The sequence below is a fragment of the Faecalicatena contorta genome, assembly GCF_021531895.1.
GTDB lineage: Bacteria > Bacillota > Clostridia > Lachnospirales > Lachnospiraceae > JAFBIX01.
This window is the reverse complement of sequence record NZ_JAFBIX010000019.1, coordinates 1-57,671: the sequence shown is the minus strand read 5'-3', so window position 1 is coordinate 57,671 and position 57,671 is coordinate 1. Positions and strand designations below refer to the sequence as shown.

Annotated in this window: 62 protein-coding genes (1 of these 62 running past the window's edge); 59 read left to right on the top strand and 3 right to left on the bottom strand. The window is 39.5% G+C overall.

Going from position 1 to position 57,671, the window contains the following annotated elements:
* The 16 genes from JQM81_RS09020 to JQM81_RS08945 form a co-directional block, all read left to right on the top strand.
* On the top strand, positions 1-45 hold the end of the coding sequence (locus JQM81_RS09020; RefSeq protein ID WP_235233179.1) for a sodium ion-translocating decarboxylase subunit beta. It extends 1,110 nt beyond the left edge of the window; 45 of the gene's 1,155 nt are visible here — the last part of the coding sequence; the start codon falls outside the window, past its left edge; it ends in the stop codon at positions 43-45.
* Between the two features lie 39 nt (positions 46-84).
* Positions 85-1,500, top strand: coding sequence for an oxaloacetate decarboxylase subunit alpha (locus JQM81_RS09015; RefSeq protein WP_235233178.1), 1,416 nt, complete (start codon positions 85-87; stop codon positions 1,498-1,500).
* A gap of 163 nt (positions 1,501-1,663) precedes the next feature.
* Positions 1,664-2,605, top strand: a complete 942-nt coding sequence (locus JQM81_RS09010) for a MurR/RpiR family transcriptional regulator (protein ID WP_235233177.1) — start codon at positions 1,664-1,666, stop codon at positions 2,603-2,605.
* The gene (locus JQM81_RS09005) at positions 2,598-3,827 is read left to right on the top strand and encodes an NAD(P)/FAD-dependent oxidoreductase (RefSeq protein WP_235233176.1); all 1,230 of its coding nucleotides are present in this window, start codon (positions 2,598-2,600) and stop codon (positions 3,825-3,827) included. The genes JQM81_RS09010 and JQM81_RS09005 overlap by 8 nt, the downstream gene beginning before the upstream one ends.
* A gap of 16 nt (positions 3,828-3,843) precedes the next feature.
* Complete coding sequence (locus JQM81_RS09000) at positions 3,844-4,449, top strand: YcxB family protein (RefSeq protein ID WP_235233175.1); 606 nt, start codon at positions 3,844-3,846, stop codon at positions 4,447-4,449.
* Positions 4,450-4,461: 12 nt separating this feature from the next.
* Positions 4,462-5,118 (top strand): (d)CMP kinase, encoded by a 657-nt coding sequence (gene cmk, locus JQM81_RS08995; RefSeq protein WP_235233174.1) that lies wholly within the window; start codon positions 4,462-4,464, stop codon positions 5,116-5,118.
* 22 nt (positions 5,119-5,140) lie between these two features.
* Positions 5,141-5,998: a 4-hydroxy-3-methylbut-2-enyl diphosphate reductase gene (ispH, locus tag JQM81_RS08990; protein WP_235233173.1), complete on the top strand. Its 858-nt coding sequence runs from the start codon at positions 5,141-5,143 to the stop codon at positions 5,996-5,998.
* Positions 5,979-7,097: a 30S ribosomal protein S1 gene (rpsA, locus tag JQM81_RS08985; protein WP_235233172.1), complete on the top strand. Its 1,119-nt coding sequence runs from the start codon at positions 5,979-5,981 to the stop codon at positions 7,095-7,097. Before ispH ends, rpsA begins: the two co-directional genes overlap by 20 nt.
* Before the next feature lie 180 nt (positions 7,098-7,277).
* Positions 7,278-8,600: an electron transport complex subunit RsxC gene (gene rsxC / locus JQM81_RS08980; protein ID WP_235233171.1), complete on the top strand. Its 1,323-nt coding sequence runs from the start codon at positions 7,278-7,280 to the stop codon at positions 8,598-8,600.
* A 50-nt stretch (positions 8,601-8,650) separates the two neighbouring features.
* The gene (locus JQM81_RS08975) at positions 8,651-9,580 is read left to right on the top strand and encodes an RnfABCDGE type electron transport complex subunit D (RefSeq protein ID WP_268826547.1); all 930 of its coding nucleotides are present in this window, start codon (positions 8,651-8,653) and stop codon (positions 9,578-9,580) included.
* A complete protein-coding gene (locus tag JQM81_RS08970; RefSeq protein ID WP_235233170.1) occupies positions 9,580-10,161 on the top strand; it encodes an RnfABCDGE type electron transport complex subunit G in 582 nt (193 codons plus the stop codon). The genes JQM81_RS08975 and JQM81_RS08970 overlap by 1 nt, the downstream gene beginning before the upstream one ends.
* Before the next feature lie 14 nt (positions 10,162-10,175).
* Positions 10,176-10,895: an electron transport complex subunit RsxE gene (rsxE, locus tag JQM81_RS08965; protein ID WP_235233169.1), complete on the top strand. Its 720-nt coding sequence runs from the start codon at positions 10,176-10,178 to the stop codon at positions 10,893-10,895.
* A gap of 13 nt (positions 10,896-10,908) precedes the next feature.
* Positions 10,909-11,484 carry an electron transport complex protein RnfA gene (locus JQM81_RS08960; RefSeq protein WP_235233168.1) on the top strand — a complete coding sequence of 192 codons (576 nt, stop codon included), beginning with the start codon at positions 10,909-10,911 and terminating at the stop codon, positions 11,482-11,484.
* 14 nt (positions 11,485-11,498) lie between these two features.
* Entirely contained in the window at positions 11,499-12,290 is a 792-nt protein-coding gene (locus JQM81_RS08955; protein WP_235233167.1) for an RnfABCDGE type electron transport complex subunit B, read from the top strand.
* Between the two features lie 88 nt (positions 12,291-12,378).
* Entirely contained in the window at positions 12,379-12,777 is a 399-nt protein-coding gene (locus JQM81_RS08950) for a DUF2752 domain-containing protein (RefSeq protein ID WP_235233166.1), read from the top strand.
* 64 nt (positions 12,778-12,841) lie between these two features.
* Entirely contained in the window at positions 12,842-13,378 is a 537-nt protein-coding gene (locus JQM81_RS08945) for a hypothetical protein (RefSeq protein ID WP_235233165.1), read from the top strand.
* Positions 13,379-13,433: 55 nt separating this feature from the next.
* Here the strand turns inward: JQM81_RS08945 and JQM81_RS08940 are convergent, their stop codons facing one another.
* Positions 13,434-14,414, bottom strand: coding sequence for an FAD:protein FMN transferase (locus JQM81_RS08940; protein WP_235233164.1), 981 nt, complete (start codon positions 14,412-14,414; stop codon positions 13,434-13,436).
* 128 nt (positions 14,415-14,542) lie between these two features.
* On the opposite strand from JQM81_RS08940, the gene JQM81_RS08935 reads away from it, so the two are divergent.
* The 17 genes from JQM81_RS08935 to JQM81_RS08855 all read left to right on the top strand — a co-directional run bounded on the left by JQM81_RS08935 (position 14,543) and on the right by JQM81_RS08855 (position 29,667).
* Positions 14,543-14,914 carry a NusG domain II-containing protein gene (locus JQM81_RS08935; RefSeq protein WP_235233163.1) on the top strand — a complete coding sequence of 124 codons (372 nt, stop codon included), beginning with the start codon at positions 14,543-14,545 and terminating at the stop codon, positions 14,912-14,914.
* A 13-nt stretch (positions 14,915-14,927) separates the two neighbouring features.
* Positions 14,928-15,419, top strand: coding sequence for a Gx transporter family protein (locus JQM81_RS08930; RefSeq protein ID WP_235233162.1), 492 nt, complete (start codon positions 14,928-14,930; stop codon positions 15,417-15,419).
* Positions 15,420-15,428: 9 nt separating this feature from the next.
* A complete protein-coding gene (ruvA, locus tag JQM81_RS08925; RefSeq protein WP_235233161.1) occupies positions 15,429-16,040 on the top strand; it encodes a Holliday junction branch migration protein RuvA in 612 nt (203 codons plus the stop codon).
* A gap of 15 nt (positions 16,041-16,055) precedes the next feature.
* The gene (ruvB, locus tag JQM81_RS08920) at positions 16,056-17,063 is read left to right on the top strand and encodes a Holliday junction branch migration DNA helicase RuvB (protein ID WP_235233160.1); all 1,008 of its coding nucleotides are present in this window, start codon (positions 16,056-16,058) and stop codon (positions 17,061-17,063) included.
* 65 nt (positions 17,064-17,128) lie between these two features.
* Positions 17,129-17,542: a cell division protein ZapA gene (zapA, locus tag JQM81_RS08915; protein ID WP_235233159.1), complete on the top strand. Its 414-nt coding sequence runs from the start codon at positions 17,129-17,131 to the stop codon at positions 17,540-17,542.
* A gap of 83 nt (positions 17,543-17,625) precedes the next feature.
* The gene (locus JQM81_RS08910) at positions 17,626-19,752 is read left to right on the top strand and encodes a peptidase U32 family protein (RefSeq protein WP_235233158.1); all 2,127 of its coding nucleotides are present in this window, start codon (positions 17,626-17,628) and stop codon (positions 19,750-19,752) included.
* Positions 19,753-19,760: 8 nt separating this feature from the next.
* The gene (locus JQM81_RS08905; RefSeq protein WP_235233157.1) at positions 19,761-21,233 is read left to right on the top strand and encodes an FtsW/RodA/SpoVE family cell cycle protein; all 1,473 of its coding nucleotides are present in this window, start codon (positions 19,761-19,763) and stop codon (positions 21,231-21,233) included.
* Between the two features lie 37 nt (positions 21,234-21,270).
* Positions 21,271-22,602 carry a peptidoglycan D,D-transpeptidase FtsI family protein gene (locus JQM81_RS08900; RefSeq protein WP_235233190.1) on the top strand — a complete coding sequence of 444 codons (1,332 nt, stop codon included), beginning with the start codon at positions 21,271-21,273 and terminating at the stop codon, positions 22,600-22,602.
* A 24-nt stretch (positions 22,603-22,626) separates the two neighbouring features.
* Positions 22,627-22,950, top strand: a complete 324-nt coding sequence (locus JQM81_RS08895; protein ID WP_235233156.1) for a hypothetical protein — start codon at positions 22,627-22,629, stop codon at positions 22,948-22,950.
* Between the two features lies 1 nt (position 22,951).
* Positions 22,952-23,995 carry a DUF2953 domain-containing protein gene (locus JQM81_RS08890; RefSeq protein ID WP_235233155.1) on the top strand — a complete coding sequence of 348 codons (1,044 nt, stop codon included), beginning with the start codon at positions 22,952-22,954 and terminating at the stop codon, positions 23,993-23,995.
* Between the two features lie 21 nt (positions 23,996-24,016).
* Positions 24,017-24,421, top strand: a complete 405-nt coding sequence (locus JQM81_RS08885) for a GerW family sporulation protein (RefSeq protein WP_235233154.1) — start codon at positions 24,017-24,019, stop codon at positions 24,419-24,421.
* A 63-nt stretch (positions 24,422-24,484) separates the two neighbouring features.
* Entirely contained in the window at positions 24,485-24,622 is a 138-nt protein-coding gene (locus JQM81_RS08880) for a hypothetical protein (RefSeq protein ID WP_235233153.1), read from the top strand.
* 171 nt (positions 24,623-24,793) lie between these two features.
* Positions 24,794-24,982: a 50S ribosomal protein L28 gene (rpmB, locus tag JQM81_RS08875; protein ID WP_235233152.1), complete on the top strand. Its 189-nt coding sequence runs from the start codon at positions 24,794-24,796 to the stop codon at positions 24,980-24,982.
* Positions 24,983-25,166: 184 nt separating this feature from the next.
* Positions 25,167-25,526, top strand: a complete 360-nt coding sequence (locus JQM81_RS08870) for an Asp23/Gls24 family envelope stress response protein (protein WP_235233151.1) — start codon at positions 25,167-25,169, stop codon at positions 25,524-25,526.
* Positions 25,527-25,545: 19 nt separating this feature from the next.
* Positions 25,546-27,219 carry a DAK2 domain-containing protein gene (locus tag JQM81_RS08865; RefSeq protein ID WP_235233150.1) on the top strand — a complete coding sequence of 558 codons (1,674 nt, stop codon included), beginning with the start codon at positions 25,546-25,548 and terminating at the stop codon, positions 27,217-27,219.
* Positions 27,220-27,365: 146 nt separating this feature from the next.
* Positions 27,366-29,396, top strand: a complete 2,031-nt coding sequence (gene recG / locus JQM81_RS08860) for an ATP-dependent DNA helicase RecG (RefSeq protein WP_235233149.1) — start codon at positions 27,366-27,368, stop codon at positions 29,394-29,396.
* Positions 29,397-29,463: 67 nt separating this feature from the next.
* Positions 29,464-29,667 (top strand): alpha/beta-type small acid-soluble spore protein, encoded by a 204-nt coding sequence (locus JQM81_RS08855; RefSeq protein ID WP_159751513.1) that lies wholly within the window; start codon positions 29,464-29,466, stop codon positions 29,665-29,667.
* 392 nt (positions 29,668-30,059) lie between these two features.
* On the opposite strand, the gene JQM81_RS08850 is transcribed toward JQM81_RS08855, so the two are convergent.
* On the bottom strand, positions 30,060-30,338 hold the full coding sequence (locus tag JQM81_RS08850) for a type II toxin-antitoxin system HicB family antitoxin (protein WP_235233148.1): 279 nt from the start codon (positions 30,336-30,338) through the stop codon (positions 30,060-30,062).
* 151 nt (positions 30,339-30,489) lie between these two features.
* Here JQM81_RS08850 and JQM81_RS08845 point away from each other — a divergent pair, with 151 nt between their 5' ends.
* The 12 genes from JQM81_RS08845 to JQM81_RS08790 all read left to right on the top strand — a co-directional run bounded on the left by JQM81_RS08845 (position 30,490) and on the right by JQM81_RS08790 (position 43,173).
* Positions 30,490-31,713 (top strand): D-alanyl-D-alanine carboxypeptidase family protein, encoded by a 1,224-nt coding sequence (locus JQM81_RS08845; RefSeq protein ID WP_235233147.1) that lies wholly within the window; start codon positions 30,490-30,492, stop codon positions 31,711-31,713.
* A gap of 868 nt (positions 31,714-32,581) precedes the next feature.
* Entirely contained in the window at positions 32,582-33,442 is an 861-nt protein-coding gene (locus tag JQM81_RS08840; protein ID WP_235233189.1) for a metallophosphoesterase, read from the top strand.
* Positions 33,443-33,522: 80 nt separating this feature from the next.
* Positions 33,523-34,272, top strand: coding sequence for a segregation and condensation protein A (locus JQM81_RS08835; protein ID WP_235233146.1), 750 nt, complete (start codon positions 33,523-33,525; stop codon positions 34,270-34,272).
* Positions 34,273-34,287: 15 nt separating this feature from the next.
* On the top strand, positions 34,288-34,866 hold the full coding sequence (gene scpB, locus JQM81_RS08830; RefSeq protein ID WP_235233145.1) for an SMC-Scp complex subunit ScpB: 579 nt from the start codon (positions 34,288-34,290) through the stop codon (positions 34,864-34,866).
* 68 nt (positions 34,867-34,934) lie between these two features.
* Positions 34,935-36,140, top strand: coding sequence for a D-alanyl-D-alanine carboxypeptidase family protein (locus JQM81_RS08825; RefSeq protein WP_235233144.1), 1,206 nt, complete (start codon positions 34,935-34,937; stop codon positions 36,138-36,140).
* 85 nt (positions 36,141-36,225) lie between these two features.
* Positions 36,226-36,693 carry a YbaK/EbsC family protein gene (locus tag JQM81_RS08820; RefSeq protein ID WP_235233143.1) on the top strand — a complete coding sequence of 156 codons (468 nt, stop codon included), beginning with the start codon at positions 36,226-36,228 and terminating at the stop codon, positions 36,691-36,693.
* A 20-nt stretch (positions 36,694-36,713) separates the two neighbouring features.
* Positions 36,714-38,384: an alpha-glucosidase gene (locus JQM81_RS08815; RefSeq protein WP_235233188.1), complete on the top strand. Its 1,671-nt coding sequence runs from the start codon at positions 36,714-36,716 to the stop codon at positions 38,382-38,384.
* A gap of 253 nt (positions 38,385-38,637) precedes the next feature.
* Positions 38,638-39,708, top strand: coding sequence for a recombinase RecA (recA, locus tag JQM81_RS08810; protein ID WP_235233142.1), 1,071 nt, complete (start codon positions 38,638-38,640; stop codon positions 39,706-39,708).
* A 2-nt stretch (positions 39,709-39,710) separates the two neighbouring features.
* Complete coding sequence (locus JQM81_RS08805) at positions 39,711-40,325, top strand: regulatory protein RecX (protein WP_235233141.1); 615 nt, start codon at positions 39,711-39,713, stop codon at positions 40,323-40,325.
* A 72-nt stretch (positions 40,326-40,397) separates the two neighbouring features.
* Positions 40,398-41,951: a ribonuclease Y gene (gene rny / locus JQM81_RS08800; RefSeq protein ID WP_235233140.1), complete on the top strand. Its 1,554-nt coding sequence runs from the start codon at positions 40,398-40,400 to the stop codon at positions 41,949-41,951.
* 90 nt (positions 41,952-42,041) lie between these two features.
* Complete coding sequence (locus JQM81_RS08795) at positions 42,042-42,584, top strand: NUDIX domain-containing protein (protein ID WP_235233139.1); 543 nt, start codon at positions 42,042-42,044, stop codon at positions 42,582-42,584.
* A gap of 55 nt (positions 42,585-42,639) precedes the next feature.
* On the top strand, positions 42,640-43,173 hold the full coding sequence (locus tag JQM81_RS08790) for a stage II sporulation protein M (protein ID WP_235233138.1): 534 nt from the start codon (positions 42,640-42,642) through the stop codon (positions 43,171-43,173).
* Between the two features lie 31 nt (positions 43,174-43,204).
* Here the strand turns inward: JQM81_RS08790 and JQM81_RS08785 are convergent, their stop codons facing one another.
* The gene (locus JQM81_RS08785) at positions 43,205-44,533 is read right to left on the bottom strand and encodes a polysaccharide biosynthesis protein (RefSeq protein WP_235233137.1); all 1,329 of its coding nucleotides are present in this window, start codon (positions 44,531-44,533) and stop codon (positions 43,205-43,207) included.
* A gap of 128 nt (positions 44,534-44,661) precedes the next feature.
* Here JQM81_RS08785 and JQM81_RS08780 point away from each other — a divergent pair, with 128 nt between their 5' ends.
* The 14 genes from JQM81_RS08780 to ilvC all read left to right on the top strand — a co-directional run bounded on the left by JQM81_RS08780 (position 44,662) and on the right by ilvC (position 57,229).
* A complete protein-coding gene (locus tag JQM81_RS08780; RefSeq protein WP_235233136.1) occupies positions 44,662-45,126 on the top strand; it encodes an RrF2 family transcriptional regulator in 465 nt (154 codons plus the stop codon).
* 23 nt (positions 45,127-45,149) lie between these two features.
* Positions 45,150-46,334: a cysteine desulfurase NifS gene (gene nifS, locus JQM81_RS08775; RefSeq protein ID WP_235233135.1), complete on the top strand. Its 1,185-nt coding sequence runs from the start codon at positions 45,150-45,152 to the stop codon at positions 46,332-46,334.
* A gap of 14 nt (positions 46,335-46,348) precedes the next feature.
* On the top strand, positions 46,349-46,792 hold the full coding sequence (nifU, locus tag JQM81_RS08770) for a Fe-S cluster assembly scaffold protein NifU (RefSeq protein WP_235233134.1): 444 nt from the start codon (positions 46,349-46,351) through the stop codon (positions 46,790-46,792).
* 14 nt (positions 46,793-46,806) lie between these two features.
* Entirely contained in the window at positions 46,807-47,892 is a 1,086-nt protein-coding gene (mnmA, locus tag JQM81_RS08765) for a tRNA 2-thiouridine(34) synthase MnmA (RefSeq protein WP_235233133.1), read from the top strand.
* 5 nt (positions 47,893-47,897) lie between these two features.
* Positions 47,898-48,701: a histidinol-phosphatase HisJ family protein gene (locus JQM81_RS08760; RefSeq protein WP_235233187.1), complete on the top strand. Its 804-nt coding sequence runs from the start codon at positions 47,898-47,900 to the stop codon at positions 48,699-48,701.
* Positions 48,702-48,865: 164 nt separating this feature from the next.
* Entirely contained in the window at positions 48,866-49,879 is a 1,014-nt protein-coding gene (gene gap / locus JQM81_RS08755) for a type I glyceraldehyde-3-phosphate dehydrogenase (protein WP_235233132.1), read from the top strand.
* Positions 49,880-50,001: 122 nt separating this feature from the next.
* Complete coding sequence (locus JQM81_RS08750; protein WP_235233131.1) at positions 50,002-51,195, top strand: phosphoglycerate kinase; 1,194 nt, start codon at positions 50,002-50,004, stop codon at positions 51,193-51,195.
* A gap of 56 nt (positions 51,196-51,251) precedes the next feature.
* Positions 51,252-52,001 carry a triose-phosphate isomerase gene (gene tpiA, locus JQM81_RS08745; RefSeq protein ID WP_235233130.1) on the top strand — a complete coding sequence of 250 codons (750 nt, stop codon included), beginning with the start codon at positions 51,252-51,254 and terminating at the stop codon, positions 51,999-52,001.
* Positions 52,002-52,067: 66 nt separating this feature from the next.
* Positions 52,068-52,889, top strand: coding sequence for an alpha/beta hydrolase (locus JQM81_RS08740; RefSeq protein WP_235233129.1), 822 nt, complete (start codon positions 52,068-52,070; stop codon positions 52,887-52,889).
* 57 nt (positions 52,890-52,946) lie between these two features.
* Positions 52,947-54,485, top strand: a complete 1,539-nt coding sequence (gpmI, locus tag JQM81_RS08735; protein ID WP_235233128.1) for a 2,3-bisphosphoglycerate-independent phosphoglycerate mutase — start codon at positions 52,947-52,949, stop codon at positions 54,483-54,485.
* 83 nt (positions 54,486-54,568) lie between these two features.
* The gene (locus JQM81_RS13680; RefSeq protein WP_328282609.1) at positions 54,569-54,757 is read left to right on the top strand and encodes a hypothetical protein; all 189 of its coding nucleotides are present in this window, start codon (positions 54,569-54,571) and stop codon (positions 54,755-54,757) included.
* Between the two features lie 95 nt (positions 54,758-54,852).
* The gene (locus tag JQM81_RS08725) at positions 54,853-55,503 is read left to right on the top strand and encodes an HAD family hydrolase (RefSeq protein WP_235233127.1); all 651 of its coding nucleotides are present in this window, start codon (positions 54,853-54,855) and stop codon (positions 55,501-55,503) included.
* 90 nt (positions 55,504-55,593) lie between these two features.
* Positions 55,594-56,091: an acetolactate synthase small subunit gene (gene ilvN, locus JQM81_RS08720; protein WP_235233126.1), complete on the top strand. Its 498-nt coding sequence runs from the start codon at positions 55,594-55,596 to the stop codon at positions 56,089-56,091.
* Between the two features lie 118 nt (positions 56,092-56,209).
* Positions 56,210-57,229 (top strand): ketol-acid reductoisomerase, encoded by a 1,020-nt coding sequence (gene ilvC / locus JQM81_RS08715; RefSeq protein WP_235233125.1) that lies wholly within the window; start codon positions 56,210-56,212, stop codon positions 57,227-57,229.
* The last annotated feature ends 442 nt before the right edge of the window (positions 57,230-57,671 follow it).

Sequence of the window (57,671 nt, the reverse complement as noted above, 5' to 3'; positions counted from 1 at the left end):
GTTGCAGCCGGAACATTTATGGCAATTTTCGGCGTAGGTGTATAATGATCTAAAAATTGTTGATAGATTATAGGAGGATATAAAATGGCAGAAATTGAGAAAAAACCAATTAAAATAACAGAAACCATTCTGCGTGATGCACATCAGTCTCTGATTGCTACCCGTATGACAACAGAACAGATGCTTCCGATTATTGAGAAGATGGATAAAGTAGGATATCATTCAGTGGAATGTTGGGGAGGTGCTACATTCGACGCATCCCTTCGTTTCCTGAAAGAAGATCCGTGGGACAGACTTCGCAAATTCCGCGATGGATTTAAGAATACAAAATTACAGATGTTATTCCGTGGACAGAACATCTTAGGATATCGTCCGTATGCAGATGATGTGGTAGAATATTTTGTTCAGAAATCTGTAGCTAATGGTATTGATATCATTCGTATTTTTGATTGCTTAAATGATCTGCGCAATCTGCAGACTGCAGTAACTGCAGCTAATAAGGAAAAGGCAGAGGCTCAGGTGGCTCTTTCTTATACTTTGGGTGATGCTTATACATTAGAGTATTGGGTTGATATTGCAAAGAGAATTCAGGACATGGGCGCGGATTCTATCTGTATTAAGGATATGGCAGGTCTCTTGAAACCATACCAGGCAACAGAACTGATTGGCGCGTTAAAAGAAGCTGTAGATCTTCCGATCCAGCTTCATACGCACTATACATCAGGTGTTGCATCTATGACTTATTTGAAAGCTGTAGAGGCTGGAGTGGATGTCATTGATACAGCAATGTCACCATTTGCACTTGGAACTTCTCAGCCGGCAACAGAAGTTATGGTTGAGACTTTCAAAGGTACACCATATGATACTGGATTTGACCAGAACTTATTGGCTGAGATTGCTGATTACTTCCGTCCGATTCGTGACGAAGCATTGGAAAGTGGTCTGTTGAATCCAAAGAACATGGGTGTTAATATTAAGACTCTGTTATATCAGGTACCAGGTGGCATGTTGTCAAATCTTACTTCTCAATTGAAGGAGCAGGGTGCAGAAGATAAATTCTATGATGTACTGGAGGAAGTTCCGAAGGTACGTAAAGATTTGGGAGAACCACCTCTTGTAACTCCTTCTTCCCAGATCGTAGGTACACAGGCTGTGTTTAACGTGCTGATGGGTGAGAGATATAAGATGGCAACTAAAGAGACAAAAGATATCTTAAGTGGTAAGTATGGTGCAACTGTAAAACCATTTAACGAAGATGTGAAGAAAAAAGTATTGGGTGAAAATGCTGAGACGATTACCTGCCGTCCGGCAGATTTGATTCCTGATGAATTGGATACATTGCGCAAAGAGTGTGAGCAGTGGATTCAACAGGATGAGGATGTTCTGTCTTATGCGTTGTTCCCGCAAGTAGCTGTTGACTTCTTTAAATACAGAGAAGCACAGCAGACAAAAGTGGATCCAACAGTAGCTGATACGGAAAATGGAAGTTATCCGGTTTAATTCAGAGATATAGAATGACAGAAAGCATGATAAGAACAAGGTGTGCAGATTTTTGCACACCTTGTTTTGGTGAAGAAGAGTAGAATCTTCAGATGTCCTCTTGAATCTTAAGAGGTTTGGCTATATAATGGAAACAATGTTGAAATGGAAAGAGAAATGTCACATGCAAAGTAAAAATGAGTTGTTAAAGAAAATAGAAGACGGTTATCCGAAATTCAGTAAAGGTCAAAAAAAGCTGGCAGATTTTATTCGTGAAGATTATGACAAAGCCGCTTTTTTGACGGCTGCGAAGATGGGAGAAGAAGTCGGAGTCAGTGAATCTACAGTCGTTCGTTTTGCAACAGCGCTTGGATATGACGGTTATCCGGGATTTCAAAAAGCACTTGGGGAGTTGGTACGGACGAAATTGAATTCCATCCAACGTATGGAAGTGACTTATGGACGTATCAGCCAGGGAGAGATTCTGACCTCTGTATTACAATCCGATATTGAGAAGATAAAACTGACAATGGAAGCAATTGACCATGAGGCATTTGAATTGGCTGTGGATACGATATTGAATGCCAGAAAGATCTATGTGGTTGGCATTAGAAGCTGCGCTCCTTTAGCCAGTTTTTTGTGCTTTTATCTGAATCTTGTCTGTGATGATGTAGTGGCTGTGAATACAAATAGTTCCAGTGAGATTTTTGAACAGTTACTCCGCATTAATGAGGAAGATGTCATTATTGGAATTAGTTTTCCGCGATATTCTATGCGTACACTGAAAGCATTGGAGTATGCAAGTAATCGAAAGGCGAAAGTAATTACTTTGACAGATAGCGTACATTCTCCTATGAATTTATATTCTTCATGTAATTTAATTGCAAGAAGTGATATGGCTTCAATAGTAGATTCATTGGTTGCACCTTTAAGTGTAGTTAATGCGTTGGTGGTTGCTTTGTGTATGAAGAAGCAGAAAGAGGTTATTTCCACTCTGGAGACATTAGAACGGATTTGGGATGAATATCAGGTGTATAGTAAAGATGAATTGAATATGGTAGGCGATAAGGTGGAATTATCGGGAAGTGTCGAAAATGAAAACGCAAAGGATATGAAAGATGAGTAAAGTGTTGATAATTGGCGGGGGCGCGGCAGGAATGTTCGCATCCATTATTGCAGCGAGAAATGGGCATGAAGTCCTGGTGTTTGAAAGTAATGAAAAACTAGGGAAAAAGCTATTCATCACAGGAAAAGGAAGGTGTAACTTGACCAACGCATGTGATATGGATGTGTTATTTGATTCTGTGGTTTCAAATCCAAAGTTTTTATATAGTAGTTTTTATGGGTTTACGAATCAGGATGCCATTGCGTTTTTTGAAGAACTTGGACTTCGGACGAAGATAGAGCGTGGGGGCAGGGTGTTCCCGATATCTGACCATTCTTCTGATGTGATTCGTGTTCTTTCCGATGAGATGCATCGCCTTGGAGTTGAAATATCTCTTCGGACAAGAGTGAAAAAGGTCGTATCAGAGGAAGGAGTATTTCATCATATTATATTAGAGGATGGCACGATAGTTGCTGGAGATGCTTGTATGATTGCAACGGGTGGTTTGTCCTATCAAAGTACAGGGGCTACTGGAGATGGATTTCGATTTGCGGAGGATCTGGGACACCATGTTACAGAGTGTATGCCATCACTTGTTCCAATAGAGACAAAAGAATCGTGGGTAAAAGAGCTGCAGGGATTATCCCTGAAAAATGTAAACATAACTATTTGTGATGGTAAAAAGATCTTGTATGATGAATTTGGCGAAATGTTGTTTACCCATTATGGTGTCAGTGGTCCCCTAATTTTAACTGCCAGCAGTTATGTGGGAAAGAGGTTAAAAACAAAAGAATTACGTCTTTCAATCGATTTGAAGCCCGCACTTTCGGCTGAACAGTTGGATCATCGGATATTGAAAGAATTTGAAGAAAATCAGAATCGTCAATTTAAAAATGCGGTTGGAGGATTATTTCCTTCCAAATTAATCCCGGTTATGATAAAATTGAGCAATATTCCGCCAGAGAAGAAAGTGAATATCATTTCTAGAGAAGAAAGAAGGTTCTTTGCAGAGTTGATTAAGAATCTTTCAATTACGCTGACTGGACTTCGTGATTATAATGAAGCGATTATCACAAAGGGTGGTGTCAGAATAAAAGAAATTGATCCGAGCACCATGGAATCCAGAATGATAAAAAACCTTTATTTTATTGGCGAAGTCTTAGATCTGGATGCTGTAACGGGGGGATTTAATCTTCAGATTGCGTGGTCTACTGCGTATGCGGCAGGAAATAGTATTATATAGAGTGAAGGAGAAGAATATGAAAGGAAAATATCAATTTAGATATATAGAAACAGAAGAAGTATTGACAGATTTTTTGAAAGTCCATGGAATGACTAAGATTTCAAAAAATTATAAAATCGTGGTTTTTACGGGAGGAGTATTCGTATTATTGTTCATGCTTGTATACAGTAATGTATTACATGGTACGGCGGGCAGCATTGCCTTTTTCGCGTTAAAATATCTTGTGTGTTGGGCGCTGGCTTTTGTTATAGCAGAAGTTCTGGCAAGGACTTTCGGGAAAAAGATGGAGATGCTTGCGTCAACCGGAGACGGGCAGACAATGTATGAAGAAAGAATGAAAAAATGGAAAGAACCTTTTAATGTAAAACTGGAATTCGGTAAAGATTCTTGGACGAGTTTTGTACATGGTAATAAACAGACGCTTTATTATAAAAATGTAGAGCGAATTATCGAAAGTGAAAAGATTATAGCAATGATTGTTTATGTAGAAACTGGCGGAAAGAAATTCTTTGGTTTTCCAAAGGATGGGATTCAGGATGCTGATATTGAAGAATTTAAACAATTTTTAATACAGAAATGTACTGGAGTTAAAAAAGGAATCGAAAAAGTAAATATTGAATAAAGGAGAAATATCATGGGATATAATGTGGCAATTGATGGTCCAGCAGGTGCAGGAAAGAGTACGATTGCAAAATTAGTGGCAAAAGAAAAGGGATTTATCTATGTTGATACCGGTGCCATGTATAGAGGTCTGGCGATTCATTTCCTGAATCAGGGAATTCAGGCGGATGAGACGGAAAAAGTGATTAAGGCATGCCAGGATGCTGAAGTAACCATTCGCTACGAAAATGGTATCCAGCAGGTTTATCTGAATGGAGCAAATATTACTTCCAGATTGAGGGATGAGGAAGTAGGAAATATGGCATCTATGACATCGGCAATCCCAGAAGTAAGAGCCAAGTTATTGGAGCTTCAGCAGAATCTTGCACGTACACAAAATGTGATCATGGATGGCAGGGATATCGGAACGTGTGTATTGCCGAATGCTGACGTGAAGATATTTTTAACTGCAAGTGTTGAGACGAGAGCCAAGCGTCGCTATGAAGAGCTGATGGCAAAGGGAGTCCCTTGTAATTTGGAAGAAATTGAATCGGACATTCGAGAAAGAGATTATCGTGACATGACAAGAGAGATTGCTCCGCTGAAACAGGCTGAGGATGCAGTAAAGGTAGATAGTTCTTATATGACAATTCCTGAAGTTGTGGATAAAATTGTCGAATTGTGCAGGTGATGTGGATTAAGGAGAGAAAAGAATGGAGATAGAGTTGGCAAGAACAGCGGGATTCTGTTTTGGTGTAAAGAGAGCTGTTGACACTGTATATGAACAGGTAGAACAGCACCGGGAAGATAAAATCTATACCTATGGTCCGATTATCCATAATGAAGAAGTGACAAAAGATCTAGCCAAAAAAGGAGTTGAAGTGATTGACTCTGAAAAAGAATTAGATGCAGTGGATAAAGGCGTTATTATTATTCGTTCTCATGGAGTAGCCAGAGACATATATAAAAAAATACAGGAAAAAGGCCTGACTTGTGTAGACGCTACCTGTCCTTTTGTAAAGAAGATACACAGAATCGTTGAGGAAGAAAGCAAAAAAGGGGCATTTATTGTCATTATTGGTAACAGCGAACATCCGGAGGTAGAAGGAATCAAAGGGTGGGCAGGAAAACAAGTAATTGTTGTACAGACAGCAGAAGATGCCAGACAGTTTCAGTTGAAAGATGCTGAACAGAGGGTCTGCGTCGTTTCTCAGACGACATTTAATTACAATAAATTCAAAGATTTAGTTGAAATAATCTCAAAAAAGGGGTATGATATAATTGTTTTAAATACGATTTGCAATGCAACAAAGGAACGTCAGGAGGAGGCTTGTGAAATTGCAAAGAGAGTAGATGCTATGGTGGTTATCGGCGACAAACGTAGTTCAAATACTCAGAAGTTATTTGAAATATGTAAGAATGAATGTTTGAATACGTACTATATACAGACACTTGACGATTTGGATATGAATCAATTAAGGTCCGTGGAAACAGTAGGTATTACAGCAGGGGCATCCACGCCCAATAATATAATTGAGGAGGTTCAAAATAATGTCAGAATTAACTTTTGAACAAATGTTGGAAGAGTCATTCAAAACAATAAGAAATGGAGAGGTCGTAGATGGTACTGTCATCGATGTAAAGCCCGATGAAATCATCTTGAATATAGGTTACAAGGCAGACGGTATCATTACAAGAAGCGAGTACACAAACGAAGCAAATGCAGATTTAACGACTATGGTATCCGTTGGTGATGCAATGACTGCAAAAGTCCTGAAAGTTAATGATGGAGAAGGTCAGGTGCTTTTGACCTATAAGAGACTTGCAGCAGAAAAAGGAAATGAAAGATTGAGAGAGGCTTATGAGAATCATGAGGTGTTAAAGGCTCCTGTTGCTCAGATTCTTGGCGGTGGATTAAGTGTTGTGATTGATGAAGCAAGAGTGTTTATCCCTGCAAGCCTTGTGTCAGATACTTATGAAAAAGATTTGAGTAAGTATCAGGATCAGGAGATTGAATTTGTAATCAGTGAGTTTAATCCTAGAAGAAATCGCGTAATTGGAGACAGAAGACAGTTACTTGTTGCTGAACGTGCAGAAAAGCAAAAAGAATTATTTGCTAAGATCCAGGCTGGAGACAGAATGGAAGGAACTGTTAAAAATGTGACAGATTTCGGCGCGTTTATTGATCTTGGTGGAGTTGATGGACTTCTTCATATTTCTGAAATGTCTTGGGGACGTGTTGAGAATCCAAAGAAGGTATTCAAAGTTGGTGAGACATTAGAAGTAATGATTAAAGAAATCAATGATACAAAGATTGCCTTGAGTTTGAAATTCCCGGAGACTAATCCATGGGTGAATGCAGCAGAAAAATATGCAGTTGGTACTGTGATTGAAGGAAGAGTTGCTAGAATGACTGATTTTGGTGCATTTGTTGAACTTGCACCTGGAGTAGATGCATTGCTTCATGTTTCTCAGATTTCAAGAAATCATGTGGACAAGCCGTCAGATGTATTGTCTGTAGGTCAGGAAATTACGGCTAAGATTGTCGACCTTAATGAGGATGAGAAAAAAATCAGTTTAAGTATGAAAGCTTTAGAGCCGGCAGCAAATGAACAGACTGAGGCAGAAAGCGTGGATGAAAGTGCTGAAGAGGAAACTAGCGAAGAATAATTTGCATGTTGAATATTGTTGGGATTGTAGAGATAGAGACCGCTAGGTCTCTATCTTTTATATGTTAAAATTTCGACAAGATGTTTGCGGAAATATACAATGAAATCCCTGGATTTACTGGATTATTAGGGAGTTTTCATGTATAGTATATAAAGAGTAAAAAGGAAGGAAGGAAAAAGGATGGCATTGTTAACATTTAAGGGTGGTATTCATCCGGATGACGGCAAGAGCCTGGCAAAAGATAAGGCGATTGTCGAAGTAAAACCCAAAGGGGATTTGGTATATCCAGTTTCTCAGCATATTGGCGCTCCGGCCAATCCGATAGTGGCTGTAGGGGATCGTGTTTTAAAGGGTCAGATGATAGCAGAAGCCGGGGGGTTTGTGTCTGCGCCTATCTATGCATCGGTTTCCGGAACAGTTAAGGCGATTGCCCCACATTTAAATCCAACAGGGGGTATGGTAAACAGTATCGTTATTGAAAATGACGGTGAATATGAGGAAGTGCAATATCCAGAAGTGAAACCTTTGGATGAGATGACAAAAGAAGAAATCCTCAATACAATCGGTAATGCTGGTGTTGTAGGTATGGGTGGTGCAGGATTCCCAACGAGAGTCAAACTGTCACCGAAAGAACCAGAAAAGATTGATTACATTATTGCTAACTGTGCAGAGTGTGAACCATATATCACCGCTGACTACAGATCAATCATGGAGACGCCGGAAAAATTAGTCGGCGGTATGAAAATTGTATTAAAGCTTTTTGATAATGCAAAAGGTGTTTTTGGAGTAGAAGATAATAAACCGGATTGTATTGAAAAGTTAAAAGAACTGACAAAGGATGAACCACGTATGGAAGTACTTGCGTTAAAGACCAAGTATCCACAGGGTGGTGAGCGTCAATTGATTTATGCAACAACTGGAAGAGCAATTAATTCGGCAATGCTTCCGGCAGATGCAGGATGTGTTGTAGATAACGTGGCAACATTGATCAGTATTTATCAGGCAGTGGCAGAAGGAAAACCATCTATGGAACGAGTTGTTACTGTGAGTGGAAATGCAGTAAATGAACCAGGTAACTTCAGAGTACCATTTGGAACAAATCAGGCTGAACTTGTAGAGGCTGCTGGTGGATTCAAAAGTGAACCGGAAAAATTAATCTCCGGTGGTCCGATGATGGGATTCTCTATGTTTACACTGGATGTGCCGGTCACTAAGACTTCTTCGTCTATTCTTGGCTTTACAAAAGATGAAGTGGCTCAATATGAACCATCTGCATGTATCAATTGTGGACGTTGTGTAGATGCCTGTCCAAGTAGATTGATTCCGTCAAGACTTGCAGATTATGCAGAACATCATGACGAAGAGACGTTTACAAAACATGAAGGTCTGGAATGTATGGAATGTGGTTCTTGTAGTTTTGTATGTCCTGCAAAGCGCCCATTAAAGCAGGCAATTGGTTCAATGAGAAAGATTGCGATGGCAAACCGCAAAAAGAAAAAATAGTCAAATAGAAGAGGAAGAGGTGAACAAACGTGAGTGAGAACAAATTAAAAATGTCATCTTCACCACACATTCGTTCCAAAGACACCACAAGCAGTATTATGATGTGGGTAACGATTGCACTGTTGCCGGCTTCAGCCTTTGGTGTATGGAACTTTGGATTGTCAGCGCTTATTATGCTGATCAGTACAACTGCAGCATCTGTTCTGACAGAGTACATATATGAAAAATTAATGCACAAGAAAATTACAATCGGCGATTGGAGTGCCGTTGTTACAGGTCTTTTACTTGGCCTGAATATGCCGGCTTCAGCTCCATGGTGGATGGGTGTTATCGGTGGTATCTTTGCCATTCTGATTGTAAAACAGTTATTTGGTGGTCTGGGACAGAACTTTATGAACCCGGCACTCGGAGCAAGATGTTTCCTGTTAATTTCTTTCACAAGCCAGATGACTACATTTGTATATGATGGAGTATCTGGTCCTACACCTTTGGCACAGCTGAAAGCTGGAGAGGCTGTAAATTCTATGGATATGCTGATCGGTACTATCCCAGGAACTATTGGTGAAACATCTGTAATTGCGATTATTATTGGTGCAATTATTTTGATTTTGAAAGGGATTATTGATCTTAGAATCCCAGGAACTTATATTGTATCTTTTATAATTTTTATTGGTATCTTCGGACCGTTTGCAAATCCGAATGTTGGATTCTTTGATCCTCAATATATTACTGCACATCTGTGCGGCGGTGGTCTGATGCTTGGTGCATGGTTCATGGCTACCGATTATGTAACATCTCCAATTACGAAGAAGGGCCAGTATGTATATGGAATTCTGTTAGGTGTACTGACTGGATTGTTCCGTCTTTTCGGCGGTTCAGCAGAAGGAGTATCTTATGCAATCATCATCAGTAACCTTATTGTTCCATTGATCGAGAGGGTTACTCTTCCAAAACCATTTGGTAAAGGAGGAGAAAAATAATGAATAAGATTCTGAAAAATACATTGATTCTTACAATGATCACTTTGATCGCAGGTCTTGCACTCGGTGTGGTCTATGAGATTACAAAAGACCCGATTGCTCAGGTGCAGGAAAAGTCCAAAAAAGAAGCATGGCAGGCAGTATTCCCGGAAGCTGATCTGAATGATTTTGAGGAGACCGAAGTAGATCAGAAGGCTGCAGATCAGGCAATCGCCGATATGGGCGTGAATGCAACGATTGATGAAGTTTGTACAGTAGGTGATCAGGGATATGTTATTACAACTACAGATAAAGACGGATTTGGCGGAAGTATTCAGATTACAGTAGGTATAACAACTGATGGTACTGTAAACGGTGTGTCTATTTTATCTATTAGTGAAACAGCAGGTCTTGGTATGAAAGCAACAGAGCCTGCATTCTATGGCCAGTATGAAGGAAAACAGGCTGAGAAGTTTGTTGTGTCAAAAGACGGCGGAGATGGTGAACCTATCGATGCATTAAGTGGTGCAACTATTACTTCAAGAGCAGTGACCGGAGCTGTCAATGCTGCTCTTGGTTATTATCAGAATGCATTTCAATAGGAGGTAGTTAAAAGATGAATAAATGTACGGAACGATTATATAACGGTCTGATCAAAGAAAATCCTACCTTCGTTTTGATGTTAGGTATGTGTCCGACCCTGGCGGTAACAACATCCGCTATTAACGGTGTAGGTATGGGCCTTTCTACAACGGTCGTACTTGTACTGTCAAATATGTTGATTTCCATGCTGCGTAAGATTATTCCGGATTCTGTCAGAATGCCGGCATTCATCGTAGTCGTAGCATCTTTCGTAACAATTGTACAATTTTTGCTGGAAGGTTTTGTTCCAAGTTTGTATGATTCACTTGGAATTTATATTCCGCTGATCGTAGTTAACTGTATCATTCTTGGACGTGCAGAAAGTTATGCTTCTAAGAATCCTGTAATCCCATCTATTTTTGACGGCATTGGTATGGGACTTGGTTTTACATTTGGACTTACTTGTATTGGTATTGTTCGTGAGCTGATCGGTACAGGTGCAGTCTTTGGAGCACAGATTTTGCCGTTGGCTGATGCAGCTGCCGGTAAAGGTGGTTATGTTCCTGTAACTATCTTTATTCTTCCTCCAGGAGCATTCCTTGTTCTGGCATTCCTTGTTGCTGCTATGAACAAGATTAAGAAGAATGCTGCAAAGAAGGGCAAGAAGATTGCAGATGCTCAGGGATGTGGTACAGATTGTGCATCCTGTGGCGGATGTAACGGTAAGGTGTTCCCAACAGGAAACGAAGAGTAGGAGGAGTACATAGATGAAAGAATTATTGATTATTGCAATTGGTTCAGCTCTTGTAAATAACGTTGTACTCAGCCAGTTCCTTGGAATCTGCCCGTTCCTTGGTGTTTCTAAGAAGGTTGATACAGCAGCCGGAATGGGTGGCGCTGTAGTATTTGTTATTACAATTGCTTCATTTGTTACAGGTTTGATTTATAAGTTTATTTTGACACCATTGGGATTCGAATATTTGCAGACTATCGTATTTATTTTGATCATTGCGGCTTTGGTACAGTTTGTAGAGATGTTCCTGAAAAAGGCAATGCCGCCATTGTATAATGCGTTGGGTGTATATCTTCCGTTGATTACAACGAACTGTGCGGTACTTGGTGTAGCACTTACGAATGTTCAGAAAGAATATACACTTCTCGAAGGTGTTATCAATGGTGTTGGTACTTCTGTAGGATTCCTGATTGCAATTGTAATCATGGCAGGTATCCGTGAGAAGATTGAATATAATGATATTTCTGAGTCCTTCCAGGGAACTCCGATTGTTCTGATTACAGCGTGTCTGATGGCAATCGCATTCTGTGGATTCTCAGGACTGATTTAGAAGGAGGCATAACAATGAGTGTTACAGGTATTATTATTGCTGCGATCATCGTAGGCGGCACCGGATTATTCATTGGTGTGTTCCTTGGAGTCGCTGGCAAGAAGTTTGCAGTAGAAGTAGATGAGAGAGAAGAAGCTATTCTTGGAGTTCTGCCTGGAAATAACTGTGGTGGATGTGGTTATGCAGGATGTTCTGGTCTTGCAGCAGCAATCGTAAAAGGTGAAGCCGAAGTTGGTGGATGTCCGGTCGGTGGAGCACCAGTTGCTGCAAAAGTTGGTGAGATCATGGGAATTGCAGCTGGAGAGCAGGTTCATCAGGTTGCATTCGTGAAATGTGCGGGGACTTGTGATAAAGCACAGCAGGAATACGAGTATCATGGATTAAATGATTGTGTAATGGTCAACATGATGCAGGACGGCGGACCGAAGGCATGTAATTATGGATGTCTTGGCGAAGGAAGCTGTGTAAAGGCATGTCCATTTGATGCAATTCATATTGTAAACGGGGTTGCTGTTGTTGATAAGGAAGAATGTAAAGCTTGCGGTAAATGTATTGCTGTATGTCCGAAGAAGCTGATTGAGCTGGTTCCATATGAACAGAAACATATGGTTCAGTGTAGTTCCAGAGACAAAGGTAAGGATGTTATGAAAGCATGTTCTGTTGGATGTATTGGATGTAAGATGTGTGAAAAAGTCTGCCAGTTTGATGCCGTAAAGGTTGAAGGTAACATTGCACACATTGATCCAGAAAAGTGTACGAACTGTGGAGCATGTGCAGAAAAATGTCCAAAGAAGATTATTTTATAATTTTATGAAAAGAAAAGAATGTTCTTTAAAAAAGATCATATGCAGAGCTCTCACTTTATTGTGGGAAGATATTAAGGCGGCAAAATGGGTGATTATTCTTATAATCGCCTATTTTGCGTTCATGAAAAAATTTTTATATAGCTTATGTCCGATGGTGCTTATTACGGGATTCCCATGCCCGGGATGTGGATTAACCAGAGCAGCATTCTGTCTGTTTCATTTCGATTTTTTGAATGCATTTTTTATACATCCTTTTATATATCCGATTGTGATCTATCTGGTGATATTTGGGTGGAACCGCTACCTGTTGGGACGCAAGATGGGGAGAGGATTGTTGTGGGGAATGATTGGAATTATGGCTGCGATGATGTTGTTTTATATATTGCGGATGTTTGTCTGTTTTCCTGGTGACCCTCCAATGAGTTATTATGAATATAATTTATTTGCATATATACAAAAAGTTATACAAATAGTATGGTTTGTTTAGTGATTGAAATTCATGTATCTGCATGATAGAATATAGTTGTTAATAAGGCAAGGAGGATAATACGATGGAAAACCAAAATGATAATATTCCAGAGGAAACTCAGGATTCTCAACAGACATACAATAGTGCGGATATAAATGGACAACAATATACAGATCCAAATGCAGGACAGCAGCCTTATCAGAATCCACAATACCAAAATCAACAATATCAGTATACGAACCAGAATAATGATTATAATCAATACCAGAGTGGTTATAATTATAATCAGCAACAGAATTATAATTACAATCAACAGAATGGTTATAATTATCAGGATAATTATAGTTATAATACAGGAACCTATAATCAGGCATATGAACCGGGTATGGATAATAGTCCCATGACTATGGGTGATTGGGTGTTGACGATTCTAGCATCCTGCATTCCATGTTTCGGAATTGTTATTTACTTTGTTTGGGCATTTAGTAAAAAAGGTAATGTAAACCGCAGAAATTATTGTCGGGCTTCTTTGATTATTACAGGAGTCATATTGGTTGTTTATTTGGTATTTATGATAATTTTTGGAGTAGCATTTTTTAGTGCATCAGGAACATATTGATAAGATGAGTAGATAAAAAACATCAGGAATGCTTTCCTGATGTTTTTTATGCTGATTAATATTGGAAATTTTTGGAATAGTGGATTTTGTTATCGTTTGTGATGAACACAGCATCAACATTATCCAGCTGATTAATTAGTTTCATACCTTCATCAAATCCAAGTAGAAAACAGGTTGTACTCAATGCATCTGCAGTAAGAGATGAATCGGTGATGATAGTGACACTATATAAGTTGTTTTCACAAGGATAACCTGTATTGGGGTCAAGTATGTGATGATAAATCTTTCCATCAGATTCAAAATATCGTTGATAGATACCGGATGTTACCACAGATTTATTGGAAACCTTTACAGAAGTAATAGGTTGCCCGCTTTCGTCAAATGGTTTCTGGATGCCGATATTATAGTCTGATCCATCTATTTTGCCACCCATTGTCAGTACATTTCCGCCAAGATTAATAACTGCGTGTTTTACACCTTGCTCTTTTAGGTACGCTTTCAATCGATCGGCGATGTAACCTTTGGCAATAGCCCCAACATCAATAGATGCATAAGGGTCGGTCAGACGTACTGTGTTGTTGGTAATTATAATCTGGTTGTAGTCTACATGACTGACTGCAGAGGCAACGGTATCAGCTGCTGGAATCTCAGGAGTTTCTGATTTAAAGTCCCAGAGATTGGAGACGGCGCCGATAGTAATGTCGAATGCACCATTCGACATCTCGCTGTAATAGATTCCTTTTTTAATAATTGTTATTGTTTCGTCTGATACTTCGACTGGATTTCCACCGGCATGGTTAATCTGAGATATTTCGCTATCTTCTGTTTTATTCGAAAACATAGTATCATATTTTTCACAGAGCTTTGCGCAGCCATCTAAAACGTCATCCTCTATGGCATCATAGATTTGGATACTGATCACGGTATCAAAAAAAGTTCCGGTATACGTCTGATCACGTTCTTTGGGAAGCCCTGAGCAGCCAGATATTAAAAGAACAGCAGAAATAAGTAATGCGGTTAATCGTTTATATTTCATAGAACACCTCGTGATTTTGATAGTCTTAGTATAACACAAAAAAGAAGATATGCAATCGAACATGTGGTTGAAGGTAAGATTGGGTTGTGTTAGAATAAAACTCATAGGAATAAAGAGGTAAATGAAATATGAAAATGGAATTTAAGAAAAAAGATGGTATTCTGATACTGACAATTCTATGTATCGCTGTTTTAATGATACTTGTGCATGTGTTTATCGGAGGAAAAGGGGCAAGTAAGGCAATTGTTAAAGTGAATGGAGAGATTCAGGGCGTTTACAGTCTGTCAGAAGATCAGGAGATAGAAATCAATCATGGAACGAATATACTTCAGATTAAAAATGGAAAGGCCGATATGATTGAGGCAGACTGCCCAGATCAATTGTGCGTGCACCAGAAAAAAATTTCAATGAATCATGAGAGTATTATCTGTCTTCCGAACAGAGTTGTTGTGGAGATTGAAAGTAGTGAAAATAGCGAATATGATGCGGTGACGAATTAGGAGGCAGATACATGTGAAGAGCAAAGTTGCTTATTTTGGGGTATTTACGGCATTAGCGTTGATTTTTAGTTATGTTGAAACTTTGATACCGATTAATTTTGGAATTCCGGGAGTAAAGTTGGGGCTTGCTAACCTGATTATTGTGATTGCACTGTATAAGATGCGTTTGCGAGAAGTTTATCTGCTGTCGATTGTCAGAGTTTTATTGTCCGGTTTTATTTTCGGTAATTATTTTAGCATTATCTATAGTTTGGCGGGAGGGCTTCTTAGTCTTACAGTTATGGCAGTTTTTAAGCGAAAAGATGGGTTCAGTATTATGGGGATTAGCATTGCCGGCGGAGTATTTCATAATGTTGGGCAATTGATTGTGGCTATGTTGGTTGTGGAGACATTTAGCGTGGCATATTACGTTCCGGTGTTATTAATTGCTGGAATGATAACTGGACTGCTTATTGGAATTGTGTCAAATGAGATGTTAAAAAGACTGGTGAATGTACATTTTTAGGAGGGATATATGATATCTTATTTAAGGGGAGAAATTGCAGCATACGAAGAAGATAAAGTGATTATTGATGTAGGCGGAGTTGGCTACGGTGTATTTATGTCAGGTCGGGCAATGGGGCTTATGCCGGCTCTCGGGACAGAAGTGAAGATACATACATATCTGAACGTGAAGGAAGATGCCATGCAGTTATATGGCTTTTTAACGAGAGATGAATTGAATGTGTTTCGATTGTTGATCGGTGTAAACGGAATCGGTCCAAAAGGTGGCTTAGGAATTTTGTCAGCGTTAAGCCCGGATGATCTTAGATTTGCTGTGATGTCAAATGATATAAAGGCAATTTGTGCAGCACCTGGGATTGGGAAGAAGACAGCAGAAAAGATGATATTGGAATTAAAGGATAAGTTACGTCTTGAGGATGCTTTGGAACACAGTGCTTCTGCTTCTGTGATGTCTGGTAGTGTGAATTACCACAATGAGGTACAGAGTGAGGCCGTACAGGCATTGGTAGCCCTGGGATATGGCAATACTGAGGCATTAAAAGCAGTCAAACAAGTGGAATTTGAAGAAAATATGGAAGTAGAGGATGTGCTGAGGCAAGCTTTAAAATATATGATGTTTTAGCACAGGGTGAAAGACATGAGCAGGCGAATTGTTACAACAGAAAATCTGGAAGAAGATGTCAAGATAGAGAATCATCTGCGTCCACAGTTGTTGAAAGACTATATAGGACAGGAAAAGACAAAAGAGACTCTGAAAATTTATATAGAAGCTGCAAAGGCAAGAAATGAGGCGTTGGATCATGTGTTGTTTTATGGTCCGCCAGGATTGGGAAAGACGACACTTGCAGGAATCATAGCTAATGAGATGAATGTAAACATTAAGATTACTTCAGGTCCGGCAATAGAAAAGCCTGGAGAGATGGCAGCGATTTTAAATAATCTTCAGGAAGGAGACATTTTATTTGTTGATGAGATACACAGGTTGAATCGTCAAGTGGAAGAAGTACTCTATCCGGCGATGGAAGATTATGCTATTGATATTATGATTGGAAAGGGTGCCAGTGCAAGATCTATTCGCCTGGATTTACCCAAATTTACCCTGGTGGGAGCTACGACAAGAGCAGGAATGTTGACAGCTCCTTTGAGAGATCGGTTCGGCGTTGTCAACCGTCTGGAATTTTATACGGTCGAAGAATTAAAAACAATCATTCTTCGATCGGCAAAGGTGCTGGAAGTAGGAATTGATGACAAAGGAGCATATGCTCTTGCAAGGCGCTCCCGTGGAACGCCGAGAATTGCAAACAGACTTTTGAAGCGTGTCAGAGATTTTGCACAGATTAAATATGAAGGATATATTTCCGAGGAAGTGGCGAATTATGCATTAGATCTTCTTGATGTGGATAAAGAAGGCTTGGATCAAACCGACAGGAATCTTCTGATAACCATGATCGAAAGATTTCAGGGTGGACCGGTAGGCTTAGAAACTTTAGCAGCTACTGTAGGTGAAGATTCCGGGACCATAGAGGATGTTTATGAACCATATTTACTGAAAAATGGATTCATTCAAAGAACACCTCGCGGGCGGATTGTTACAGACAGCGCTTATTGTCATCTGGGAATTTCACGTGAAAATGAAGAAAAATAGTTGGTTTTTATATCAGATTAGTTTATAATAGTTATCAGATATTATAAAAGTTCGAGGAGGCTTCTATGGCATCATCAAAAAACTATACGGAAGTATTAATAGGAGGAAAGGTATTTACCTTGAGTGGCTTTGAAAGCGAGGACTATTTGCAGAAGGTATCTACCTATTTAAATCATAAGATTGAAGAATGCAGCAACAGTGAAGGATATCGTAAGCAAAGTGCGGAGACCAGAAGTATTCTTTTGGCATTGAACATTGCGGATGATTACTTTAAAGCCAGAAAGCAAGGCGGCTCTCTAGAGAGTGATATAGAAGCAAAGGATAAAGAGATGTATGATCTGAAGCATGAATTGATATCTGTTCAAATTAAGCTGGAGAATGCGGAGAAATCTATGGACAAGCTAAAAGAAGAGAATAAGGAACTTCAGATGAAGATTGTCCAGCTGGAAACAGAGATTAAAAATAATCATAAAAAATAGGCTGTCTATGGACAGCCTATTTATCATATAGGAGAATACTTCGAATATAGATGAATTTTGATAAGGAAGCAGGAAAAAGATATATGAACAGGAAAATTGAAATACTGGCGCCTGCAGGTTCTTATGAAAGCCTGAAAGCTGCTATATGTGCAGGAGCAGATGCAATTTATGTCGGAGGCAGTCAGTTTGGCGCAAGGGCTTATGCAAAGAATCTGGCGCAGGATGATATGCTTCAGGCTATAGACTATGTACACATACATGGGAGAAAGATTTATCTTACAGTAAATACTTTACTTAAAGATGATGAACTGAATAGTCTGTATGAATATCTTCTTCCTTTTTATCAGCAAGGATTGGATGGAGTGATTGTCCAGGATGTTGGGGTGGTCAGATTCCTGAAGAAATATTTCCCAGATCTTGCGATTCATGCCAGCACCCAGATGACAATTACTAATCAAAAGGGAGCAGAGTTCTGGAAAAATCAAGGTGTCGTACGGGTAGTGCCGGCGCGGGAACTCTCTCTTTCAGAGATTCGAAAGATGAAAGAAGAGACGGGATTAGAGATTGAATGCTTTGTGCATGGAGCGCTGTGTTATTGCTATTCTGGACAATGCCTTTTGAGCAGCATGATTGGAGGAAGGAGTGGAAACCGAGGGCAATGTGCCCAGCCATGCCGTCTGCCTTATAGTGTCGAAGGGCAAAAACCGGCAGATATCATGAGTTTAAAAGATCTGTGCACGATTGATTTTCTGCCAGAGTTAATAGAAGCTGGAATTGATTCTTTTAAAATTGAAGGGCGAATGAAGCAGCCAGACTATGTATATACGGTGGTTAGTATGTATCGAAAATATACAGACCTTTATTTCGCGGAAGGGGCTTCTGGATATAAGGTCCTGAAATCGGACCGTGAGAAATTGCTTGGCGCTTATCAGAGAAGAGGATACAGTGATGGATATTATAGGCAGCATAATGGAAAGAATATGATTTCTTTCCAACGTCCGACAGGAAATGAAGAGGTAATGGAGCTGCCAGAATACAAAACCCAAGAAAAAATTAATGGGAAATTAATACTTTCTTTGGGGGAAAGTGCTAAACTGTTTCTGGAATATGGGGATTGTGAGATTGTCTGTGAAGGAGCTGCGCCGGATATGGCTAAGCGACAGCCGCTGGATAAAAAGCGAGTGGAAAAGCAGATGCGAAAAACAGGGAATACACAATTTATATTTGATCGATTTGATGTTGAGATAGATGGGGCAGTATTTCTTCCGATGCAGGCATTAAATGAGCTTCGCAGAGAAGGAATTGAAAAATTGTCAGTATGTATACTTGAAAAATACCGAAGGGATATTCCACAATTTTCAGGAATATTTGTGAATGAGAAAAATGTTGCTTCATCCTTTGAAGCAACCGTTTTGTCAGCTTCGGTTCAATCAGTAGAACAGCTTGAGTTTGTTATACAATCGGAGATAATAAAGAATGTTTATGTAGACAGTGCAGTCGGAATGGGGCAGCGAGCAATTAAAATCTTAGAAGAAAAAGCTCAAAACCAAAAGTATTATCTGGCAATGCCTTATATTTTCCGAGAGAAGACCATTAAGAATTATGAAAAGAAATATCCAATATTAGAACAGTATTATGATGGAGTGCTAATCCGTAACTGGGAAAGTTATCAATGGCTTACAGAGCATGGGTTTCATAAGGAAATCCGTTCGGATCACAATATGTATGTCTTCAATCATTCTGGCAGGGCGTTTCTTCAAGAACAAGGGATTGCTCAGTTTACCGCTCCGGCGGAGTTAAATGACTGGGAACTTAACAAATTGGGAATTGATAATGCCAGTCTGATTGTGTATGGATATCAACCGGTAATGGTAACGGCAAATTGTATCCAGAAGACTAGTGGCAAATGCTTGAAGGAAGAAGGATATCTATCTATTCGCGACAGATATCAGAAGAAGTTTACAGTAAAACGATGCTGTCAATACTGCTATAATATAATATATAATTCTGCACCGCTTTTCTTGGCGGATAAAGCAGAAGAAATTCAAAAACTTGCTCCGGCGGAATTACGCATGGATTTTACGACCGAGACGTGTGGACAGATGCAGAAGATTGTAGAATGTTATCAGTCAGCATTTCTGGAGCATCAAAAAGTATCCACACCGGAAACGGAATTCACAAGGGGACATTTTAAACGGGGCGTGAAGTAGGTGAAGATTTGGTAAATATTATTGTTGAATTGTCAAAATATCTTATGATCGTGCTGATTACGGCTTATACATACTTATGTTTCAGCATATTTGGATATTATGATCCGGATAAGAAAAAAAGTCTGCTTAGAAAGCAAAATGTATTAATGTTTATGATACATATTATTGCATTTCTGGTATTGTACCTGAAGACAGAAGAAATAAAAATACTGGCATTTTATTTAATGCAGGTGGTATTATTTGGTGTAGTTATACTTTTGTACACGAATATCTATCCCAAGGTATCCAGACTAGTCGTTAATAATATGTGCATGCTTTTGTGCATCGGGATGATTATTCTGACCAGGCTAAATTACGAAAAGGCGGTAAAGCAATATGTGATTGCTGCTGGAGCGATTGTAATCAGTCTCGTGGTTCCGGTCATTATCCGGAAATTCAAAAAACTTTCCGAATGGAGAAATCTATATGCAATCGCTGGAATTGCATCTCTGGCATTTGTTGTAGTAGCTGGACAAGTATCTTATGGGGCGAAGTTGGGATTTACGATAGGCGGTATCAGCATACAGCCTTCGGAATTAGTGAAAATTATTTTTGTTTTTTTTGTTGCCTCAAGTTTTAAGAAATCGTTGGAATTTAAAAATATTGTGATAACAACAGCACTTGCAGCTTTTCATGTATTGATTTTGGTGGTGTCAAAAGATCTTGGAGCAGCACTTATTATTTTTGTAGTGTATCTTGCGATGCTTTATGTTGCTACACATCAGCCTCTTTATATATTGGCAGGACTCGGTGCCGGAAGTGTAGCATCTGTAGGAGCATATTATCTGTTTAATCATGTAAGGACTCGAGTGATCGTGTGGAAAGATCCATTCGCTTCTTATGATAATGGTGGGTATCAAGTGGCACAGTCTTTATTTGCCATCGGGACCGGTGGATGGTTTGGAATGGGACTGTATCAGGGAATGCCGGATCAGATTCCTGTAGCAGATGAAGATTTTATCTTTTCTGCAATATCCGAAGAATTGGGATTGATATTTGCGTTATGCACAATCTTGATTTGTGTCAGCTGCTATATTATGTTTTTGAATATCGCAATGCAGCTTCATAATATGTTTTATAAGATGGTTGCGTTGGGACTTGGAACATGTTATATCTTTCAGGTGTTCTTGAATATCGGTGGTGTGACAAAATTTATTCCATCAACGGGTGTAACACTTCCGTTGGTAAGTTATGGAGGAAGTTCGCTCCTTAGTACACTGATTATGTTTGCAATTATTCAAGGACTATATATATTAAGGGAAGACGAGGAAGAAGATATTGAAAGAAAGAAAAAGGAAAGGCTACGAGCAAAGAGAAGCGGACAAGAGAATAAAAAGAGAGCAAGAAAAGCAGCAGATGTCCCGGAAAGAGCGCAGAGAAGCCAACCGAAACGACAAGTGCAAGGCAAAGGAAAAGCGCGCAAGGAACAAAGAGTTCGCTAGGGTTACTTATATTTTTGTGGCATTGTTCCTTGTTATGATGGGATATATCGTTTATTTCCAGGTAGTCAAGAGCGAAGAGATTATCAGAAGCCCTTATAATGCAAGACAAGACGCTTATGCAGATCGTGTGGTCCGAGGAAAAATTGTTGATAAGAATGGAAATGTTCTTGCACAGTCATCCGTCTCAGAAGATGGGACGGAGAGTCGTGAATATCCTTACGGGAATATGTTTGCTCATGTTGTGGGATATAGTGTGCAAGGCAAAGCCGGGCTTGAGTCGGTAGAAAATTATGAGCTTCTGACATCTCATGCATTTTTCCTGGAAAAACTGGTCAACGAATTCCAGAATAAGAAGAATACAGGAGATACGGTTGTGACAACCTTGGATCTGAATCTTCAACAGGCGGCTTACAATGCGCTGGGAGATTATAAAGGAGCGGTTGTGGTAATAGAACCTAGTACCGGCAAGATTTTGGCTATGGTGTCCAAACCGGATTTTGATCCGAATACAGTAGAACAGAACTGGGAAGCCTTAAATACAGATGAAAATAGCGTGTTGTTAAACCGGGCTACGCAAGGACAGTATGCGCCGGGATCAACTTTTAAAGTTATTACGGCATTGGAATATATGCGGGAACATGCAGATTATGACACATACAGCTATAATTGCACGGGAACCATAGAGCAGGATGGAGTTTCTATTCACTGTTATAACGGTCATGTGCATGGCCAGGTCGGTTTTCAGGATAGTCTGGCTTATTCATGTAATACATCCTTTTCAAATATTGGTTTGTCATTAGATGTAAGCAAATTCCAGGAAACAACTAAGGAATTGTTATTTGATTCAAAACTTCCGTCAGAGTTATCATATAGTAAGAGTAAATTCTCACTTAATACTAGTGATGGAAGTGCAGATAAGATGATGACAGCCATGGGACAAGGAAAGACGCAGGTAAGCCCATATCATATGGCGTTGATTACAGCTGCGATTGCCAATGGAGGAACATTAATGAAGCCTTATCTGGTAGATTGTGTGACGAATTATGCTGGTCAGGAAGTGACGAAAAATACTCCGGAAGAATATAAAACTTTGATGACGCAAGAAGAAGCTTCGCAATTAAAGCAATATATGAAGAGTGTGGTAGATTATGGAACAGCATCTGTATTGAGTGGACAGAGCTATACGGCGGCTGGTAAGACTGGAACAGCAGAATATAGTTCCGATAAGGAAAAGGATCATTCATGGTTTATCGGAATGTCGAATGTAGATAATCCAGAACTGGTCATCAGCGTAATTATTGAAGCTTCAGATGGTTCTGCAAAAGCCGTAAATGTGGCAAAACAAGTATTTGACGCATATTATTATTAATTCGGGGTTCATAGGAGTGGAAATATGCAGTACTATAGGCATTTGTATCTGACAGAAGGGCTGAAAAAAAAGAAGTCAAAGATTATTGAAAAACTGGAAAACAATAAATTCCAGATGAATATTCATATTGTGACGTTGGCAAACAATAAACAGAACCATTTGGAAATCTATCATTCTGCAGTATTATTACAACCAAATTTTCCTCACGATGATTTCTTTGTAGTAGGAATCGCAAAAGATTATGAGGATGCGGTGGAACTTGTGGAAGAAATTGTTCAGGAAGTGTATAATGAGACCAAAGGAGCAGATATTCGTTCCTATATATTAAGAAAAGAACAGGAAGAGTAAGATGCTACATATTCTATTGCTTATCTTGAAAATTCTAGGAATTATAATTGCAGTGATACTGGGGATACTGGTATTACTGGTTTGTATTGTCCTTTTTGTTCCTATCAGATACAAAGTAGAAGCTTCTTGTGATGGGACCCTTTCCGGTGTCAAAGCGAAAACCAGAGTGACTTGGTTGCTGCATCTGATAAAAATAACGGCGTCTTATGAGGAGAAACAATTATTCTGGTGTATCAGGATTGCATGGAAGCATATTCAAAGTGAGCAGGAATCAACACAATCTGTGAAAGAAGAGGTGGAATCTTATGAAAAAGAATTGGAACAATTATTGGAGGAAGATGCAGAAGGAATTTCAGAGGAGTCGGAAAAGAAGCAGGAAAAAAGGCTGGAAGTCCACGGCAAAAGCGATCAAGACCTTTCGGAAGAAATTAAAAAAGAACCCGAAATATCTGAAGGAATTACAGAAGAATTTCAAGAAGATCAAAAAGCAGTGGAAGAAGCAGAAACCTGTTCTGATGAGACAAGGGAAGAATCTGATGATGGCAGTAGGAAAGAACGGAAGCGCGTATGGCAGAAAATTGCAGGAATCTATCAGAAAGGTGTTCAAAAGATAAAAGATATCTATCGGAAGATTAAATGTACAATCAAAGGTTTCTGTGATAAAATAAAAGCATTATTAGAAAAGAAAGAGAAAATCTGCATGTTTCTCACGGATGAGATTCATAAAAAAGCGTTCCTCAAGGTGAAAGATGAGGTTTTTTATCTTTTGAGGAAGCTAAGACCAAAGCGATTGGAAGCAGACATTCGTTTTGGTTTTGAAGACCCTTACAGAACAGGACAGTTGCTTGCAGGATTTAGTATGCTCTATCCTTTCGTAGAAGACCATGTTAGGGTGGAACCAGATTTTGAAAATCAGATTCTGGAAGGCAATCTGCATGTAGCGGGAAAAATGCGAGGCAGTTTTTTTATAAAACTTTTGTGGAGTCTTATCTGGAGCAGGGAAGTGCGAATGACGTATCGAGATATAAAGAAGTTTGAATTATAAGCATTTAGGAGGAAGAAAGATATGGCAGATAATAATTTTAAAGGAACGGTTGAGGCGCTCTTTCAAGGAATGGATGGAGTAGTATCCTCAAAGACGGTTGTTGGAGATGCAATTCATATAGGGGATACCATTATTCTTCCGTTGGTGGATGTATCATTTGCAATTGGAGCCGGAGCATTTAATGGAGATAAGAAAGAAAAAGGAGCCGGAGGATTGGGAGGAAAGATGACTCCTAGTGCAGTGCTTGTGATTCAGAATGGACATACTAAGCTTGTCAATGTAAAAAATCAGGATACGATTACCAAGATACTGGATATGGTACCGGACGTTATTGACAAATTTTCTTCGAACAAAGAAGATAAGATGACGGAAGAAGATGTTATGGATATTCTGGATGAGGCAGAGCAGGATTCTGATGGAAAATAGGATTAGTCATGAATTTGCATGAATTTGCATATATTATATAAAATGCAGGCAAAGGTGAAGACAATGAAGCGCGTGGTAGGTTTTGCCTTGTTCTGGGTAGCAGTTGGCATTATTCTGGCATTGATTTTGCCGAATACTTTTATAGAAGTGTTATGCATCTTGTTGTGTGTATTAGCAGGATATAACCTGTTCTGTTGTTAATACTTATTTCAAAGCATGATGCTAGGATGAATCGTGGATTTGTGCATTGTATTGATACTATAATCAAAGAAAAATGCAAATAATACTTGCAATTCATATATTCTTCTGTTACAATAACTAGTGTTGTGAGTCTGGAGAACAGACTATATATGAGCGTTAGGAGGTGCAGTCATGGCAAAATGTGCTATTTGTGAAAAGGGTGCTCACTTTGGAAATAATGTAAGCCACTCTCATAGAAAATCACCAAAGATGTGGAAATCAAATGTAAAATCTGTTCGTGTTAAAACAGAAAATGGAGCTACAAAGAGAATGTATGTTTGTACTTCTTGTTTAAAATCAGGCAGAGTTGAGCGTGCGTAATGAAGGTTAAAACTCAGATTTCGCTTTGGAATCTGAGTTTTTTATTGCTCATTAATTGATATAATAAAGTAATTATGTAATACGAAGCATCAACGTTTTCGTATTGTAATATATAAAAAAAAAGAGTATAATATACTTATTATTATGACTTCATAAGTTTAGAGAAGAATTGGAGGTTTTAGATATGAAGGGATGTATGAGTACAGATCTTGGTATTGTGACGATTGATTCTGAAGTGATTGCAAAATATGCTGGAACTGTGGCAGTGGAATGTTTTGGTATTGTTGGAATGGCTGCAGTAAATGTAAAAGATGGTTTGGTTCATCTGTTGAAAAAGGAGAGTCTGACCAGAGGAATTCAGGTGGGTATCTCAGATGATAATCATATCAGCATTAACTTCCATATTATTGTTGCATATGGTGTAAGTATTTCTGCTGTTACTGAGAATTTGATCAGTAATGTAAAATATAAAGTAGAAGAATTTTCGGGAATGCCGGTAGATAAGATCAATGTCTACATTGAAGGCGTCAGAGTCATCGATTAGTTAAGGAGGAGCATTAGAAGTGGCTACGAAAACTATAAGTGTGGACATGCTTGCAAAGATGTTTTTGGCAGGTGCACAGAATATTGAGGCAAAGAAAGAATTTATCAATGAATTAAATGTATTTCCGGTACCGGATGGAGATACAGGAACGAATATGTCACTTACGATTATGTCAGCAGCAAAAGAAGTGACTGCATTAAGTAAACCTGATATGAAAGAACTGGCAAAAGCGATTTCTTCTGGATCCCTTCGTGGTGCACGAGGTAACTCAGGTGTTATCCTTTCACAGTTATTAAGAGGATTTACCAAATCTATCCGTGAGGAAAAGGAGATTGATGTTCTTGGATTGGCTGCTGCCTGCTCAAGAGCAAGAGATACTGCGTATAAAGCTGTTATGAAACCAAAAGAAGGTACGATTCTGACAGTTGCAAGTGGTATTGCAGATAAAGCGGCTCAGATGGCAGAAGAGACAGACGATCTTGAGGTCTTTATCCCAGCAGTCATTGAGCATGCTGAAGAAGTGCTTGCCAAGACACCGGATATGTTACCTGTATTGAAAGAAGCGGGAGTTGTAGATTCTGGCGGACAAGGTCTTTTAGAAGTTATAAAGGGCGCTTATGATGCGTTTTTGGGAAAAGAGATTGACTATAGTGCTATTTCCCCAAGCGCTGGTATGTCTGTGACGAAGATTAATGCACAGGATACAGCAGATATCAAGTTTGGCTATTGTACTGAGTTCATTATTCTGACAGAGAAGGAATTTACAGAAACAGATGAGCATGAATTTAAGGCATATTTGTCCTCTATCGGTGATTCTATCGTATGTGTCGCTGATGATGATGTGGTAAAGATTCATGTGCATACAAATGATCCGGGACTGGCAATTCAAAGAGCTTTGACATATGGACAGCTGTCGCGTATGAAAATTGATAATATGCGCGAGGAACATCAGGAAAAATTAATTCGTGATGCAGAGAAATTGGCCGCCGAAGAGGCTGAAAAAGAAGCACAGAAAAAAGCGAAAGAGCCAAGAAAACCGATGGGATTTATTACAGTATCTATCGGAGAAGGATTGAATGAGATATTTAAAGAGTTGGGAGCGGATTATATTATTGAAGGCGGACAGACAATGAATCCAAGTACGGAAGATATGCTGAATGCTATTGATCAAGTGAATGCAGATACAGTCTTTATATTGCCAAATAATAAGAATATTGTGTTGGCTGCAAATCAGGCAAAAGCATTGGTGGAAGATAAAGAAATCATTGTAATCCCGACCAAGACTGTACCGCAAGGAATTACTGCTATTATAAACTTTATGCCAGATGCAGATGCGAAGATGAACGAAGAGACAATGCTTGAAGAGATTCAACGTGTAAAATCTGGTCAGGTTACTTATGCTGTTAGAGATACTCATATTGATGATAAAGAGATTCATGAAGGCGATATTATGGGTATTGGTGATAAAGGAATTCTTGCAGTTGGAAAAGGAATTGAAGAGACTACGAAGGCAATGTTGGAGCAACTTGTAGATAAGGAGTCTGAATTGATCAGTCTTTATTACGGAGAGGAAGTCAAGGAAGAAGATGCGGAACAGTTGATTCAAGAGATTGAAGAATTGTATCCAGATGTGGATGTAGATGCACATTTTGGTGGACAGCCAATATACTATTATGTTCTTGCAGTTGAATAAATAAATCATCAGGTAGATAAAATAATATATAGGCAGGGCCAGATTTCTGTGACTGTAGGGCGTTGTCCCTTAGGAACGGAGCTGGCCTTTTTATTGCCATACAGTTGGAAAAATTTTCGATGGAAGGTTTTGCGGGTGGAGCATATATGATAGAGCAGACTAGTATCAAAGAAATCAAAGGAATTGGTGAGAAAACACAGAAGTTATTTGAAAAAGTCGGAGTCAGCACAGTCGGGGATTTGATTCGATACTATCCCAGAGGATATGATGTCTATGAAGATGCGGTGCCGGTCAGTGAGGTAGAAGAGGGAAGGACGCAGACGATAACTGGTACTGTCTATGGTCGTATACAAGTGTCCGGAAGTAGAAGTATGCAGGTTACTACACTGTATGTGAAAGACTTGACTGGTACAATAAAAGTTATCTGGTTTCGTATGCCTTTTTTGCGGAATACACTTGCAAAAGGTGGTGTGATTACTCTAAGGGGAAGAGTCGTGCGTAAACGAGATGGTTTGGTAATGGAACATCCGGAAATCTTTTATCCAAGTGAAAAATATAAGGAGAAATTGAACACTTTGCAGCCAATCTATGGATTGACAGCGGGATTGTCGAATAATGTGGTATCAAAAGCAGTCAAACAGGCTTTGGATGGTCTGGATCTGACACGAGAATTTTTGCCTGACAAAATACGAATGAGGTATGGACTGGCGGAATATAATTTCGCAATTCGTGGAATTCATTTTCCAGAGGATAAAGAAGTGTTCTATCATGCAAGAGAGAGGCTGGTCTTTGATGAATTCCTGGCATTTATTCTTACACTTCGAAAGCTAAAAGATAAGAATGAGAAGTTGGAAAATGAATATGTGATTTCCAAAAAACCAGAGGTAGAAGAGTTTATCCGGCGTTTACCATATCGTTTGACGAATGCGCAGAGAAAAGTGTGGGAAGAGATTGCTTCTGATATGGCATCCGTTACGACCATGTCTCGTTTGGTGCAGGGAGATGTTGGCTCAGGAAAGACAATCGTTGCAGTCCTGGCGTTGTTGAATACGGCATGGAATGGATATCAGGGTGCAATGATGGCGCCTACGGAAGTGTTGGCGAGGCAGCATTATGAATCGATTACGAGGTTATTTGAAGAATACGACATTCGGATAAAAGTAGAATTGCTGACGGGATCTATGACGGCAAAGGAGAAGCGCAGAGCTTATGATAGGATCGAGTGTGGATATGCGAAGATTATCATCGGCACACATGCGCTGATTCAAGATCGGGTTAATTATGATTGCCTTGCGCTGGTAGTTACAGATGAGCAGCACCGTTTTGGTGTGAAACAGCGGGAGACATTTGCCAAAAAAGGAAGAGTGCCACATGTGTTGGTCATGAGTGCGACTCCAATACCAAGAACATTGGCAATTATCTTGTATGGTGATCTGGATATTTCTGTGATCGACGAATTGCCGGCAAACCGACTCCCAATAAAAAATTGTGTGGTAGATACCAGTTACAGGAAAACAGCCTATTCATTTATGAGAAAACAAGTGGCCGAAGGGCGCCAATGTTACATTATTTGTCCAATGGTGGAGGAAAGTGAACATCTGGAAGTTGAAAATGTAATTGATTATGCTTCTGCACTACAAGAAGAAATGGGAGAAGAAATCAATGTATCTTATCTTCATGGGAAGATGAAACAGACAGAAAAAGATGACATTATGGAGCGATTCGGAAAGAATGAGATCCAGATTCTGGTATCAACAACGGTTATTGAAGTGGGAATTGATGTACCAAATGCAACGGTTATGATGATCGAGAACTCAGAACGTTTTGGATTGGCACAACTTCATCAGCTTCGCGGCAGAGTAGGGAGAGGGAAATACCAGTCTTATTGTATCTTTATGACTGGTTCAAAATCAAAAGAAACCAAAGAAAGGCTGGATATATTAAATAAGTCAAATGACGGGTTTAAGATAGCAAGTGAAGATCTTAGACTTCGTGGACCTGGTGATCTCTTTGGAATTAGACAGAGTGGACTGATGGATTTTAGACTTGGCGATATATATCAGGATGCCCGGATATTACAGATGGCAAATGAAGCCGCTGATACCCTTACAGAGTCTGCGTGTGATTGGTTGAAAAATCTTCCAAATTATGAAGGAAATACTAGTGTAATAATCTAAATCCTCCATATACTATGATTGTAACAAAACCAAAAGTTACAAAGTTACCAAAAGGAGGAGTATAACAATGACAAGTTCATCAAACAGAGCAGCCGTGCCTGAAGCAAAAGGCGCATTAGACAAGTTTAAATACGAGGTTGCAAACGAATTAGGCGTACCGTTAACAGACGGTTACAACGGAGACCTGACATCTAGACAGAATGGTTCTGTTGGTGGTTATATGGTTAAAAAAATGATCGAACAGCAGGAAAAACAGATGGCTGGTAAATAAGAAAAATGAATGAAATTGGGACGTAGACTTTTTACAAAAGTCTACGTCCCAAATTTCATTTTGTGGTGTACCTAAATGAAAAATGTGGTGTACCTAGATGAATAAATTGTAAAAAATTGTCGATAAAAAATATGATATTTTGATAAAAAATCAGACAAATTATTTGAGATTTATGACAGTTTATGATAATCTATATATACAAAATGTTACAGAGATTTGTAGAGGTTATGATAAGGGTTCAATTGGACAATCTGTCCAATTTAATAAGCGGAAATACATATGATATGAATTCCGCTTTCTTTCTCCACAAAATGTGGAGTCTATATGGGCAGGATGGCGATATTGCCACCTGCTCTTCTTTTTTCGAATTTTAGTGAATGACAGAAAATGTTCTATTCGTCCCAGCCTTCATAAAAACGGACGTTTACGGATATATTTCTTACAATATCGCCTTCTTTAAGTTCGATATCGCTAATATCTGAGACATAGGGCATTAAAGGTTCTTCTTCGGATAATTCTAATGTAATCCAATCGCGGGCGGCTTCATTTGCACTGTCAATGGCATCATCCAAGGTTTCACCTTCTCCGTAGCAACATTCTAAATCTGGAAAGTACCCTTTGTATTTTCCATCTTCTGTCTTATGGAATACTGCGGGATATATAAATTTCATAATGTTCCTCCTATAAACTTTTTTCGAAATCTATTATAGGAGTTTTATAAGAAGAAAACAATAGTAAAATCGTATGCATGTATTTGGAATAATTTGTTTAGGCTGTTATTAGAATGGTAGTAATAGACGAATATCCAGAAGGAGTTGTTGTATGAAATTTGTTCTGGCAGTAATCCTAAGCGTCGCATTATGTGTACATCCTGTATATGCTATGGAGATAAGAGGGCCAATTTTGTACACGGATGTGCAAGAAACAACAAATACGCAGGAAACAACAGAAAGTCCGAAGGAGGAATCAATTATAGTTAGTGCACCCTCGGCAATCTTGATGGAGGCTTCGACAGGACAGGTCATTTATGAAAAGGATGCTGATACACAGAGACCACCAACCAGCGTTACAAAGGTGATGACTTTACTCTTGATCTTTGATGCACTAGAGGAAGGAAAGATTAGTTTAGAAGATGAAGTGACAACTTCAGAATATGCGGCATCTATGGGAGGTTCACAGGTGTTCCTGGAGCCTGGCGAAGTGCAAACGGTTGATACATTGATAAAATGTATATCTGTTGCAAGTGCTAATGATGCCTGCGTAACAATGGCGGAGTATATCTGTGGCAGTGAAGAGGCATTTGTAGAGCAAATGAATAAGAGGGCAGAAAAACTGGAAATGAAAAATACACATTTTGTAAATTGTAATGGACTAGACGCAGAAGGACATCTGACGACTGCGCGAGACATTGCGTTAATGTCAAAAGAGTTGATTACTACATATCCTCAAATATACGATTATTGCAAAATCTGGATGGAAAATATCACACACACAACAAAGAAAGGTACTTCTGAGTTTGGATTGACTAATACCAATAAACTAATTCGACAATATGAATATGCGACAGGTTTAAAAACCGGTTCGACTAGTCAGGCAAAATTCTGTGTATCTGCAACTGCGCAGAAGAATGAGATTGATTTGATTGCGGTGATCATGGCGGCAGATGATAGTAAAACGCGCGTAAAGGATGCAATTACACTTTTCAATTATGGATTTGGAAAATGTAATAAATATAAAGAGGAGCATATGGAAAAATTAGCCCCTGTATCTGTACAACGAGGTGTGAAAAAAGAGGTAAAAATAGAACAGAAAGGCGCCTTTTCCTATATAGATACGACTGGTTCTGACTTAAATTCCATAGAAAGGAAGATAGTCATTGACTCGAAGATAAAAGCACCTGTGAAAAAAGGTGATAAATTGGGAGAAATTCAATATTATTTGAACGGAGATCAAATTGGAGAAAGAGATATTCTGGCGATGGAAACGGTAGAAGAAATTACTTATAAGAGTGCGTTGGAAGGGGTTGCAAAAGAGTTGTTGCTTTAGATGGGAATTTAGATGAGTAAATTTTGTGATTGAGGAGTGCACGGCGCAAGGGAGTTGGATCGGTTGGTCTGTATCTGGTATCCTTCGCTGAGAATCCATAACAGAAAAAAGAACTGCAATTTCGTGACCGGACTGATTCACCGAGAAATTTGGATAATTTCTCGATTCAGCAGTCCTTTCGAATTTGGTCTGTAACCAAATTCTCACACGGAATTGCAGTTCTTTTTTCTGTAACGGATTCTAGTGCTTGGATAAACGGATACAGACCAACCGATCCAACTCCCTTGCGCCTGACATTCTCAATCACGGAATGAACTCATCTGGGGGAATTCCTAGCGTGAAGCGCAATGGGGAGCGATGTTTTTATACTATTCATCATTATTTCAATGGAAGATTCAGTTAGTTATTCTGCCAGTTTTTTGACAATATCTTTACTATGATCGTTCGCTCTGCATGACGCGCAGGAATTCTCCCGGATGAGGAAGTTGCGGATTTGGGGGATGTCAGGCGAGAAGATGGATTGGATGGTTGCCGTTCGTTGGACAAGCGCTAGAATCCGTTACTGTAAAAGAAGCAGATATTTTGTGCGAAGATCTGGCTTCAAGCCAGATCTGAGAAGGCTGCTGAGCCTCGAAATCATCAAGATTTCGGGGTGAATCAGTCTGGTCACAAAATATCTGCTTCTTTTCCTGTTATGGATTCTTAGCGAAGGACTCCGCAATGGCAACCATCCAATCCATCCTCTCGCCGTACACCTTCCAATCACCAACTAACTCATCTAAATTCCCCTATGCAATTGCAAAATCATTGGATTAATTATATAATTATCCAAGATAAAAAAGGAGAGAAATAATTGAAGATATTAGTGATGATTTTTGGGCTGATTATTTTGTTGGCCTTGGTTGAAAATATCCGTGAACTTTATACATTTCGAGTTACGGAATACACGATTGAGAACCCTAAACTTGAAGGACTTTCTGAAGAAAAAAGAATTGTATTTCTTAGTGATCTTCACAATTACAGTTATGGAAAGGATAATGAGAAGCTTTTTTCAGCAATTCAGAACGCTCGTCCGGATCTGATACTGATTGGTGGAGATATGCTGGTGAGAAAAAATGGGAATTCTTATGTGCATACAGTTGAATTCTTATCCCGGCTTCCAGATTTATGTGAAGTATATTATGTCAATGGAAATCATGAACAGAAGTTGAAGGAACTTCCTGAAGAATATGAACAGTCTTATGAAGAGTATCAAAGTCAGCTTTTACAGGCGGGAATTCGGTTTTTAGAAAATGAATCTGTGCGATTCTGCTGGTGTGGGATAGAAATTCACATTACAGGATTGGAAATACCGTTGTATGGATATCGACATTTTGGAACGAGGCCACTCTCGAAACAGGTGCTGGAAGATAGAATAGGGAGAGCTGGTCAGGGATATCAGATTCTTTTGGCGCATAACCCATCTTATGTAAATACGTATAAAGAATGGGGGGCAGATTTGATTTTGTCTGGGCATTTGCATGGAGGAATTGTACGTATTCCAGGGATTGGTGGTGTGATTGCACCTAATTTCCATATATTTCCAAAATATTCTGGAGGAATCTATCAAGAAGACGATGTGACGACGGTTGTCAGTAAAGGGTTGGGAGTTCATTCCATTCCAATTCGTATTATGAATCCAGCGGAAATGATTGTTTTGAATTTTGGCAAGCCTCACACAGAACTGTAAGCGGAATACTTGTACAAACGAAGAAAATCCTGTATAATATTACAATTGTGACAAATGAAATCGAAGTGTGAGGGAGATTTATGGGAATTCCAGTAAAGCTGCAAGTCTTTGAGGGACCGTTGGACTTGCTCTTACATTTGATAGATAAGAATAAAATCGATATCTACGATATTCCAATCGTAGAGATCACCAATCAGTATATGGATTATATTAAGGCCATGGAAAAGGAAGATCTAAATGTAATGAGCGAATTCCTTGTAATGGCAGCGACCTTGCTTGACATAAAATGCCGAATGCTTCTGCCGAAAGAAGTGAACGAAGAAGGCGAAGAAGAGGATCCGCGGCAGGAACTGGTAGAACAGTTGCTAGAATACAAAATGTATAAATATATGTCTTACGAATTGCGGGACCGTCAGGTTGAAGGTGAACAGCTGATGTTTAAAGAACCGACGGTTCCTGAAGAAGTGATGGAATATGTTGAACCTGTAGATTTAGATCTGTTATTGAAAGATGTTACATTGGCTCAATTGAACTATATTTTTCAGGATGTAATGAAAAGGCAGATAGATAAAATAGATCCAGTCCGCAGTAAGTTTGGAAAGATTGAAAAGGAAGAGGTAACCCTTCCGGATAAACTAGAATATGTTACGGAATATGCGAAGCTGCATCGAAAATTTGGATTTCGCCAACTCCTAGAAAAGCAGAATTCTAAGACACAGATTGTAGTTACATTTTTGGCAATTCTGCAGTTAATGAAAGAAGGAGTAATCTCCATTGAGCAGGAACAAGCTTTTGACGAGATTATGATTACTTCCAGAGTGGAAAGTTAAGAGTGGAAAGGTAGTATGGAAGAAGTGGAGATTAATAAATTAGAGGGAATTATAGAGGCTGTTCTTTTTGTTATGGGGGATTCTGTTGAATTGAGTAAGATTGCGTCTGCGATTGAGCATGATGAGGATACAACCCGTAAGATCATACATAGAATGATGGATAAATATGAATCCGAAGACCGAGGAATACGTATTATCGAATTGGAAGATGCATTTCAGATGTGTACAAAAAAAGAGATGTACGAATATCTGATCCGTGTCGCAAAACAGCCAAAGAAGTATGTCTTGACAGATGTTTTGCTGGAAACGTTGTCGATCATTGCTTATAAACAGCCAGTGACAAAGTTGGAGATTGAGAAAATCAGGGGTGTTAAGTCAGACCATGCGGTGAATAAACTGGTGGAATATAATCTGGTATGTGAGTGTGGAAGATTGGATGCACCTGGAAGACCTATTTTATTTGGAACAACAGAAGAATTTTTGCGAAGGTTCAGTGTTCAGTCGGTAGAGGACTTGCCGAGTCTGAATCCAGAACAGATGGAGAATTTTAAGGAAGAGGCAGAAGAAGAGGTTCAGTTAAAACTGGATATTTAATAATCGCGCGCATAGACTTATTTCTGTTCACATATATTTCAATAACATGGAAATGTATGGTGTAATGGATGGAAAAGAAATCATTAGTGTGTAGTTTTTTGATATTTTTTTTGTTTTTACAGTTTGGAAATCTTATAGCAAAAGCAGAAGAAGATAAGGACGAGCCGAAACAGTTACACGCCCAGTCAGCAGTACTTATGGATGCTGACAGTGGGCGTGTTTTGTATGGAAAAGAAGAAAATCAGATTCGTCCAATGGCAAGTACTACGAAGATTATGACTTGTATATTGGCACTGGAAGAGATGGAGAAAAATCAGATGGTAACGATATCAGATTATGCAGCCGAACAGCCTAAAGTTCATTTGGGAGTGCAGAGTCAGGAAAGATACTATCTGAAAGATCTCTTATATTCACTGATGTTGGAATCACATAACGATAGTGCTGTAGCGATTGCGGAGGGAATAGCAGGCTCTGTGGAGTCTTTCGCTGATCGAATGAATCGAAAGGCAAAAGAATTAGGGTGTAACCATACATATTTTGTGACGCCAAATGGACTGGATGATTCTGATGAGGAAGGTACACATTCTACAACAGCCAGAGATCTGGCTATGATTATGAGATATTGTATGATGCAGTCACCGATGAAAGAGGAGTTTTTGGAGATTACACAGACAAGGAGTTATCAATTTACTGATGTAGATGGAAAACGTAATTTTACCTGTACGAATCACAATGCATTTCTAGATATGATGGAAGGTGCACTGACCGGAAAGACGGGATTTACAGCGGATGCAGGATATTGCTACGTGGGAGGACTCAGGCAAAATGGAAAAACTTTTATTGTAGCACTTTTAGCATGTGGATGGCCAAATCATAAAAGTTATAAATGGGAGGATACCAGAGCGCTTATGGAGTATGGGCTGAATGAATATGAGTATCGAAATGTATGGCAGGAAGTGTCGATCCCGGATGTTTTTGTTACGAATGGAGTAAGAAAGCAGAGTCCATTTGAATCAAATATACAGATTGAAGCGCATGTAGATGGAAAAGAAGATATTCCGGTTTTATTACGAGATGATGAACAAGTGAAAGTTCAAACAGAAGTGGAATCTTCCGTGGAAGCGCCTGTGGTAAAAGGGGAAACACTTGGGATTGTCAGATATATTCTGGAAGGGGAGGAAATTGCCTCTTATGATGTAATAGCAGATGAAAGTATTGAGAAAAGAACGTTTAAATGGTGTATGTGTTGGATATTAAAGTGCGCCAGCATGTAAAAGAATAGTTTGGCTGTACAGAAAAAATACTTTGCGTTATAATGGACGACAGATGTAAAAATAAAATGCAAAAGAGGAAAGAACGATGTCAATAGAGAATGTAAAAGAGTATTTTCGACAATTCGGAATGGAAGAGAGAGTAAGAGAAGAAAATCATTCCAGTGCAACAGTAGAAGAAGCGGCTGAGGCACTGGGATGTGAACCCAAAAGGATTGCCAAAACTTTGTCTTTTCGGACAAAAGAGAAGATTATTCTGATTGTGACTGCGGGAGATTGTAAGATTGATAATAAAAAATACCGAGGACAATTTGGATGTAAAGCACAGATGCTAAAGTCAGATGAGGTAGAACCTCTTGTGGGACATGCTATAGGCGGGGTATGTCCGTTTGCTGTAAAAGAAGGAGTAGAAGTCTATCTGGATGTAGCGCTTCAAAGATTTGAAACGGTATTTCCTGCGGCAGGAAGCAGTAACAGTATGATTGAATTGACGATTCCAGAATTAGAAATATACAGTAACTATAAAGAGTGGATTGATGTCTGCAAAGAGATGTAGTACAGATGGAGGTTGTGATGATACAGAAGAAATGGTGGCATGATAAAGTAGCATATCAGATTTATCCAAAAAGTTTCATGGACAGCAATGGAGATGGTATAGGAGATTTAAGAGGAATTATTGGAAAATTGGATTATCTGAAAGAACTTGGAATAGATATGATATGGATTTCTCCTATCTATCAGTCTCCATTTATTGATCAGGGGTATGATATTTCCGATTATTACAAGATTGCAGAAGAATTTGGAACGATGGAAGAATTTGATCTTCTTCTGGAAGAGGCAAAAAAAAGAGAAATTCAGATAGTTATGGATCTGGTTATTAATCATTGTTCCAGCAAGCATGAATGGTTTCAGAAAGCATTGGATGATCCGGCCGGAGAGTATGCAGAATATTTTTATTTTGTAAAAGGGAAAGACGGAAATCCACCGAGCAATTATCGTTCATATTTTGGGGGAAGTACTTGGGAGAAGGTTCCAGGAACAGACAAATATTATCTGCATATGTTTGCCAAAGAACAGCCAGATTTGAACTGGGAGAATCCTAAGGTGAGAAAAGAACTTTTCGATATGGTCAATTGGTGGTTGGATAAAGGAATCGGCGGCTTTCGAATTGATGCAATCATAAATATAAAAAAGGATCTTGCATTTCCAGATTTTGAACCGGATGGATCTGACGGTATGTGTCGTGCGACAAAGATGGTAGAAGAGGTTGATGGAATTGGCAAATTTCTTGGGGAACTAAAGAGAGAGACGTTTGCAAAATATGATGCTTTCACTGTCGGAGAAGTGTTCAATATGAAAGAGGAAGAATTGGAAGAATTTGTTGGGGAAGATGGATATTTCTCGACGATGTTCGATTTCCAGCCACATATCCTGACAAGCAGTGAAAATGGATGGTATGATACCAGGGAAGTTGATTTTCTAAAATGGAAAGCAGCAATTTTCTCTTCACAGGTGGAATGTCAAGACAGAGTTTTTCTTGCAAATATTATTGAAAATCATGATGAACCTCGTGGAGCCAGCAGATATCTTCCGGAACATGCAAGAAATCCACAGGGAGTGAAAATGCTGGGAACAGTAAGCATTTTGCTTCGCGGAATTCCGTTTATCTACCAGGGACAGGAAATAGGGATGACAAACTGCCGAAGAGAAGATATTCACGATTATGATGACATTGATACATATCATCAGTATCAGGTCGCCTTGGATGCAGGACTGTCAAAAGAAGAGGCATTAGATGCATGTTACCGATTCAGCCGTGATAATGCCAGAACACCAATGCAATGGAATGCAGAGAAAAATGCGGGATTTACTATGGGAAAACCATGGCTTGCAGTCAATGAGAATTATCGGGAGATCAACGTTGAGGATCAGGAAAAAGATCCAAATTCTGTCTTGAATTATTATAAAAGACTAATCCGCCTTCGAAAAGATTCTGAGTGGAAAGAAGTGTTTGTATATGGAAATTTTCTTCCTATGTACGAGAAAGATGAGCAGATTTTCGCGTATGCAAGAAAAGCAGGGGAAAAGACAGCGGTTGTTCTTGCAAATTTTGGTGAGAAAGAGATGGTCGTAGAACTGGACAAAAAGATTAGAAAGGTCTTGTTGTCTAATCAGGATAAAATGGCGGGAATTGATGAAAATAAAGTGATTTTAAAGCCATGCGAAGTAGTGGTGGTAAGTATATAAATGTATGTATGGACAGGCAGCGGTGGCAGCTTTTATGCTGTGTGCAGCTGTCTGTTGACGAATTGTGAGAAGTGTGATATTTTTAAATTGTTTTCTGAGGGAGTCTGGCACTTTTGTTCTATGAGATCAATACATGTCTGTAAGATTTAATTCCAGTGTTTTCATGAAATTCATATTGACATTTGGGGATATTTATAATACTATATTAATCAGAAAGCGAACATCCGTTCGCCTATAAGAAGGAGATTATATTATGGCAAGTGATGATAAGAAACGGGCATTAGATGCCGCGATTGCGAAATTAGAGAAAGATTTTGGAAAAGGTACGGTTATGAAGCTCGGAGACCCTGCAGCTCAGGTTGCGGTGGAGACGATTCCAACTGGATCTTTGAGCCTGGATCTTGCACTTGGACTTGGTGGCGTTCCGAAGGGACGTATTATTGAGATCTATGGGCCAGAGTCAAGTGGTAAGACTACGGTAGCATTACATATGATTGCAGAAGTACAGAAGAGAGGCGGTATTGCCGGATTCATAGATGCAGAACATGCATTAGATCCTGTTTATGCCAAGAATATAGGCGTTGATATTGATGAATTATATATTTCTCAGCCGGACAGTGGAGACCAGGCGCTTGAGATTACGGAGACGATGGTACGTTCCGGTGCCATGGATATAATCGTTGTTGACTCGGTTGCTGCTCTTGTGCCGCGTCAGGAGATTGAAGGAGATATGGGCGACAGCCATGTAGGACTTCAGGCAAGGTTAATGTCACAGGCGTTGCGTAAGCTGACTCCGGTAATCAGTAAATCAAATTGCGTTGTTATTTTTATCAACCAGTTGCGTGAAAAAGTAGGTGTTATGTTCGGAAATCCAGAGACGACTACTGGAGGACGTGCATTGAAGTTCTATGCTTCTATCCGTATGGATGTAAGAAGAATAGAGACGTTGAAGCAGAGTGGTGAGATGGTCGGAAACAGAACGAGAGTGAAGGTGGTAAAGAATAAGATAGCACCGCCATTCAAAGAGGCAGAGTTTGATATTATGTTCGGCAAAGGAATTTCAAAAGAAGGGGATATCCTTGACCTTGCAGTCGGCATTAATCTTGTAAGTAAGAGTGGAGCATGGTTTGCGTATAATGGGGATAAGATTGGCCAGGGCAGGGAAAATGCTAAGATCTATCTCAGTGAACACCCGGAGATTATGGATGAGTTAGAAGCTAAGATTCGTGCTCACTATAATATCGGAGGAGAGACTTCGGAGACACCGGAGACATCAGCAGAGAGTAAAAAGACCGGAACAAAGAAGGCCAAAGAGGAAGAATAGAGATGACTGTTACAAAGATTGAGCCGGTTACAAAGACAAGATATAAAGTGTATGTAGATGGACAGTTCGCTTTTGTGTTATACAAAGGCGAACTGTCTCGCTATCATATTGCAGAAGATAGTGAATTGGAAGAAAAGACTTATCAAAGCATACGTAAGGAGATTATTCTAAAACGTGCAAAATTAAGAGCGATGCATCTATTAAATGATATGGGAAGAACGGAGTCGCAACTTCGGACGAAATTATTACGGAACGATTATCCATCGGATATTGTAGAAGAAGCAATAGCATATGTAAAATCATTCGGGTATATTAATGATGCAGAATACACCAGGAGTTTTATCGAAAATCGTAAAGAAAAGAAGAGCAAAAAAGAAATATATGCTGCACTTTGTCAGAAAGGACTCCCCAAAGATTTGATCGAAACAGCTTTGGAGGAGTGTTATGCAGATGATGATTCTATAGCAGCGATTGAAGCAATTGTCAGGAAGAAAAAGTTTGATCCCAAGTCAACAGATTATAAAGAAATGCAGAAAATGATGGGGTATTTGGTCAGAAAAGGCTTTCGATATGACGACATACGGCAAGTGATACAAGTTTCTGAGTGGAATGCTTGACATCTTTGTGAAAACAGTATAAAATTTAAGTGTTGTATTTGTACAATGAAAATTAAATAAGGAGGTGCTCCTGTGCCGATGGGAATATTAATTGCTGTAGTAATTGCATTGATTATTGCAACAGCAGTCATCAGTCATTTTCTGACTGTTTCTAATCTGAAGAAAAATGCAGAATCGAAGATTGGAAATGCGGAAAGCAAAGCAAGAGAAATTATTGATGATGCAGTGAAAACCGCAGAGGCAAAAAAGAAGGAGTCTCTTTTGGAAATTAAAGAAGAGTCTATTAGGAACAAGAATGAACTTGAGAAGGAGACTAAGGAACGCAGAGCAGAGTTACAACGTTATGAAAAGCGTGTCCTTTCCAAAGAAGAGGCTTTAGACAAAAAAGCGGATGCGATTGAAAAGCGAGAAGCAGGATTTACAGCAAAAGAAGAACAGCTGAGACAGCGCGAAGCGAAAGTGGAAGAGCTGAGCAGGCAAAGAGTACAGGAACTAGAAAGAATCTCAGGACTTACCTCCGAACAAGCAAAAGAATATTTGTTAAAAACTGTTAAAGAAGATGTAAAGCATGATACTGCAAAGATGGTCAAGGAACTTGAAGCGCAGGCTAAGGAAGAAGCAGATAAAAAGGCAAAGGAATATGTTGTTACTGCTATTCAGAGATGTGCAGCAGATCATGTTGCGGAGACTACAATTTCGGTTGTACAGCTTCCGAGTGACGAAATGAAAGGAAGAATTATTGGACGTGAAGGCCGTAATATTCGAACTTTAGAGACGATGACGGGTGTAGAATTGATTATTGATGATACTCCGGAAGCGGTTGTGTTGTCAGGCTTTGATCCAATAAGACGAGAAGTCGCAAGAATTGCGCTTGAGAAACTGATTGTTGACGGACGTATTCATCCGGCCAGAATTGAAGAGATGGTAGAAAAAGCGCAAAAAGAAGTGGATGCTATGATACGTGAAGAAGGTGAAGCAGCTGCGTTAGAAGTAGGTGTTCATGGAATTCATCCAGAGTTGATCAGACTTTTGGGACGTATGAAATTCAGAACAAGCTATGGACAGAATGCTTTAAAACATTCTGTAGAAGTGGCACAGCTTGCCGGACTTTTGGCAGGTGAGATCGGTTTAGATGTCAGAATTGCTAAACGTGCCGGACTTTTACACGATATCGGAAAATCTATAGATCATGATGTGGAGGGATCACATATTCAGATTGGTGTAGATCTTTGTAGAAAATACAAAGAGTCTGCGACTGTTATTAATGCAGTAGAAGCACATCATGGGGATGTAGAGCCGGAAACTTTGATTGCATGCGTGGTACAGGCAGCCGATACGATATCTGCTGCAAGACCAGGTGCGAGAAGAGAAACATTAGAAACATATACAAACAGGTTAAAACAATTAGAAGATATCACCAACCAGTTCAAGGGTGTTGATAAATCTTTTGCGATTCAAGCAGGTAGAGAGATTCGTGTTATGGTAGTTCCAGAACAAGTATCTGACGCAGACATGGTATTGATGGCTAGAGATATTGCTAAACAGATTGAGTATGAATTGGAATATCCTGGACAGATTAAGGTCAATGTAATTCGTGAGTCACGTGTTACTGACTATGCCAAGTAGAAGATAAATGTAAAGAGGATCAGTTTCGGCTGATCCTTTTTCTATCTCAGAAAACAGATTTTTATTGATAAAAGAAAGGTGGCAGCAAGAATGAGCGAAGAAGTTAGACGTACGGGGCGTGAATTAGTATATCAGGGAGCAATCCTGGAGATATATAAAGATCATATGGAGTTTGCAAATGGTAATTCGGCAGATTGGGATTTTATTCATCATGATGGAGCGGCTGCAGTTGTCCCTGTCCTTCCTGACGGAAGAATCTTAATGGTAACACAGTATAGAAATGCTTTGGAAAGACATACTTTAGAGATCCCGGCGGGGAAGTTAGATGCTCCGAATGAGCCTGGGATAGAGTGTTCAAAAAGGGAATTGGAAGAAGAGACGGGATATAAGTCTGAACATCTTGAATGGCTGCTCACATTACGGACAACGGTAGCATTTTGTGATGAGAAGATTGAAATCTATGTTGCAAAAGATTTGATACCATCGCATCAGCATTTGGATGAAGATGAATATGTTGATGTGAAGGCATATACTCTAGATGAGTTAAAAGAGATGATTTTTACAGGAAAGATTGAAGATTCTAAGACAATTGCAGCAATTCTTGCTTATGAATCAAAGTATATAAGAATATAATTTTTTGCCTGGCATATAATGAAGTATCTTGGCAAAGGGAGGGACGTTTGTAAAGATGCGAGAGAGCAAAAGGTATTTGGTCTTGCTTTGTATGCTGGGTTTTTTTATTGGAATTATGTGTGCGAATCTGGTACCAAAAGAATATATTACAAGTATGGGCATACTAAATGATTTTTTTCTGAATCAATATAATACGGATGAAATTGAAGTTACAGAATATCTTTGGTATATCATAAGAGTAAGATGTACACCTCTTATTTTGATGGTAGCTATTGGATATGGAAGATTACGGAAGATCCTTACAATAATATTTTTGTTATGGACAAGTTTTGCAGGTGGTCTGATCATGGCAGCTGCTGTTCTGAAAATGGGATTAAAAGGGATGGTATTATGTCTTGTAGCGCTGACACCACATTTTTTCTTTTATATTGCAGGATATATGATTCTTTTGTGGTATTTTTTCTCTTATCCGGCTTCCAAATGGAATGCATCCAAGACAATCTGTATGATACTTTTTGTCGCAGTAGGAATTTTACTGGAAAGTTATGTGAATCCAATGCTCATGCAATTGTTTTTACGGACCCTATAAACACAACCGTATCCGAATGCAGTACGACAGACTAAGTCTGTGACTTATGTAAAAAGTGGCTGAGATAGAGCAGACAGAAGAAAAAAGTACTTAGCTGGCTGGCAAGGAGTCCCCACAGATAACCTTGTATACCGAGAACAGGAATTAAGAAAAATACACAGAAGATACGGATACTAAGGCTTACGGAATTGATTGCAAAAGACAAAGTTGTCTTTCCGATTCCATTAATAATGCTGATAAAAGTGTTATTTGTATATAGAAAAGGGCATATCCAAGCGAGGGTAATAATGAAATCTCCAGCCATAGAACTATGGAATAAAATAATACCGATCCATTTTCCGAAAGCTAGTAAAGCAACGCAGCAGATACTACCAAGGAAAATACAAGAATAGGATACTTTTTTGATAAGATTCGTCAGTTCCTTACGATTGTTTAATGCCTGAATCTCTGCAACAGTGGGAAGAAGCATGGTGGAAATGGAGTTCGTGATTGCAGAAGGAAACAGGATACAAGGCAGTGCCATTCCGGTCAAAACTCCATAGGCGCTTAAAGATTCTTTCAGTGACATTCCGTATGTTTGTAGTTTGACAGGGATAGATACAGCTTCGATGCTTTGGAGAATATTTAGAAGTACGCGATTGCCGGTCAGTGGTAATGATAATGTGATTAGTTCACGTCCATATTTGAAATATTTTTGTAGAGAGAATAATGAAAGTTTTGAAAATTCTTTATTTCCGTAAATTGAGTGAAGACAAAAGAGGGAAGAAGTAATCTCCCCAGCAATAAGACCTGCAACTGCAAGCGATACACCAAAATGAATGCCGTTTCTTTCCCCGTACAGATAAATAAAATAGACGCTTGCGATTCTTGCAGTCTGTTCAATAAGTTGTGAAACAGCTGGAATTTTCGTCTGTTTTAGACCAAAATAATATCCGCAGATACAACTATGGATAGATGAAAATGGAAATACATAGGAAAGAATGATTAACAAGTCTGTGCATCGAGGTTCTTGTAAAAATGTCTGTGAGATTGAAACTGCATTTTGCTGCAGTAACAATGTTGTAATGCAAGAAGCTGCGACGGTGAGGAAGAGGCTGGTGTACAGCAACTTTCTCGCTTCTTTGGGCTGGCCTTGTGCAATGCGTGTTGCAACGCAGCGGGACAAAGCTAATTCTATACCGGCAGAAGTAAGTGAAAAGCAGAGTGTATAAATAGGAAAAACCAGTTGGTAAAGTCCGACGCCTTCTTCGCCAAAAGTATGACTTAGAAAAATGCGGTAAAAAAATCCCATGAATCGGGTGGCGAATCCTGTCAGTGTTAAGATGAAAGTTCCTTTCATGATTGCTTGTTTGTGTGTCATATCAGACCTCCGGAAAGATATTGTTATAATATATTCTAAAGAATGCCTTGACAGAACAAGTACGTGGTGGTATTCTACAAATGAAAATCCTAGCAAAATACTAGGGATTAGAAGAAGGTGAGAAGAAAATGAAACTTTCGACCAAGGGTAGGTATGGTCTGCGGGCAATGATAGATCTTGCCAGATATAGTGAAGTAGAGCCGGTATCCATTAACAGCATCGCGGCAAGGCAGAATATTTCCGAGAGATATTTGGAGCAATTAGTGGCATTGCTTAGAAAAGCCGGGTTGGTAAAAAGTATCCGGGGTGCAACTGGTGGATATATACTTGCGAAAAATGCGGCAGAGATTTCTGTAGGAGATATTCTGCGGGCGCTTGAAGGCAGCCTTGAGCCTGTCAAATGTGCAGCGTTTTATTCAGAAGAAGGGTGTATGGCGTCCGATGGGTGTGTTACCAAATACGTATGGCAGAAAATCAACGATAGTATTAACGAAACGGTGAATCAGATGATGCTGGATGAATTGGTGCGAGAGAGTAAGAATTTGAATCCGGCAGGAGCGTGTGACAGCTCGAAATGTAATCAAGATAAATAATAAGTATGAATGGAGGAAAAACCATGGATAAATTAATCTATTTGGATAATGCAGCAACAACGAAAACAGCACCGGAGGTAGTAGAGGCAATGCTTCCATATTTTACTGAAAAGTTTGGTAATCCTTCCAGTGTATATAGTTTCGCGGCAGGAAATAAGGAAGTCATTAATCAACAGAGAGATATTATTGCCGAGGCGTTAGGTGCAAAAAGTAATGAGATTTATTTTACCGCTGGCGGATCGGAATCAGACAACTGGGCGTTAAAAGCAACAGCAGAGGCTTATTCTGGAAAGGGCAATCATATCATTACAACAAAGATAGAGCATCACGCAATTCTTCATACAGGGGAATATCTCGAAAAAAGAGGATTTGAGGTTACCTATCTGGATGTAGATGAGAATGGAAAAGTCAAGTTGGATGATCTGAAAGCAGCAATCCGCCCTACAACCATTTTAATATCGGTTATGTTTGCCAACAATGAGATTGGAACTATCCAGCCAATCAAAGAAATCGGTGAGATTGCGCATGAACATGGAATTTTGTTCCATACAGATGCAGTTCAGGCGTTTGGACAGGTTCCGATTAATGTAGATGAATGTCATATCGATATGTTGAGTTCCAGTGGACACAAATTAAATGGCCCGAAAGGAATCGGATTCTTATATATACGTACAGGCGTAAAGATTCGTTCGTTTGTACATGGCGGAGCGCAGGAGAGAAAGCGCCGTGCCGGAACTGAAAATGTTCCGGGAATCGTAGGCCTGGGAACAGCGGTAAAACGTGCTGTGGCAACGATGCAGGAAAGAACAGACAAAGAAGTAGAACTTCGGGATTATCTGATCGATCGTGTATTAAAGGAAATCCCATATTGTAGATTAAATGGACACAGAACGGATCGCCTTCCAAATAACGCAAACTTTAGTTTTCAGTTCGTAGAGGGAGAATCTCTTTTGATTATGCTGGATATGAAGGGAATCTGCGGTTCCAGTGGGTCAGCATGCACTTCGGGTTCTCTGGATCCGTCTCATGTATTATTAGCAATTGGATTGCCGCATGAAATTGCACATGGTTCTCTGAGATTGACTTTGAGTGAAGAAATCACAAAAGAAGATATCGACTATGTGGTAGACACATTAAAAGGAATTGTGAGTCATCTAAGAGAGATGTCTCCATTGTATGAAGATTTTATCAAAAAGGAACAGGCATAGGAGGAAGAAATGTCATGTATACAGAAAAAGTAATGGATCATTTTGAACACCCGAGAAATGTGGGTGAAATAGAAAATGCCAGCGGAGTTGGCACAGTTGGAAATGCAAAATGTGGAGATATCATGAGAATCTATCTTGATGTTGATGAAAATCAGATTATTCGCGATGTAAAATTCAAAACATTTGGCTGTGGTGCCGCAGTAGCAACCAGCAGTATGGCTACTGAGATGGTGAAAGGTAAATCTGTCCAGGAAGCAATGAAAGTGACGAATAAAGCAGTTATGGAAGCTCTGGATGGCCTCCCGCCGGTGAAAGTTCATTGTTCATTATTGGCAGAAGAAGCGATTCATGCTGCATTGTGGGACTATGCACAAAAAAATGGAATTGAGATTGAAGGGTTAAAAAAGCCAAAATCAGACATTCATGAAGGCGAAGAAGCAGAAGAAGAGGAGTATTAGACTGAGGATGCATGATGGAAAAGAAAAAAGTTGTAGTTGGAATGTCTGGAGGAGTCGATTCCTCTGTGGCTGCCTGGCTGTTAAAAGAACAGGGGTATGATGTAATAGGAGTGACGATGCAGATCTGGCAGGAAGAAGAGCAGAGTGTGCAGGAAGAACAAGGAGGCTGCTGTGGGCTCAGTGCGGTAGAAGACGCACGAAGAGTAGCGGCTTCTCTAGAAATTCCTTATTATGTCATGAATTTTAGACAAGAATTTAAAAAGAATGTCATCGATTACTTTGTAGATGAATATTTGCATGGAAGAACACCGAATCCTTGTATTGCCTGTAACCGTTATGTAAAATGGGAGGCACTTCTGAAAAGGAGTCTGGATATTGGGGCTGATTATATTGCAACGGGACATTATGCAAGGATTGATCAATTGCCAAATGGCCGGTATGCATTAAAGACTTCTACGACCGATGCAAAAGATCAGACATATGCTCTTTATAATCTGACGCAGGAACAACTGTCGCATACATTAATGCCGGTAGGCGCTTATTCGAAGAGTGAGATTCGCGAGATGGCACAGAAACTACAGCTTCAGGTTGCGAATAAACCAGACAGTCAGGATATATGTTTTGTGCCGGATGGAGATTATGCATCTTATATTGAAGAGAATGCCGGGGTGAAGATTTTACCGGGCAATTTTGTTCTGTCTGACGGTACTGTAGTGGGACAGCATAAGGGGATTGTTCATTATACGGTTGGGCAGAGAAAGGGACTTGGTTTGTCGCTGGGACATCCTGTGTTTGTTTTAGAGATACGTCCAGAAACGAATGAAGTTGTAGTAGGGACCAGTGAAGAGTCTATGTCGTATTATGTAAGAGCCAATCGCATAAATTTCATGTCGGAAGAAGATCTCCCTGAGAAAAAAAGAGTCTGGGCAAAAATACGATACAATCACCGTGGGGCTTGGTGTACTGTAGAAAAGACGGGAGAAGATGAGATATTATGCCGGTTTGAAGAACCACAAAGGGCGATTACTCCTGGTCAGGCTGTAGTACTGTATGATGGCGAATATGTGCTGGGCGGTGGAACAATTATAGGAGAGGAATGAAAGTAATGATATCAGATTGTCACTTGCATACGAATTTTTCACATGATTCCGATGCGAAACCAGAAGAAATGATACAGGGAGCCATTGACAAAGGATTGAATACAATATGTATCACAGATCATTTTGATAAAGATAATATGGAATGGGGGCCAGAAGATATCTTTGAACCAGAAGAGTACTTTAGAACATTACGTCCGCTTCGTGAAAAATATCGTGAACAGATTGAGGTGCGAATTGGAGTGGAACTCGGATTGCGCCCTCATTTGGGAGAATACTACCGTCAATTTGTATCCGGTTATCCATTTGATTTTGTGATTGGATCCGTCCATTGGGTGGAAACATCCGATCCGGCAACAAGAAAATTATTTCAAAATCATACAGATGAAGAAGCGTATAGAATTACATTTGAAGAGACTTATGAAGATATCCAGAAGTGTCAGGATTTTGATGTACTGGGACATGTTGATTATGTGATTCGTTATGGAGAGAATAGAGAAAAAGAATATTCGTACCAGAAATTTTCAGGTGAAATAGATATGATCTTAAAATATCTGATTGAACACGGAAAAGGAATTGAATTGAACACGTCAGGGTTAAAATATGGTCTGCCGTTTGCGCATCCACATTCTGATATCCTAAAAAGATACAGAGAACTGGGTGGAGAGATCATTACCGTGGGTGCAGATGGACACAAGCCGGAACATATTGCTTATGATTTTGATAAGGTTTCTGGTATTTTAAAAGATTGTGGTTTTAAATATTATACAGAATTTTCTGAACGAAAGCCTCATTTTAAGCAACTTCCATAAAAATAGGAAAAGCGAAGGAAAACCACTTGAATTTTTGTATCAGATTTAGTACAATTATTTCTAGTTGAGGAATCTTTAACAAAGTCATTGGGATGAGATGTTGAAGAGTTCACAATATTAGACTGCGTAACCAGTTAATAAACAAACTTTAGGAGGAATTAATCATGGCAGTAAAAGTAGCGATTAATGGATTCGGACGTATTGGACGTCTTGCATTCAGACAGATGTTTGGAGCAGAGGGATATGAAGTTGTAGCAATCAACGACTTAACATCTCCTAAGATGCTTGCACATTTATTAAAATATGACTCTTCACAGGGTAAATATGCTTTGGCTGATAAGGTAGAAGCAACAGATGATTCTATCATCGTTGATGGAAAAGAAATCAAGATCTACGCAAAAGCTAACGCTGAAGAACTTCCTTGGGGAGAAATCGGAGTAGACGTTGTTCTTGAATGTACAGGATTCTATACATCAAAAGAAAAAGCTTCTGCACATGTAAAAGCAGGAGCAAGAAAAGTTGTTATTTCCGCACCAGCTGGAAATGACCTGCCAACAATTGTATATAATGTAAACCATGATACATTGACAGCTGAAGATACAGTTATTTCTGCAGCTTCTTGTACAACAAACTGCCTTGCACCAATGGCAAAAGCATTGAATGATCTTGCACCAATCAAATCTGGTATCATGTGCACAATTCATGCTTACACAGGTGATCAGATGACACTTGACGGACCACAGAGAAAAGGTGACTTAAGAAGATCTCGTGCTGCAGCAGTTAATATTGTACCAAACAGCACAGGTGCAGCAAAAGCTATCGGATTAGTTATCCCAGAATTAAATGGTAAATTAATCGGATCTGCTCAGCGTGTTCCAACTCCAACAGGTTCTACAACAATCTTAACAGCAGTTGTTGAAGGAAATGTAACAGTTGATGAGATCAACGCAGCTATGAAAGCAGCATCTAACGAATCTTTCGGATACAATACTGATGAAATCGTATCCAGTGATATCGTAGGAATGAGATTTGGTTCTTTATTCGATGCTACTCAGACAATGGTATGCCCATTAGACAATGGAACAACAGAAGTTCAGGTTGTATCTTGGTATGACAATGAAAATTCTTACACAAGCCAGATGGTAAGAACAATCAAATACTTCTCTGAATTAGCATAATTTCAGAATATTAAGACTCACACAGGGTCCGGTCTTATATTGGACCGGACCCTTTTTTACAATAGTTGTTTTGAAAATATTAAGGTGTGTTACCTTAAAATATAACTGAGGAGGCAAATCATATGCTTAATAAAAAATCAGTAGACGATATTAATGTAAAGGGACAGAAAGTACTTGTAAGATGTGACTTTAACGTACCGCTTATTGATGGAAAGATTACAGATGAGAATCGTCTTGTTGCCGCACTTCCTACAATTAAAAAGTTAATCGCAGACGGTGGAAAGATTATTCTTTGTTCTCACCTTGGAAAGCCAAAGGGAGAGCCAAAACCGGAATTATCTCTTGCACCAGTTGCTGTCCGCTTGTCTGAATTACTTGGACAGGAAGTGAAATTTGCAGCAGATCCAGAAGTTGTCGGCCCTAATGCAAAAGCCGCAGTTGAAGCTATGAAAGACGGAGATGTAATTCTTCTTGAAAATACACGTTATAGAGCAGAAGAGACAAAGAATGGTGATGCTTTCAGCAAAGATCTGGCTTCTCTTTGTGATGTATTTGTTAATGATGCATTCGGAACCGCACATCGTGCACACTGCTCTAATGTAGGTGTTACAAAGTTTGTGGATACAGCAGTTGTAGGTTACTTAATGCAGAAAGAGATTGATTTCCTTGGAAATGCTGTTAATAATCCGGAGAGACCATTTGTTGCCATACTTGGCGGCGCTAAGGTGTCCAGCAAAATTTCAGTTATCGAGAACCTTCTTGATAAAGTAGATACATTGATCATCGGTGGCGGAATGTCCTATACGTTTAGCAAAGCATTAGGCGGAAATGTAGGTAATTCTCTTCTTGAGGAAGATTATTGTGAATATGCATTGAATATGTTGAAAAAGGCAGAAGAAAAAGGCGTAAAATTGCTGCTTCCTGTAGACAACATTATCGCTGATGATTTCTCCAATGATGCAAATACTAAAGTAGTACAGCGTGGTGAAATCCCAGACGGATGGGAAGGTCTTGATATCGGACCTGAGACAGCGCAGATTTTCAGTGAAGCTGTACATGATGCTAAGACGGTTGTATGGAATGGACCAATGGGCTGCTTTGAGATGCCGAATTTTGCACACGGTACAGAAGCAGTTGCAAAAGCACTTGCTGAGACAGATGCAGTGACTATTATTGGTGGCGGTGATTCTGCAGCTGCAGTTAATCAGCTTGGTTATGGTGATAAGATGACCCACATTTCTACCGGCGGTGGTGCATCTCTTGAATTCCTGGAAGGAAAAGAACTGCCAGGTGTAGCAGCAGCAAATGATAAGTAGGCCGAAGGCGACTTAGTGAATATGTATATTTTTATAATTTCGGAGGAAGAATGAAAATGGCAAGAAGAAAAATTGTAGCAGGCAACTGGAAAATGAACAAAACTCCAAGTGAGGCAGTTGCATTAGTTGAAGAGTTAAAACCATTAGTAGCAAGTGAAGATGTTGATGTGGTATTTTGTGTACCGGCAATTGATATTATCCCTGTAGTAGAGGCTTGTAAAGGTTCTAATATTCAGGTCGGTGCTGAGAATATGTATTTTGAAGAAAAAGGTGCATACACAGGAGAGATTGCTCCAGCAATGCTTACAGATGCAGGTGTCAAGTATGTTGTTCTTGGACATTCTGAAAGAAGAGAATATTTTGCAGAGACAAATGAGACAGTCAATAAAAAGATGTTAAAAGCATTTGAGCATGGTATCACACCAATTATGTGCTGTGGCGAGACATTAGAACAGAGAGAGCAGGGCGTAACTATGGATTTCATCCGTCAGCAGGTTAAGGTTGGATTCCTGAATGTAACAGCAGATCAGGCTAAGACAGCAGTTATCGCTTATGAGCCAATCTGGGCTATCGGAACAGGTAAGACAGCTACAACAGAACAGGCAGAAGAAGTTTGTGCTGGAATTCGTGCATGTATTGCAGAGATTTATGACGAAGCTACCGCTGAAGCAATTCGTATCCAGTACGGCGGATCTGTAAATGCAGGAAATGCGGCAGAATTATTTGCTCAGGCTGATATTGATGGTGGTCTTGTTGGTGGAGCTTCTTTAAAAGCTGACTTTGGAAAGATCGTAAATTACAAGTAAGAATATCATCAGTCGTAGGGTGCAGCATATGCTCCCTACGATTTTTGGGTTGCGAGGATTACGTTTATGATTTATAAAGAGATACCGATACGGGCGGAAGGGTCTTTGGATTATGCAAAGCTTGAAACATATATTTTGGATACCCCGGTTGACAAGATAAAGATAAAAAAGCGTCCGATGATCATTATATGTCCTGGCGGGGCGTACCAAATGACCAGCTATAGAGAAGGAGAGCCTTTGGCCATGCATTTTCTGAATGAGGGATATCATGCCTGTGTGCTTCGTTATTCTGTTGCACCTGCACAATTTCCGACTCAGATTCTGGAAGTGGGTCAGGTAATGAAGATATTGCGGGAATATGCGAAAGAATGGCATATTGATATGGAACGAATATTTGTCCAGGGATCTTCGGCAGGAGGGCATCTGGCAGCAAGTTACGGGATTTTCTGGAATCAGGATTTTATGGCTTCCAGATCCGGGCTTACAACAGAAGAATTAAAGCCTAGAGGAATTATGCTTAGTTATCCAGTGATTACTTCAGATGTTCGATACGGACATATAGAAAGCTTTCAAAACTTGCTGGGAGATAAGTTTGCATTGTGTAGGGAACAGATGTCTCTGGAGAATCAGGTGACGCATACAATGCCGCCCACATTTATATGGCATACGGCTGAAGATCAGACGGTGCCGGTTGAAAATTCCCTTTTGATGACAATGGCGCTTCGAAGGGCTGATGTTCCCGTTGAACTGCATATTTTTCCGGAAGGAGAGCATGGATTGAGTCTTGCAACAAAACATGTAGAGCGGGAAGATGGAAGTGGTGTGCAAGATGAATGTGCATGCTGGATAGAACTTGCGGATGTGTGGTTAGAAAAATTGTGTAAATAAAGTCCGATGATTAGAATATTTTCAACATTTATAATCGAAGAATAAAGGAGAAATAAAATGAGCAAAAAACCAACAGTACTTATGATTTTAGACGGATATGGACTGAATGAGAATACTACCGGAAATGCTGTGGCAGAAGGAAAGACTCCGGTTATGGATAAATTGATGGCAGAGTATCCATTTGTAAAGGGAAATGCCAGTGGAATGGCAGTAGGGCTTCCTGATGGACAGATGGGGAATTCTGAAGTTGGACATCTGAATATGGGTGCCGGACGTATTGTTTATCAGGATCTTACTAAGATTACAAAGGCAATTCAGGATGGTGATTTCTTTGAGAATTCTGCACTTCTTGCAGCATGTGAGAATGTAAAGGCTAATGATTCTTCACTGCATTTGATGGGATTGGTATCAGATGGTGGTGTACACAGTCATAATGAGCATATTTATGGACTGCTAGAGTTGGCAAAGAGACAGGAGATCAAAAAAGTATATGTTCACTGTTTCCTGGATGGACGTGATACACCTCCTGCATCTGGTAAAGAGTATGTGGAACAGCTGATTGCCAAGATGGGGGAAATAGGTGTTGGTGAAGTTGCAACCGTTATGGGGCGTTATTATGCAATGGATAGAGATAACCGCTGGGATCGTGTGGAAAAGGCATATCGCGCTCTGGTAAATGGAACAGGCGAAACTGCTGTCAGTGGTCCGGAAGGAATCCAGGCATCTTATGACAAAGAGACAACAGATGAATTCGTGCTTCCAACAGTAGTCATGAAAGACGGGGCGCCAACCGCTACTATCAAAAATAATGATTCCATTATCTTCTTCAACTTCCGTCCTGACCGTGCAAGAGAGATTACAAGAACTTTCTGTGACGATGATTTCCAAGGATTTGAAAGAGGAGACAGAATCAAGACAACTTTTGTCTGCTTCACAGAATACGATGTTACGATCGAAAATAAACAGGTTGCTTTCGTAAAAGAAGAAATCACGAATACCTTTGGACAGTTTTTGGCTGCACATGGCAAAAAACAGGCACGTATCGCTGAGACAGAGAAATATGCACATGTAACATTCTTCTTTAATGGCGGAGTGGAAGAGCCAAATGAAGGTGAAGACAGGATTCTGGTAAAATCTCCAAAGGTAGCAACTTATGATTTGAAACCAGAAATGAGCGCATATGAAGTGTGTGATAAACTTGTAGAAGCAATTAAATCTGACAAATATGATGTAATTATCATCAACTTCGCAAACCCAGATATGGTTGGACATACTGGTGTAGAAGCAGCTGCAATTCAGGCAATCGAAGCAGTCGATGAATGTGTAGGTAAAGCAGTTAACGCAGTCAAGGAAGTAGATGGTCAGATGTTCATCTGTGCAGATCACGGAAATGCAGAACAATTAATTGATGATGAGACAGGTGAGCCATTTACCGCCCATACGACCAATCCGGTGCCATTTATTCTTGTGAATGCTGATCCGGCTTATAAGTTAAGAGAAGGTGGATGTCTGGCAGACATCGCTCCGACCCTTATTGAACTAATGGGAATGGAACAGCCAAAAGAAATGACAGGAAAGAGCTTGCTTGTGAAATAATTAACTGGGGACGTAGTACTTTGCAAAAGTACTACGTCCCCAATTGAAAAATGTGGTGTACCTTTTTGAACGAGGAGAGAAAAATGCACATTGTGATTATTGAGGATGAACCGGTCATCCGGCAGGAGTTGAAGCAATTATTAGAGAATGCATTATATCAGGTGACAGCCCCAGAGGAGTTTGAGGATGTTGCTTTTTTTTGTATTAAGAAGGATTTTCTTTATTTTATTGTAACGTATATTGAATTCAAAAGAAATGTGGAAACTACCTGAGAAGGCATATAAGATACGTCTTGCGCAGACCGAGGGAAAATATTATAATCAGTCTTGGGTGTTTGGATATCATGACAGTTTTGGAAGGAGCAGATATGAACAGAAGATATCATACTTTTTTCTTTGATCTGGATGGGACAATTACAGATTCTGAGCAGGGTATTACAAATTCTGTAAAATATGCGTTGAATAAGTTCGGAATTGAAGAAAAGGATCGTACAAAGCTATGTGAGTTTATAGGACCGCCTTTGGATATATCGTTCCATAAGTTATATGAATTTTCAACCGAACAGTGTTGGAAGGCCATTGGTTATTTCCGGGAATATTATCAGGAAAAAGGCATCTTTGAGAATCGTGTCTATGATGGATTGGAAGAAGTGCTGAAAAAACTGAGAAATGCCGATGTAAGATTGGTAGTGGCAACTTCAAAACCTGAGCCATATGCCAGAAAAATTATAGATTATTTTCGACTGACACCGTATTTTGATTATGTGGCGGGAATGGAGTTGGATGGCAGAAGAAAAACGAAAGCAGAAGTGATACAGTATGCGCTGGAGGCATGTAAGATCAAAGATAAGTCCTCTGTTTTGATGATTGGTGACAGGGAGCACGATGTATTTGGCGCCAAGACAGCAGGAATTGATTGCCTGGGAATCCTTTATGGATTTGGTAACAGAGAAGAGTTGGAAGAAGCCGGTGCAGATTATATTGAAGAATCTGTGGAAGATATCTTGAAATATTGTTAATGTTTCGCTTGACAAAACAGGAAGATATTGTTATTATAAAAAAACAGAACGCACTCTGTTTTTAAAATAAAGATGGGGAAGAGGTGCAGTATGCAAAGAGTTTATTCATTATTGGTTGACAATAATCCGGGTGTATTAAGCCGCATCGCAGGACTTTTCAGCAGACGTGGATACAGTATTGACAGTATTACTGCTGGTGTGACTGCGGATCCCAGATTTACAAGGATTACCATTGTTGCATCTGGAGATGAGTTGATTTTGTCTCAGATTGAAAAGCAGGTTCGGAAATTGGAAGATGTCATTGAAATCAAAGTGTTAAAACCAGATGAATCCGTATATCGTGAATTAATCATGGTTAAGATTCGTGCCAATGCAGCAGAAAGATCGGAGATTATCTCTGTGGCAGATATTTTCCGTGCTAAGATCGTAGACGTTGAGACGGAATCGTTAATGGTGGAACTTACAGGTAATCAGTCAAAACTGGATGCTTTCTTGAAATTGCTCGACGGATATGAGATCCTGGAATTGGCGAGAACCGGAATTACAGGATTATCTCGAGGAATCAAGGATGTTACGATTATTGATTAATCGATTATAACAATGTTCGAGAGAAGACAAAGCCTTTAAATAAGGGTGGCTTCAGATACCTGCCCTTGTTTAACAATACAAAATTAAATGATTTATAATAATTAGGAGGAATGTCAAAATGGCAGCAAGAATTTTTTATCAGGAAGATTGCAATTTATCAGTATTAGAGGGAAAGAAGATTGCAATTATTGGTTACGGAAGCCAGGGACATGCACATGCCCTTAACTTAAAAGAGTCTGGATGTGACGTTATCATTGGTCTTTATGAAGGAAGTAAATCTTGGGCAAAAGCTGAAGCACAGGGATTACAGGTATTTACAGCAGCAGAAGCAGCTAAACAGGCTGATATCATCATGATCTTGATTAATGATGAATTACAGGCTGATATGTATAAGAAAGATGTAGAGCCGAACCTTGAGGAAGGCAATATGCTGATGTTCGCACATGGTTTCAACATTCACTTTGGATGTATTAAACCACCAAAGAATATTGATGTTGCGATGATTGCACCTAAGGCACCAGGACATACAGTAAGAAGTGAATATCAGGCTGGAAAGGGAACTCCTTGCTTGATCGCTGTTGAACAGGATTACACAGGAAAAGCATGGGAGAAAGCAATGGCTTACGGTCTTGGAATCGGTGGAGCAAGAGCTGGACTTCTTGAGACAACATTCCGTACAGAGACAGAGACAGACCTTTTTGGTGAGCAGGCTGTTCTTTGTGGTGGTGTATGTGCATTGATGCAGGCAGGTTTTGAGACACTTTGTGAAGCAGGATATGATCCAAGAAATGCTTATTTTGAATGTATCCATGAGATGAAGTTGATTGTTGACCTGATCTATCAGAGTGGATTTGAAGGAATGAGATATTCTATTTCTAATACAGCTGAATATGGTGATTATATTACAGGACCTAAGATTATCACAGCTGATACAAAGAAAGCTATGAAGCAGATTCTGGCAGATATCCAGGATGGTACATTTGCAAAAGACTTCTTGCTTGATATGTCACCTGCAGGACGTCAAGTACATTTCAAGGCTATGAGAAAGCTTGCTGCTGAACATCCATCTGAGAAGATTGGTAAAGAGATCAGACAGCTGTACAGCTGGAATGGCGAAGATAAGTTGATTAACAACTAATTATTGTACATAATTATAAGAATTATATTAGCGCACATCTCATGAATTTGAGATGTGCGTTTTTCGATTATCATGGATCTGAAGAAAAAGCTGTCGGTGTCATTTCTGACCGAAAAAATCTAAAAACTCTCATATTTATAGTGTATTATCACACTTATTATGCTAAAATTGCGATAATACTAAGCGAATGGTGGAAGGGCAGAATGTTTTAATTCTTGCGGGTTCAATTAATACAGGTAAGACAATGATCCAGGCGATTAATACAGTGATATATTATGGTGGCACAGTATGTGGGTAGATGCTATTGTCAATAGTTGAATATTCCTGTGCGGTAACACCGCAAATCCGGCAGACGGGAAACCGTCTGTCCGGACTTGCGGGAACCGCTTATGCGAGTTTACTCGCGTAATGCTTTATCTAAGCCGTATACCTCTCGCATTGA

Bases quoted from the DNA above. Each gene is read 5' to 3' on its own strand.
- JQM81_RS08850 (WP_235233148.1), bottom strand. From the start codon at position 30,338: ATGAAATTTATATATCCCGCAGTATTCCATAAGACAGAAGATGGAAAA.
- rpsA (WP_235233172.1), top strand. From the start codon at position 5,979: ATGTCAGAATTAACTTTTGAACAAATGTTGGAAGAGTCATTCAAAACA.
- JQM81_RS08890 (WP_235233155.1), top strand. From the start codon at position 22,952: ATGCTACATATTCTATTGCTTATCTTGAAAATTCTAGGAATTATAATT.
- JQM81_RS08820 (WP_235233143.1), top strand. From the start codon at position 36,226: ATGTCAATAGAGAATGTAAAAGAGTATTTTCGACAATTCGGAATGGAA.
- gap (WP_235233132.1), top strand. From the start codon at position 48,866: ATGGCAGTAAAAGTAGCGATTAATGGATTCGGACGTATTGGACGTCTT.
- nifU (WP_235233134.1), top strand. From the start codon at position 46,349: ATGTATACAGAAAAAGTAATGGATCATTTTGAACACCCGAGAAATGTG.
- tpiA (WP_235233130.1), top strand. From the start codon at position 51,252: ATGGCAAGAAGAAAAATTGTAGCAGGCAACTGGAAAATGAACAAAACT.
- JQM81_RS08780 (WP_235233136.1), top strand. From the start codon at position 44,662: ATGAAACTTTCGACCAAGGGTAGGTATGGTCTGCGGGCAATGATAGAT.
- gpmI (WP_235233128.1), top strand. From the start codon at position 52,947: ATGAGCAAAAAACCAACAGTACTTATGATTTTAGACGGATATGGACTG.
- JQM81_RS08840 (WP_235233189.1), top strand. From the start codon at position 32,582: ATGATTTTTGGGCTGATTATTTTGTTGGCCTTGGTTGAAAATATCCGT.
- mnmA (WP_235233133.1), top strand. From the start codon at position 46,807: ATGGAAAAGAAAAAAGTTGTAGTTGGAATGTCTGGAGGAGTCGATTCC.
- JQM81_RS08945 (WP_235233165.1), top strand. From the start codon at position 12,842: ATGGAAAACCAAAATGATAATATTCCAGAGGAAACTCAGGATTCTCAA.
- JQM81_RS08805 (WP_235233141.1), top strand. From the start codon at position 39,711: ATGACTGTTACAAAGATTGAGCCGGTTACAAAGACAAGATATAAAGTG.
- ilvN (WP_235233126.1), top strand. From the start codon at position 55,594: ATGCAAAGAGTTTATTCATTATTGGTTGACAATAATCCGGGTGTATTA.
- JQM81_RS08895 (WP_235233156.1), top strand. From the start codon at position 22,627: ATGCAGTACTATAGGCATTTGTATCTGACAGAAGGGCTGAAAAAAAAG.
- JQM81_RS08725 (WP_235233127.1), top strand. From the start codon at position 54,853: ATGAACAGAAGATATCATACTTTTTTCTTTGATCTGGATGGGACAATT.
- ispH (WP_235233173.1), top strand. From the start codon at position 5,141: ATGGAGATAGAGTTGGCAAGAACAGCGGGATTCTGTTTTGGTGTAAAG.
- zapA (WP_235233159.1), top strand. From the start codon at position 17,129: ATGGCATCATCAAAAAACTATACGGAAGTATTAATAGGAGGAAAGGTA.
- rsxC (WP_235233171.1), top strand. From the start codon at position 7,278: ATGGCATTGTTAACATTTAAGGGTGGTATTCATCCGGATGACGGCAAG.
- JQM81_RS08790 (WP_235233138.1), top strand. From the start codon at position 42,640: ATGCGAGAGAGCAAAAGGTATTTGGTCTTGCTTTGTATGCTGGGTTTT.
- JQM81_RS08825 (WP_235233144.1), top strand. From the start codon at position 34,935: ATGGAAAAGAAATCATTAGTGTGTAGTTTTTTGATATTTTTTTTGTTT.
- JQM81_RS08955 (WP_235233167.1), top strand. From the start codon at position 11,499: ATGAGTGTTACAGGTATTATTATTGCTGCGATCATCGTAGGCGGCACC.
- JQM81_RS09015 (WP_235233178.1), top strand. From the start codon at position 85: ATGGCAGAAATTGAGAAAAAACCAATTAAAATAACAGAAACCATTCTG.
- JQM81_RS08880 (WP_235233153.1), top strand. From the start codon at position 24,485: ATGAAGCGCGTGGTAGGTTTTGCCTTGTTCTGGGTAGCAGTTGGCATT.
- ilvC (WP_235233125.1), top strand. From the start codon at position 56,210: ATGGCAGCAAGAATTTTTTATCAGGAAGATTGCAATTTATCAGTATTA.
- cmk (WP_235233174.1), top strand. From the start codon at position 4,462: ATGGGATATAATGTGGCAATTGATGGTCCAGCAGGTGCAGGAAAGAGT.
- JQM81_RS08910 (WP_235233158.1), top strand. From the start codon at position 17,626: ATGAACAGGAAAATTGAAATACTGGCGCCTGCAGGTTCTTATGAAAGC.
- JQM81_RS08760 (WP_235233187.1), top strand. From the start codon at position 47,898: ATGATATCAGATTGTCACTTGCATACGAATTTTTCACATGATTCCGAT.
- JQM81_RS08795 (WP_235233139.1), top strand. From the start codon at position 42,042: ATGAGCGAAGAAGTTAGACGTACGGGGCGTGAATTAGTATATCAGGGA.
- scpB (WP_235233145.1), top strand. From the start codon at position 34,288: ATGGAAGAAGTGGAGATTAATAAATTAGAGGGAATTATAGAGGCTGTT.
- JQM81_RS13680 (WP_328282609.1), top strand. From the start codon at position 54,569: ATGCACATTGTGATTATTGAGGATGAACCGGTCATCCGGCAGGAGTTG.
- JQM81_RS08835 (WP_235233146.1), top strand. From the start codon at position 33,523: ATGGGAATTCCAGTAAAGCTGCAAGTCTTTGAGGGACCGTTGGACTTG.
- JQM81_RS08935 (WP_235233163.1), top strand. From the start codon at position 14,543: ATGAAAATGGAATTTAAGAAAAAAGATGGTATTCTGATACTGACAATT.
- JQM81_RS08785 (WP_235233137.1), bottom strand. From the start codon at position 44,533: ATGACACACAAACAAGCAATCATGAAAGGAACTTTCATCTTAACACTG.
- JQM81_RS08870 (WP_235233151.1), top strand. From the start codon at position 25,167: ATGAAGGGATGTATGAGTACAGATCTTGGTATTGTGACGATTGATTCT.
- JQM81_RS08740 (WP_235233129.1), top strand. From the start codon at position 52,068: ATGATTTATAAAGAGATACCGATACGGGCGGAAGGGTCTTTGGATTAT.
- JQM81_RS09000 (WP_235233175.1), top strand. From the start codon at position 3,844: ATGAAAGGAAAATATCAATTTAGATATATAGAAACAGAAGAAGTATTG.
- rpmB (WP_235233152.1), top strand. From the start codon at position 24,794: ATGGCAAAATGTGCTATTTGTGAAAAGGGTGCTCACTTTGGAAATAAT.
- JQM81_RS08960 (WP_235233168.1), top strand. From the start codon at position 10,909: ATGAAAGAATTATTGATTATTGCAATTGGTTCAGCTCTTGTAAATAAC.
- JQM81_RS09010 (WP_235233177.1), top strand. From the start codon at position 1,664: ATGCAAAGTAAAAATGAGTTGTTAAAGAAAATAGAAGACGGTTATCCG.
- JQM81_RS08845 (WP_235233147.1), top strand. From the start codon at position 30,490: ATGAAATTTGTTCTGGCAGTAATCCTAAGCGTCGCATTATGTGTACAT.
- recG (WP_235233149.1), top strand. From the start codon at position 27,366: ATGATAGAGCAGACTAGTATCAAAGAAATCAAAGGAATTGGTGAGAAA.
- JQM81_RS08970 (WP_235233170.1), top strand. From the start codon at position 9,580: ATGAATAAGATTCTGAAAAATACATTGATTCTTACAATGATCACTTTG.
- ruvA (WP_235233161.1), top strand. From the start codon at position 15,429: ATGATATCTTATTTAAGGGGAGAAATTGCAGCATACGAAGAAGATAAA.
- recA (WP_235233142.1), top strand. From the start codon at position 38,638: ATGGCAAGTGATGATAAGAAACGGGCATTAGATGCCGCGATTGCGAAA.
- JQM81_RS09005 (WP_235233176.1), top strand. From the start codon at position 2,598: ATGAGTAAAGTGTTGATAATTGGCGGGGGCGCGGCAGGAATGTTCGCA.
- JQM81_RS08975 (WP_268826547.1), top strand. From the start codon at position 8,651: ATGTCATCTTCACCACACATTCGTTCCAAAGACACCACAAGCAGTATT.
- nifS (WP_235233135.1), top strand. From the start codon at position 45,150: ATGGATAAATTAATCTATTTGGATAATGCAGCAACAACGAAAACAGCA.
- JQM81_RS08750 (WP_235233131.1), top strand. From the start codon at position 50,002: ATGCTTAATAAAAAATCAGTAGACGATATTAATGTAAAGGGACAGAAA.
- JQM81_RS08940 (WP_235233164.1), bottom strand. From the start codon at position 14,414: ATGAAATATAAACGATTAACCGCATTACTTATTTCTGCTGTTCTTTTA.
- ruvB (WP_235233160.1), top strand. From the start codon at position 16,056: ATGAGCAGGCGAATTGTTACAACAGAAAATCTGGAAGAAGATGTCAAG.
- JQM81_RS08855 (WP_159751513.1), top strand. From the start codon at position 29,464: ATGACAAGTTCATCAAACAGAGCAGCCGTGCCTGAAGCAAAAGGCGCA.
- rsxE (WP_235233169.1), top strand. From the start codon at position 10,176: ATGAATAAATGTACGGAACGATTATATAACGGTCTGATCAAAGAAAAT.
- JQM81_RS08885 (WP_235233154.1), top strand. From the start codon at position 24,017: ATGGCAGATAATAATTTTAAAGGAACGGTTGAGGCGCTCTTTCAAGGA.
- JQM81_RS08900 (WP_235233190.1), top strand. From the start codon at position 21,271: ATGGGATATATCGTTTATTTCCAGGTAGTCAAGAGCGAAGAGATTATC.